Source organism: Kitasatospora sp. RG8 (genome assembly GCF_017813315.1).
GTDB lineage: Bacteria > Actinomycetota > Actinomycetes > Streptomycetales > Streptomycetaceae > Kitasatospora.
Genome location: NZ_JAGIYX010000035.1, coordinates 1 through 57,671, shown reverse-complemented (window position 1 = coordinate 57,671; position 57,671 = coordinate 1). Strand labels below are relative to the sequence as shown.

At 72.6% G+C, this 57,671-nt stretch carries 46 protein-coding genes, 2 tRNA genes and 1 pseudogene (1 of these 49 running past the window's edge); 39 read left to right on the top strand and 10 right to left on the bottom strand.

Features of this window, described 5'->3' with window-relative positions; all coding sequences use genetic code 11:
* Both acnA and J5Y04_RS35070 read left to right on the top strand, forming a co-directional pair.
* Positions 1-1,723, top strand: the 3' portion of a protein-coding gene (gene acnA / locus J5Y04_RS35075; protein WP_209416582.1) for an aconitate hydratase AcnA. 938 nt of this gene lie to the left of the window's left edge; 1,723 of the gene's 2,661 nt are visible here — the last part of the coding sequence; its start codon lies off the left edge, out of view; it ends in the stop codon at positions 1,721-1,723.
* A gap of 147 nt (positions 1,724-1,870) precedes the next feature.
* A complete protein-coding gene (locus J5Y04_RS35070; protein ID WP_209416581.1) occupies positions 1,871-3,175 on the top strand; it encodes a glycoside hydrolase family 18 protein in 1,305 nt (434 codons plus the stop codon).
* A gap of 85 nt (positions 3,176-3,260) precedes the next feature.
* Here J5Y04_RS35070 and pepN read toward each other — a convergent pair whose 3' ends face one another.
* Positions 3,261-5,834, bottom strand: a complete 2,574-nt coding sequence (pepN, locus tag J5Y04_RS35065) for an aminopeptidase N (protein ID WP_209416580.1) — start codon at positions 5,832-5,834, stop codon at positions 3,261-3,263.
* 269 nt (positions 5,835-6,103) lie between these two features.
* Here pepN and J5Y04_RS35060 point away from each other — a divergent pair, with 269 nt between their 5' ends.
* Complete coding sequence (locus J5Y04_RS35060) at positions 6,104-6,736, top strand: DsbA family protein (protein ID WP_209416579.1); 633 nt, start codon at positions 6,104-6,106, stop codon at positions 6,734-6,736.
* 68 nt (positions 6,737-6,804) lie between these two features.
* Here J5Y04_RS35060 and J5Y04_RS35055 read toward each other — a convergent pair whose 3' ends face one another.
* Positions 6,805-8,223 carry an amino acid permease gene (locus J5Y04_RS35055; protein WP_209416578.1) on the bottom strand — a complete coding sequence of 473 codons (1,419 nt, stop codon included), beginning with the start codon at positions 8,221-8,223 and terminating at the stop codon, positions 6,805-6,807.
* A gap of 270 nt (positions 8,224-8,493) precedes the next feature.
* Here J5Y04_RS35055 and J5Y04_RS35050 point away from each other — a divergent pair, with 270 nt between their 5' ends.
* The 4 genes from J5Y04_RS35050 to J5Y04_RS35035 all read left to right on the top strand — a co-directional run bounded on the left by J5Y04_RS35050 (position 8,494) and on the right by J5Y04_RS35035 (position 11,906).
* Positions 8,494-9,108 carry a biotin transporter BioY gene (locus tag J5Y04_RS35050; RefSeq protein ID WP_209416577.1) on the top strand — a complete coding sequence of 205 codons (615 nt, stop codon included), beginning with the start codon at positions 8,494-8,496 and terminating at the stop codon, positions 9,106-9,108.
* 54 nt (positions 9,109-9,162) lie between these two features.
* On the top strand, positions 9,163-9,651 hold the full coding sequence (locus J5Y04_RS35045; protein WP_148645153.1) for a ribose-5-phosphate isomerase: 489 nt from the start codon (positions 9,163-9,165) through the stop codon (positions 9,649-9,651).
* Positions 9,652-9,978: 327 nt separating this feature from the next.
* A complete protein-coding gene (locus J5Y04_RS35040; RefSeq protein WP_209416576.1) occupies positions 9,979-11,208 on the top strand; it encodes a PP2C family protein-serine/threonine phosphatase in 1,230 nt (409 codons plus the stop codon).
* A gap of 503 nt (positions 11,209-11,711) precedes the next feature.
* On the top strand, positions 11,712-11,906 hold the full coding sequence (locus tag J5Y04_RS35035; RefSeq protein ID WP_148645154.1) for a hypothetical protein: 195 nt from the start codon (positions 11,712-11,714) through the stop codon (positions 11,904-11,906).
* Between the two features lie 54 nt (positions 11,907-11,960).
* Here J5Y04_RS35035 and J5Y04_RS35030 read toward each other — a convergent pair whose 3' ends face one another.
* Complete coding sequence (locus J5Y04_RS35030; RefSeq protein ID WP_209416575.1) at positions 11,961-12,713, bottom strand: DUF6348 family protein; 753 nt, start codon at positions 12,711-12,713, stop codon at positions 11,961-11,963.
* 241 nt (positions 12,714-12,954) lie between these two features.
* Here J5Y04_RS35030 and J5Y04_RS35025 point away from each other — a divergent pair, with 241 nt between their 5' ends.
* Complete coding sequence (locus J5Y04_RS35025) at positions 12,955-13,494, top strand: hypothetical protein (protein ID WP_209416574.1); 540 nt, start codon at positions 12,955-12,957, stop codon at positions 13,492-13,494.
* A gap of 84 nt (positions 13,495-13,578) precedes the next feature.
* Here the strand turns inward: J5Y04_RS35025 and J5Y04_RS35020 are convergent.
* Positions 13,579-13,652 (bottom strand) — tRNA-Gly (locus tag J5Y04_RS35020).
* A gap of 145 nt (positions 13,653-13,797) precedes the next feature.
* Here J5Y04_RS35020 and J5Y04_RS35015 point away from each other — a divergent pair.
* The 6 genes from J5Y04_RS35015 (at position 13,798) to clpX (ending at position 20,292) form a co-directional block, all read left to right on the top strand.
* Positions 13,798-13,871 (top strand) — tRNA-Pro (locus J5Y04_RS35015).
* Positions 13,872-13,989: 118 nt separating this feature from the next.
* Complete coding sequence (locus tag J5Y04_RS35010; RefSeq protein WP_209416573.1) at positions 13,990-15,450, top strand: MDR family MFS transporter; 1,461 nt, start codon at positions 13,990-13,992, stop codon at positions 15,448-15,450.
* 254 nt (positions 15,451-15,704) lie between these two features.
* On the top strand, positions 15,705-17,102 hold the full coding sequence (tig, locus tag J5Y04_RS35005) for a trigger factor (protein ID WP_209416572.1): 1,398 nt from the start codon (positions 15,705-15,707) through the stop codon (positions 17,100-17,102).
* 311 nt (positions 17,103-17,413) lie between these two features.
* Entirely contained in the window at positions 17,414-18,031 is a 618-nt protein-coding gene (locus J5Y04_RS35000) for an ATP-dependent Clp protease proteolytic subunit (protein WP_305067940.1), read from the top strand.
* Positions 18,032-18,090: 59 nt separating this feature from the next.
* Positions 18,091-18,753, top strand: a complete 663-nt coding sequence (locus J5Y04_RS34995; RefSeq protein WP_209416571.1) for an ATP-dependent Clp protease proteolytic subunit — start codon at positions 18,091-18,093, stop codon at positions 18,751-18,753.
* Between the two features lie 249 nt (positions 18,754-19,002).
* Positions 19,003-20,292 (top strand): ATP-dependent Clp protease ATP-binding subunit ClpX, encoded by a 1,290-nt coding sequence (clpX, locus tag J5Y04_RS34990; protein ID WP_030309676.1) that lies wholly within the window; start codon positions 19,003-19,005, stop codon positions 20,290-20,292.
* An 85-nt stretch (positions 20,293-20,377) separates the two neighbouring features.
* Here clpX and J5Y04_RS34985 read toward each other — a convergent pair whose 3' ends face one another.
* Positions 20,378-21,175, bottom strand: coding sequence for a hypothetical protein (locus J5Y04_RS34985; RefSeq protein WP_209416570.1), 798 nt, complete (start codon positions 21,173-21,175; stop codon positions 20,378-20,380).
* A gap of 140 nt (positions 21,176-21,315) precedes the next feature.
* Positions 21,316-22,188 (bottom strand): hypothetical protein, encoded by an 873-nt coding sequence (locus tag J5Y04_RS34980; RefSeq protein WP_209416569.1) that lies wholly within the window; start codon positions 22,186-22,188, stop codon positions 21,316-21,318.
* A gap of 190 nt (positions 22,189-22,378) precedes the next feature.
* Between J5Y04_RS34980 and J5Y04_RS34975 the strand changes: the two genes are divergently transcribed.
* Positions 22,379-25,018 carry a valine--tRNA ligase gene (locus J5Y04_RS34975; protein ID WP_209416568.1) on the top strand — a complete coding sequence of 880 codons (2,640 nt, stop codon included), beginning with the start codon at positions 22,379-22,381 and terminating at the stop codon, positions 25,016-25,018.
* 266 nt (positions 25,019-25,284) lie between these two features.
* Positions 25,285-25,812 (top strand): hypothetical protein, encoded by a 528-nt coding sequence (locus tag J5Y04_RS34970; RefSeq protein ID WP_209416567.1) that lies wholly within the window; start codon positions 25,285-25,287, stop codon positions 25,810-25,812.
* Between the two features lie 356 nt (positions 25,813-26,168).
* Here the strand turns inward: J5Y04_RS34970 and wecB are convergent, their stop codons facing one another.
* Entirely contained in the window at positions 26,169-27,326 is a 1,158-nt protein-coding gene (gene wecB, locus J5Y04_RS34965; protein ID WP_209416566.1) for a non-hydrolyzing UDP-N-acetylglucosamine 2-epimerase, read from the bottom strand.
* A 21-nt stretch (positions 27,327-27,347) separates the two neighbouring features.
* Entirely contained in the window at positions 27,348-28,781 is a 1,434-nt protein-coding gene (locus J5Y04_RS34960; RefSeq protein WP_307853459.1) for a glycosyltransferase, read from the bottom strand.
* Positions 28,782-28,955: 174 nt separating this feature from the next.
* On the opposite strand from J5Y04_RS34960, the gene J5Y04_RS34955 reads away from it, so the two are divergent.
* The 8 genes from J5Y04_RS34955 (at position 28,956) to rodA (ending at position 37,863) form a co-directional block, all read left to right on the top strand.
* Positions 28,956-30,347, top strand: coding sequence for a folylpolyglutamate synthase/dihydrofolate synthase family protein (locus tag J5Y04_RS34955; protein WP_209416565.1), 1,392 nt, complete (start codon positions 28,956-28,958; stop codon positions 30,345-30,347).
* Between the two features lie 2 nt (positions 30,348-30,349).
* Entirely contained in the window at positions 30,350-30,688 is a 339-nt protein-coding gene (locus tag J5Y04_RS34950; RefSeq protein ID WP_209416564.1) for a DUF4233 domain-containing protein, read from the top strand.
* Positions 30,689-30,804: 116 nt separating this feature from the next.
* Complete coding sequence (gene ndk, locus J5Y04_RS34945) at positions 30,805-31,218, top strand: nucleoside-diphosphate kinase (protein WP_148645164.1); 414 nt, start codon at positions 30,805-30,807, stop codon at positions 31,216-31,218.
* Positions 31,219-31,543: 325 nt separating this feature from the next.
* Positions 31,544-32,569, top strand: coding sequence for a rod shape-determining protein (locus J5Y04_RS34940; RefSeq protein WP_148645918.1), 1,026 nt, complete (start codon positions 31,544-31,546; stop codon positions 32,567-32,569).
* Between the two features lie 96 nt (positions 32,570-32,665).
* The gene (mreC, locus tag J5Y04_RS34935) at positions 32,666-33,616 is read left to right on the top strand and encodes a rod shape-determining protein MreC (RefSeq protein WP_209416563.1); all 951 of its coding nucleotides are present in this window, start codon (positions 32,666-32,668) and stop codon (positions 33,614-33,616) included.
* Positions 33,617-33,619: 3 nt separating this feature from the next.
* Positions 33,620-34,261, top strand: coding sequence for a rod shape-determining protein MreD (gene mreD, locus J5Y04_RS34930; protein ID WP_209416562.1), 642 nt, complete (start codon positions 33,620-33,622; stop codon positions 34,259-34,261).
* Between the two features lie 144 nt (positions 34,262-34,405).
* Positions 34,406-36,667 (top strand): penicillin-binding protein 2, encoded by a 2,262-nt coding sequence (gene mrdA / locus J5Y04_RS34925; RefSeq protein ID WP_209416561.1) that lies wholly within the window; start codon positions 34,406-34,408, stop codon positions 36,665-36,667.
* Complete coding sequence (rodA, locus tag J5Y04_RS34920; RefSeq protein WP_209416560.1) at positions 36,664-37,863, top strand: rod shape-determining protein RodA; 1,200 nt, start codon at positions 36,664-36,666, stop codon at positions 37,861-37,863. The genes mrdA and rodA overlap by 4 nt, the downstream gene beginning before the upstream one ends.
* A gap of 153 nt (positions 37,864-38,016) precedes the next feature.
* On the opposite strand, the gene J5Y04_RS34915 is transcribed toward rodA, so the two are convergent.
* Positions 38,017-39,315: a M14 family zinc carboxypeptidase gene (locus J5Y04_RS34915; RefSeq protein ID WP_209416559.1), complete on the bottom strand. Its 1,299-nt coding sequence runs from the start codon at positions 39,313-39,315 to the stop codon at positions 38,017-38,019.
* 246 nt (positions 39,316-39,561) lie between these two features.
* On the opposite strand from J5Y04_RS34915, the gene J5Y04_RS34910 reads away from it, so the two are divergent.
* From J5Y04_RS34910 to J5Y04_RS34860, 11 genes are all read left to right on the top strand, one after another.
* Entirely contained in the window at positions 39,562-41,487 is a 1,926-nt protein-coding gene (locus J5Y04_RS34910) for a TIGR03960 family B12-binding radical SAM protein (protein ID WP_209416558.1), read from the top strand.
* A 221-nt stretch (positions 41,488-41,708) separates the two neighbouring features.
* The gene (locus J5Y04_RS34905; protein ID WP_209416557.1) at positions 41,709-42,509 is read left to right on the top strand and encodes a TIGR03936 family radical SAM-associated protein; all 801 of its coding nucleotides are present in this window, start codon (positions 41,709-41,711) and stop codon (positions 42,507-42,509) included.
* A gap of 396 nt (positions 42,510-42,905) precedes the next feature.
* The gene (locus tag J5Y04_RS34900) at positions 42,906-46,520 is read left to right on the top strand and encodes an Rne/Rng family ribonuclease (RefSeq protein WP_209416556.1); all 3,615 of its coding nucleotides are present in this window, start codon (positions 42,906-42,908) and stop codon (positions 46,518-46,520) included.
* 224 nt (positions 46,521-46,744) lie between these two features.
* Entirely contained in the window at positions 46,745-47,062 is a 318-nt protein-coding gene (rplU, locus tag J5Y04_RS34895; protein ID WP_045696828.1) for a 50S ribosomal protein L21, read from the top strand.
* Positions 47,063-47,074: 12 nt separating this feature from the next.
* Positions 47,075-47,332, top strand: coding sequence for a 50S ribosomal protein L27 (rpmA, locus tag J5Y04_RS34890; RefSeq protein ID WP_209416555.1), 258 nt, complete (start codon positions 47,075-47,077; stop codon positions 47,330-47,332).
* Positions 47,333-47,431: 99 nt separating this feature from the next.
* Positions 47,432-48,907 (top strand): GTPase ObgE, encoded by a 1,476-nt coding sequence (obgE, locus tag J5Y04_RS34885; RefSeq protein WP_209416554.1) that lies wholly within the window; start codon positions 47,432-47,434, stop codon positions 48,905-48,907.
* Between the two features lie 396 nt (positions 48,908-49,303).
* Positions 49,304-50,440, top strand: coding sequence for a glutamate 5-kinase (proB, locus tag J5Y04_RS34880; protein WP_174315741.1), 1,137 nt, complete (start codon positions 49,304-49,306; stop codon positions 50,438-50,440).
* Between the two features lie 132 nt (positions 50,441-50,572).
* Positions 50,573-51,100, top strand: coding sequence for a hypothetical protein (locus tag J5Y04_RS34875; protein ID WP_209416553.1), 528 nt, complete (start codon positions 50,573-50,575; stop codon positions 51,098-51,100).
* Between the two features lie 83 nt (positions 51,101-51,183).
* Positions 51,184-52,506 (top strand): glutamate-5-semialdehyde dehydrogenase, encoded by a 1,323-nt coding sequence (locus tag J5Y04_RS34870; RefSeq protein WP_209416552.1) that lies wholly within the window; start codon positions 51,184-51,186, stop codon positions 52,504-52,506.
* A gap of 89 nt (positions 52,507-52,595) precedes the next feature.
* On the top strand, positions 52,596-53,189 hold the full coding sequence (locus J5Y04_RS34865; RefSeq protein WP_209416551.1) for a hypothetical protein: 594 nt from the start codon (positions 52,596-52,598) through the stop codon (positions 53,187-53,189).
* Positions 53,190-53,293: 104 nt separating this feature from the next.
* A complete protein-coding gene (locus J5Y04_RS34860) occupies positions 53,294-54,355 on the top strand; it encodes a hypothetical protein (RefSeq protein WP_209416550.1) in 1,062 nt (353 codons plus the stop codon).
* Between the two features lie 71 nt (positions 54,356-54,426).
* Here the strand turns inward: J5Y04_RS34860 and J5Y04_RS34855 are convergent, their stop codons facing one another.
* The gene (locus tag J5Y04_RS34855) at positions 54,427-55,509 is read right to left on the bottom strand and encodes a M48 family metallopeptidase (protein WP_209416549.1); all 1,083 of its coding nucleotides are present in this window, start codon (positions 55,507-55,509) and stop codon (positions 54,427-54,429) included.
* A gap of 315 nt (positions 55,510-55,824) precedes the next feature.
* Here J5Y04_RS34855 and J5Y04_RS34850 point away from each other — a divergent pair, with 315 nt between their 5' ends.
* From J5Y04_RS34850 to J5Y04_RS34835, 4 genes and pseudogenes are all read left to right on the top strand, one after another.
* Positions 55,825-55,971 carry a hypothetical protein gene (locus J5Y04_RS34850; RefSeq protein WP_174315742.1) on the top strand — a complete coding sequence of 49 codons (147 nt, stop codon included), beginning with the start codon at positions 55,825-55,827 and terminating at the stop codon, positions 55,969-55,971.
* A 210-nt stretch (positions 55,972-56,181) separates the two neighbouring features.
* Positions 56,182-56,340 (top strand): hypothetical protein, encoded by a 159-nt coding sequence (locus J5Y04_RS34845; RefSeq protein ID WP_174315743.1) that lies wholly within the window; start codon positions 56,182-56,184, stop codon positions 56,338-56,340.
* A 154-nt stretch (positions 56,341-56,494) separates the two neighbouring features.
* Positions 56,495-57,127 (top strand): nicotinate-nucleotide adenylyltransferase, encoded by a 633-nt coding sequence (nadD, locus tag J5Y04_RS34840; RefSeq protein ID WP_148645180.1) that lies wholly within the window; start codon positions 56,495-56,497, stop codon positions 57,125-57,127.
* Between the two features lie 19 nt (positions 57,128-57,146).
* Positions 57,147-57,671 (top strand): annotated as a pseudogene (locus J5Y04_RS34835) (hypothetical protein); the annotation flags it as partial.

Below are 57,671 nucleotides of genomic sequence, written 5' to 3'. Positions count from 1 at the left end.
GACCATCAACTACCTGAAGCTCACCGGTCGTGACGAGCAGCAGCTCGCCCTGGTCGAGGCGTACGCCAAGGAGCAGGGCCTCTGGCACGACCCGTCGGTCGAGCCGGTCTACTCCGAGTACCTGGAGCTGGACGTCTCCACCGTCGTCCCGTCGATCTCCGGCCCGAAGCGCCCGCAGGACCGCGTGATCCTCGCCGAGGCCGCCGAGAAGTTCGCCGAGGCGCTGCCGACGTACTCCGCCGAGGCCTCGAAGCCGACCGCCGTCACCGCCCCCGACGGCTCGTCCTACGAGATCGACAACGGCGCGGTCGTGATCGCCTCGATCACCTCCTGCACCAACACCTCCAACCCCTCCGTCATGCTGGGCGCCGCCCTGCTGGCGAAGAAGGCCGTGGAGAAGGGCCTCACGGTCAAGCCGTGGGTCAAGACCACCCTGGCCCCCGGGTCCAAGGTCGTCATGGACTACTACGAGAAGGCCGGCCTCCTCCCGTACATGGAGAAGCTGGGCTTCAACCTGGTCGGCTACGGCTGCGTCACCTGCATCGGCAACTCGGGCCCGCTGCCCGAGGAGGTCTCGGCCGCCGTCAACGCGTCCGACCTCGCGGTCGTCTCGGTGCTCTCCGGCAACCGCAACTTCGAGGGCCGGATCAACCCCGACGTCAAGATGAACTACCTGGCCTCCCCGCCGCTGGTGGTCGCCTACGCCCTCGCCGGCAACATGAACGTCGACATCACCAAGGACGCCCTGGGCCAGGACGCCGAGGGCAACGACGTCTTCCTCGCCGACATCTGGCCGTCCGAGCAGGAGGTCGCCGACACCGTCGCCGGCTCCATCGACGAGGCCATGTTCGACAAGGGCTACCAGGACGTCTTCGCCGGTGACCACCGCTGGCAGTCGCTCCCGGTCCCGACCGGCAACACCTTCGAGTGGGACGCCGAGTCCACCTACGTCCGCAAGCCCCCGTACTTCGAGGGCATGGCCAAGACCCCGAGCCCGGTGACCGACATCACCGGCGCCCGCGTCCTGGCCAAGCTGGGCGACTCGGTCACCACCGACCACATCTCCCCGGCCGGCAACATCAAGCCCGGCACCCCGGCGGCGCAGTACCTGACCGCCAACGGCGTGGAGAAGCGCGACTTCAACTCGTACGGCTCGCGCCGTGGCAACCACGAGGTGATGATCCGCGGCACCTTCGCCAACATCCGCCTGCGCAACCAGATCGCGCCGGGCACCGAGGGCGGCTACACCCGCGACTTCACCCAGGCCGACGCGCCGGTGTCGTTCATCTACGACGCCTCGCAGAACTACCAGGCCGCCGGCATCCCGCTGGTCGTCCTGGCCGGCAAGGAGTACGGCTCCGGCTCGTCCCGCGACTGGGCCGCCAAGGGCACCGCGCTGCTGGGCGTCAAGGCCGTCATCGCCGAGTCCTACGAGCGCATCCACCGCTCGAACCTGATCGGCATGGGCGTCCTGCCGCTGCAGTTCCCGGAGGGCCAGAACGCCGAGTCCCTCGGCCTGACCGGCGAGGAGACCTTCTCCTTCACCGGTGTGACCGAGCTCAACGAGGGCCGCACCCCGGCGACCGTCAAGGTCAAGGCCGTCGGCGCGGACGGGGCCGTCACCGAGTTCGACGCGGTCGTGCGCATCGACACCCCCGGTGAGGCGGACTACTACCGCAACGGCGGCATCCTGCAGTACGTGCTGCGCAGCCTGATCGGCTGAACCAGGCAGTAGCGCCAAGAGGCCGGACCGCGTCCACGCGGTCCGGCCTCTTGTATGTCCGCACCGAATGGACTAAACCTCTGTTTCAGCTTGGTCCAGACCACTTGATGCTGACTCAGAGAAAGCCGCGGGTCTTCTCGTATGCGCATGCTCAGTCGTACCGCAGCCCTCCTCGCCGCCGTCACGGTGGCCACCGCCATCGCCGCCCCCACGGCGTCCGCCCACGACCGCGGCCACGGCCCGAAGCTGAAGGGGCAGCGGGTCGGCTACTTCACCCAGTGGGGCGCCGAGAGCTCCGCGAAGCGGGTGCAGGAGTCCGGCCAGGCCGGCAGGCTCACCGTGATCAACTACGCCTTCGGCAACGTCTCCGCCGACGGCACCTGCTTCGAGTCCAACGAGTCCGGCCAGGGCGACGCGCTGAGCGACTACCAGCGCCCGTACGGCGCCGAGCAGTCGGTGGACGGCGTGGCCGACACCGCCGGCCAGAGACTCAAGGGCAACTTCAACCAGCTGCGCAAGCTCAAGGCGAAGAACCCGCAGCTGAGGACGGTCATCTCGCTCGGCGGCTGGAGCTGGTCCAAGTACTTCTCGGACGCGGCCGCCACCGAGGAGTCCCGCAGGAAGTTCGTCTCCTCCTGCATCGACCTGTACATCAAGGGCGACCTGCCGCGGCTCGCCGGTTCCCCGGAGGGCGGCGCCGGCGCCGGCGCGGGCGTCTTCGACGGCATCGACATCGACTGGGAGTACCCCGGCGGCGGCGGTGACGCCGGCAACGTCGTGCGCCCCGAGGACGGCCGCAACTACACCCTGCTGATGCAGGAGTTCCGCCGGCAGCTGGACGGGCTGAGCGGCCGCAAGGGCCCGCACTACCTGCTGACCGCGGCCGTCGCGGCCAACGAGACCGTCGCCGACCGGCTGGAGCTGCCGCAGCTCGCCCGCTCGGTCGACTTCCTCAACCTGATGACCTACGACCTGCACGGCCCGTGGGAGGGCAAGGGCCCGACCAACCACCACGCCAACCTCTACTCCGACCCGGCCGACCCGGAGCCGCGCCGGCGCAGCGCGGACAAGGCCGTCGAGCACTACGTCGAGCGCGGCCTGCCATCCGAACAGCTCGTGCTCGGCGTGCCGTTCTACGCCCACGGCTGGACCGGCGTGCCGGCCGGCGACCGGGGCGGCCTGTACCAGCCGGCCACCGCCGCGACCGGCGACCTCAGCTACCGGGAGGTCGCCGCGCAGCCCGGCACGGTGTACACCGACCGCGACCACGGCGCGAGCTGGAAGTACGACGGCACCACGTTCTGGAGCTACGACACCCCCGAGGTGATCACCCAGAAGGCCCGCTACGCCCGGTGGAACGACCTGGGCGGCGTGATGGTCTGGGCGCTGGACGGCGACGACGCCAAGGGCACGATGGTCGCCGCCATCGACCGCGGCCTCCAGCGCGGCTGACCGCGGGAGGCACCGGCCGCAGAACGGCGCAGGGCCCGCCGCGAGCGATCGCGGCGGGCCCTGCGCGGTCCGGGCGGGGCGGGGCTCAGACCCCGTCGCAGGCCTGCGCCCGCAGGGCCCGGGCCAGGTCGTCCCGGCGCTCCAGCACCAGTCGGCGCAGCGCGGGCGCCGCGTCCGGGTGGCCGTCCAGCCAGGTGTCGGCCTCGGCCAGGGTGGCCTCGTTGACCTCGGCCTGCGGGAAGAAACCGCCGACGATCCGCATCGCGATCTCGATGGTCCGCTCGGACCAGACCCGCTCCAGCAGCTTGAAGTACGGCGCCGCGTACAGCGCGGTGAGGTCGCGGTGCGCGGGCAGCGCGAAGCCGGCGATGTTCGCCTCGACCAGTGCGTTGGGCAGCTCGTCCGAGTCGATCACGGCGGACCAGGCGGCGGCCTTGGCCTCCGGGGTCGGCCGGGCGGCCAGGCACTGGGTGTACTGGCGCCTGCCGCTGGCGGTGTTGTCGGCCTCCAGCTCCCCGGCGAGCTCCTCGTCGGAGGCCTGGCCGGCCGCGGCCAGCGCCAGCCAGAGCGACCAGCGCAGCTCCTGGTCGACGTCCAGGCCGTCGATCCGGGCGGTGCCGGCGAGCAGGCCGCGGACCAGGCCGAGGTGCTCGGAGCCGTTGGCGGTCTGTGCCAGGAAGCGCGCCCAGGCGAGCTGGTGGTCGCTGCCGGGCGCGGCGGCGCGCAGTTCGCGCAGCGCTCCGTCGGCCAGCTGCCGGCCGCCCTCGCCGCGCCGGGCCGGGGCGGCGAACAGGTCGACGGCGCCCTTGGCCTGGGCGTGCAGCGACTGCAGCACGCCGATGTTGGACTCCTGGCCGGCGAAGCGCAGCACCAGGGCGACGTAGTCGCGGGCCGGCATCAGGCCGTCCCGGGTGAGGTTCCAGACGGCGGACCAGGCGAGAGCCCGGGCCAGCTCGTCCTGGATGTCGCCGAGGCCGGTGCGCAGCGTCTCCAGCGACTCCGCGTCGAAGCGGATCTTGCAGTACGTCAGGTCGTCGTCGTTGAGGAGCACCAGGGCGGGCCGGGGGCGGCCGATGGCCGCGTGGACGACGGTGACGGCGCCGGTGACGTCCAGCTCGATGCGGTCGGTGCGCACCAGCGCGCCGTCGGCGTCGCGGTCGTAGAGGCCGACCGCGATCCGGTGCGGGCGCAGCACGTCGCCGTTGCCGGCGTCCTGGAGGACGGCGAGCTCGGTGATCCGGCCCTCGGCGTCGACGGTGACCTGCGGGGTGAGCGAGTTGACGCCGGCGGTCTGCAGCCAGGCGGCGGCCCAGGCGGTGAGGTCGCGGCCGCTGGTCTCCTCCAGGACGCCCAGGAGGTCCCCCAGCTCGGTGTTGCCGAAGGCGTGCCGCTTGAAGTAGCGGCGGGCGCCCTCGAAGAAGGCCTCCGAGCCGACGTACGCCACCAGCTGCTTGAGCACCGAGGCGCCCTTGGCGTAGGTGATGCCGTCGAAGTTGAGCTTGGCGTCCTCCAGGTCCCGGATGTCCGCGGTGATCGGGTGGGTGGTCGGGAACTGGTCCTGCCGGTAGGCCCAGGCCTTGCGCTGGTTGGCGAAGGTGACCCAGGCGGAGGTGTAGCGGGTGCGGGCGCCGATCAAGCCGTAGGAGCCCATGAAGTCGGCGAAGGACTCCTTCAGCCACAGGTCGTCCCACCAGCGCATGGTGACCAGGTCGCCGAACCACATGTGGGCCATCTCGTGCAGGATGACGTTGGCCCGGCCCTCGTAGGCGGCGTCGGTGACCTTCGAGCGGAAGACGAACTCCTCGCGGAAGGTCACGCAGCCCGGGTTCTCCATGGCGCCGATGTTGTACTCGGGGACGAACGCCTGGTCGTACTTGCCGAAGGGGTACGGGTAGTCGAACTGCTCGTGGAAGAAGTCGAGCCCGGCCTTGGTGACGCCGAGGATCTCGTCCGCGTCGAAGTAGGGGGCGAGCGACCTGCGGCACAGCGCGGCGAGCGGGATCTCCAGCACGGTGCCGTCGGCGAGGGTGCGGCTGTAGTGGTCGCGGACGACGTGGTACGGGCCGGCCACGACGGCGGTGAGGTAGGTGGAGATCGGCTGCGTCGGCGCGAACTCCCAGGTGCGCGCGCCGTCCTCGTCGGTGACCTCGGTGTGCACGGCGTTGGAGCGGACGTCCCAGGCGGCGGGCGCGGTGACGGTGAAGGAGAACGGCGCCTTCAGGTCGGGCTGCTCGAAGGTGGCGAACACCCGGCGGGCGTCGGCCGGCTCGTAGTGGGTGTAGAGGTAGGTCTCGCCGTCGACCGGGTCGGTGAAGCGGTGCAGGCCCTCGCCGGTGCGGCTGTACGCGCAGTCGGCGTCGACCACCAGGACGTTGTCCGCGGCGAGGCCGTCGACGTGGACGCGGGCGCCGTCGAAGGCGGTGGCCGGGTCGAGCGCGCGGCCGTTCAGGGTGACCGAGCGGACGGTGGGGGCCAGCAGGTCGAGGAAGGCCGTGGCGCCGGGCTCGGCGCAGCGGAAGGCGACGGTCGTGGTGGAGCGGAAGGTGGCGGCCGCCGGGTCGGGGGCCGAGGTCACGTCCAGCCGGACCCGGTAGCCGTCCACGGCCAGGATGCTGGCCCGCTGCTGGGCTTCGTCGCGGCTCAGGTTCTTGCCCGGCACGGCGGTACTCCTTTGTCCGGCACGCACGGTGGTGCGTCTTCGCTGCTGCGGTCGGGTGCTGCTCTGCGGTGCTGCACTGTGGTGCTGCGCTGTGGTGCTGCGGGGGCATCCTTTCACGCCCCCGGCGCCGGTACCATTGCACAACCTGCGCCGCGGGGCCGGAATCACCGGCGTCGGGCGGGTGTTGGCGTCGGGGAAGCAACGTACGGGGTCCGGTGCACCTCTTCCTCCCCGTCCCCGACCACCACCTCCGACGAAGGACCACCGCCGTGACGAATGCCGCTGACCGCAAGACCGCCGACTTCTGGTTCGACCCGGCCTGTCCCTGGGCCTGGATGACGTCCCGCTGGCTGATCGAGGTCCAGCAGCTGCGCCCGGTCGACGTGCGGTGGCACGTCATGAGCCTGTCGGTGCTGAACGAGCACCGGGACCTCCCGCAGGAGTACCGCACCCTGCTGGACAACGCCTGGGGCGCGGTCCGGGTCTGCATCGCCGCCGCGGAGAAGGAGGGCGACGAGGTGCTCGGCCGGCTCTACACCGAGCTGGGCACCCGCTTCCACAACCAGGGTCTGCCGCAGAACCGCGAGACGATCGAGGCGGCGCTGGTCGCGGCGGGCCTGCCGGCCGAGCTGGCCGACGCGGCCCGTACGGACGCGTACGACGAGGCCCTGCGCGCCTCGCACAAGGAGGGCATCACCCTGGTCGGCGAGGACGTCGGCACCCCGGTGATCGCGGTCGAGGGCGTGGACGGCGAGCGGGTCGCGTTCTTCGGCCCGGTGGTCACCCCGGCGCCGCGCGGCGAGGCCGCCGCCCGCCTCTGGGACGGCACCCTGCTGGTCGCCTCCACCCCGGGCTTCTACGAGATCAAGCGCACCCGCACCGCCGGCCCGTCCTTCGAGTGACGCCCGTGGCGGGCTGAGGAAGCACGAGGGGCCCGGTACCGATGCGGTACCGGGCCCCTGCGCGTGCGCTAGCCGTTGTGCGCGGCGTCCCGGCGCTGCTTGAGCAGGCCCGCGCCGATGAGCAGCGCGACCAGCACACCGGCCGCGTACAGCTGCTCGCGGTTGCCCTCGGTGGTGGTCATCAGCGCGAGGATGCCGACCACGGCGGCCATCGCGACCCAGGTCAGGTAGGGGTAGCCCCACATCCGGACGGTGAGCAGCTCCGGCGACTCGCGCTCCAGCCGGCGGCGCATCTTCAGCTGGACGACGCAGATGAAGAACCAGACCACCAGGATGGCGACGCCGGTGGTGTTCATCAGCCAGGTGAAGACGGTGTCCGGCCAGAACTTGGAGGCCAGCACCGCGCCGAAGCCGAACAGGCAGGAGGCGAGCACGGCCGCGCGGGGCACCCCGCCGCCGACCTTGGCCAGCGCCTTGGGGCCCTGGCCGCGGGAGACCAGGGAGTAGGCCATCCGGGAGGAGCCGTAGATGTTGGCGTTCATCGCGGAGAGCAGGGCGATCAGCACCACGGCCTCCATGATGGTGCCGGCGCCGGGCACGCCCAGGTGCTGGAGGACCGTCACGTACGGGCCGTTCGCGACGACCGACGGGTCCTTCCAGGAGACCAGGGTGACGACGAGGGCCATCGAGCCGATGTAGAAGATCGCGATCCGCCAGACCGCCGTGCGCACCGCGTTGGCGACGTTGCGCCGGGGGTCGTCGGACTCGGCGGCGGCGATGGTCACCGTCTCCAGGCCGCCGTAGGCGAAGACCGAGGCGAGCAGGCCGACGATCAGTCCGCTGACGCCGTTGGGCAGGAAGCCGCCCTGGCCGGTGAGGTTGGTGGTGCCGGGGGCGCCGGGGCCGAGCACCCCCGCGACGCCGAGCGCGCCGAGCACCAGGAAGGCGACGATCGCGGCGACCTTGATCGCGGCGAACCAGAACTCGAACTCGCCGAAGTTCTTCACGGCGGTCAGGTTGCTGGCGCAGAAGAAGACCATGAAGAGGCCGACCCAGACCCAGGAGGAGACGCCGGGGACCCACCCGTTGACGATCTTCCCGGCTGCGGTGGCCTCGGCGGCGACGCCGCAGCAGAGCATCACCCAGTACATCCAGCCGGCGGTGATCCCGGCCCAGGTGCCGAGCTCCTTCTCGGCGTGCACCGAGAACGAGCCGGAGGCCGGGCGGGCGGCCGACATCTCGCCGAGCATCCGCATGATCAGCATGACCAGCAGGCCGGAGAGGGTGAACGCCAGGATGATGGCGGGCCCGGCCGCCGCGATGCCCGCGCCGGAGCCGACGAAGAGGCCGGCGCCGATCACCCCGCCCAGGGCGATCATCGAGAGGTGGCGCTGCTTGAGACCGTGCGAGAGCTGGGGACCGCCGCCGGCCGGGGAACCGGCGGGGGAGGTCGTCCCGGGCGCCGGGGGCGCGGAGGTACGGGCCATGGGGTGGGGATCCAGACTGTTCGGATTGCGGTGCGAGTTGCCCAATATCCGGGGGCGCCGCTGTCCATGCCAAGAATGTCCGGTCCGGGCCCAGAATGCGGACCGGATCGTGACGGAGAATGGCCTGATCCATCACGTTCCGTCGTTCCCGGTGGGACGGAACCGACAAGGAGGGGCTTCCGGGCTTTGTCCGGTTCCCTGGCGGTGCCGGAGACGATCACCGCGTAGGTTCACAGGTGTTCACTCACCTGATCTTCAGAGGAAGCCCCGATGGCCACTGCCAGCACCCCGACCGCCACCGCCCCGATACTGAGCCGCGGCGTCCTCGCCGACCTGCTGCCCGCCGCGTCCACCCGGCTCGGTGCCCAGGCCCGCGACCTCGCCCTGGTGGCCGGCGGCGCCGCCCTCACCGGCCTCGCCGCGCAGCTGTCGGTGAACGTCCCGGGTTCGCCGGTCCCGGTCACCGGCCAGACCTTCGCCGCCCTGCTGGTCGGCACCGCGCTCGGCGCCCGCCGCGGCGTCGCCTCGCTCGGGCTCTACCTGCTGGCCGGCATGGCGGGCCTGCCCTGGTTCGCCGAGGGCACCTCCGGCTGGTCGATGCCCTCGCTCGGCTACGTGCTCGGCTTCGTCGTGGCCGCCGCCCTGACCGGCGCGCTGGCCCGCCGCGGCGCCGACCGCAGCCCGGTGAACACCGCCGTCACCATGGTCCTCGGCAGCCTCGCCATCTACGCCGTCGGCGTGCCCTACCTGGCCTTCTCGCTGGACGTCCCGCTCGCCCGCGCCGCCGAGCTGGGCCTCTACCCGTACCTGGTCGGCGACGCCCTGAAGGCGGCCCTGGCGGCCGGCGCCCTGCCGCTCGCCTGGCGGCTCCTCGGGCGCCGCTGAATCCGCCGCCGCCCCCTGCGCAGCCCGGGTACACGCGCATGCCACACTCGTGACATGCGCGTCTACCTGGGCTCCGACCATGCCGGATACGAACTGAAGAACCACCTCGTGGAGTGGCTGAAGGGGGCCGGCCACGAGCCGGTCGACTGCGGCCCGCACATCTACGACGCCCTCGACGACTACCCGCCGTTCTGCCTGCGGGCCGCCGAGCGCACCGCCGCCGACCCGCAGGCGCTGGGCATCGTGATCGGTGGCTCGGGCAACGGCGAGGCGATCGCCGCCAACAAGGTCAAGGGCGTGCGCGCCGCGCTGGCCTGGAGCGAGCAGACCGCCTCGCTCGGCCGCGAGCACAACAACGCCAACGTGATCTCCATCGGCGGCCGGATGCACTCCGAGGAGGAGGCCGTCAAGTTCGTCGAGGTCTTCCTCAACACCCCGTACAGCGGCGACGAGCGGCACACCCGCCGGATCGACATGCTGAGCGAGTACGAGACCACCGGCGAGCTCCCGCCGATCCCGGCCCACCACCCGCAGCAGGGCTGAGCCACCCCCGTCCGACCCTCCCGCCGGCCGGCCGCGTTCCCGCAGCGCGGCCGGCCGACGCATTCGTGCGGCGGGTCCGCGCGGGCGTACGCCCCTGTGTGATCGGCCACAGCGCCCGTCCCGCCCGACCGGCGCACGAACTGCCTTGTGCGCGGGGCGCATGCGCCGTCCGCGTGGTTCGTACGCCCAACCGGCGCACGCTTCCTGACGCAGCGGCCGCTGCCCGCGGCAATCGGCCGAAACCCGCTGACGCGCCCGCGCCACGGCGGCACCGCCCGTGTCCGGGCCGTCGACGCCGGGCCGCAACCGTGGATATGGTCGGTCCCCATGGCTGGCAGAGCGCAGGGCACACCGCCCCGGACGACTGCGACGAGGCCCGGCGCCGAGGCGGCGTCCGACCCCGTGACGGCCCGGTTGCGCAAGAGGCTCCGCCGGGTCCGCCGAAGGCTGCGCACGGCCGGGGTCGACTACTTCCGCGGCGGCGCCGCCGACTGGCCCGTGTTCTGCGCACTCGCCCTGCTCGTCCCGCTGCTGATCCTGCTCAACATCTGGATCCCCGCCTGGGCGCCGCCCACCTCCCTGGTCCTGCCGATCCTGGCCGCCGCACTGCTGCTGCGCCCGGGCAGCCTGGTGATGCTGTACGCGCTGGCCGCGCTCGGCCTCTCCGCCGAGTCCGTCATCCACACCGGCCAGCGGGTCGCCAGCGCCGACCCGGACGCCTACACCTACGGCGTCACCCCCGGCGCCGCCCTGGTGGTCGGCGCGGCCGGGGTCGGCGGCCTGCTGCTGGCCCAGTTCCGCAGCCGGGTCGGCGTCCCGTGGTGGGGCGGCTCCACCATGCTGTTCGACCTGCGCGAGCGCCTGCGGGTGCAGAGCCGCGTCCCCCGCCTCCCGGACGGCTGGCACGCGGACATGGCGCTGCGCCCGGCCGGCGGGCAGTCCTTCTCCGGCGACTTCGTGGTCGCCGCCCGGACCGGCCCCGGCCAGCGGGTGCTGGAGGTGGTCCTCGCGGACGTCTCCGGCAAGGGCATGGACGCCGGTTCCCGGGCCCTGCTGCTCTCCGGTGCCTTCGGCGGCCTGCTCGGCTCCCTGCCCGCGCACGACTTCCTGCCCGCCGCCAACGGCTACCTGCTCCGGCAGTCCTGGGAGGAGGGCTTCGCGACCGCTGTCCACCTGGTCCTCGACCTCGACACCGGCGAGTACGAGCTGCTCTCGGCCGGCCACCTGCCCGGCATGCAGCGCCTCGCCGGCGCCGGGCGCTGGGAGATGAAGGAGGCCTCGGAGGGCGCGGCGCTCGGCATCTACGACGGTGCCAAGTTCGAGGGCGTGCGCGGCCGGCTGAACCGCGGCGACGTCCTGCTGCTCTGCACCGACGGCATGGTCGAGGCACCCGGCCGGGACCTCTCCGAGGGCATGGACCGGCTGATGGGCGAGGCCGACCGGCTGGTCCCCGGCTCGGGCCCCGGCGCCGGCATCGGCGCGGCCGGCCGGCTGATCGAGACGGTCGCCCGGGACATCAACGACGACCGCGCGGTGCTGCTGCTCTGGCGCGACTGAGGCGCCGGCCCGGCCGTCCCGGCCCGGGGCGCGGACGCGCACATGCCGTGAGCAGGTGCTGTCAAGCCCGGGAGCTGATCTTCGGCCAATTCCGACCCGCCGTCACCTGAGCGGACCTGCGGCTTCCGGTCCCGCCCGCCGGGCGCTTCGCCGCCGCTCAGCGAGGCCCCGCAGACGATTCGTCAGAACGTCTCGGCTATCGTCTCGGTCGGCGGAAACTCGTCTCGCATCGCAGGATATCGGCGTCCGGCTGACGGCCAGACCTTTACGCAACCGGCACGGTCGACCACACTGAGTCCGGGCGGGACTGGTCAGGATTCGGGGGATGGGGGCGTCACGTGCGGCACGACGGGCACCGTGCGGCCGCGGTGGGCTCTCCCTCCGGCCGGGACAGGCCGGACGAACTGCAGTTCCGCCTCGGGACCGTCGGACAGACCGGGGTCCGGCTTCGCAGGGGATGCCACCCGCTGGCACCCCGCTATGAAACGAGGAAGTGAGTCCGGGTGGCACTCTCCGTCTCCGCGCTGGTCCTGTTCGGCGTCATCTGCTTCATCTTCATCCGCAACAAGCAGCTGAAGACCGGGCACTTCATCCTGGCCGCGCTGTTCGGCTTCATGCTCAACCAGAGCACGGCGGCCGGGCCGATCCAGGACTTCCTGAACCAGATCGCCAAGAGCATCTCCAGCATCGCCAGCTGACCCCGGGGCCTCGTCCGAGGCCCGTCCGGGTTCAGCGGGGGGCGGCCGTCCGGGTCACCGGCCGGCCCGTCTGGCCTGCCTCCAGCGTCCGAACAGCCCCCGGGCACGTGCCGCCGCCACGGCCGGGGCCCGGAGTGCCGCGGGCTCTGCCGCGCCGGCCTGCGCGGCCGGCCGCGCAGGCGCCTCCCGGGCCGTCAGCAGGACGAACAGCCGTGCCCAGCAGAGGCGTTCGCCGCGCGGCCAGTCCAGTGCGCGCAGCGCCGCCGAGGCGGCCTCCGACACCTCGCCGTTGACCCGGACCTCGGCGACGTCGTCCCCCGCCTTGCCGCCGAGGAAGAGCTTCACCCCGTTCGGCCCGTGCCCGGCCAGCTCCGGCAGCAGTGCGGGCGCCAGCGCGGGCAGCACCCGGTTCTCCGCCAGCCAGCCCGCCAGCCGTTCGTTGCCGAACCCGAACACCGCCGCCGGCCCCTGGACCGCGTGCCAGCCCGGAAGCTCCGGGTGGTCGGCGTGGTCGCCGTGCTCGCCCCGGCCCTGCTCCTGCTCGACCAGCGCCGACGCGGTGGTGGTCGCCCACATCCGCACCGCGTTGGCGAGCTTCTCCTCCTCGGTCTTGCCGAGGCCGGCCGCGCAGTCCCAGACCACCGGCGCGTCCGCGCGGCCGAGTTGGAGCACGTAGCCCAGGTCGACGTGGCCCGTGCCGTCCTGGCCGGGGTGCTCGCGCACGGCCACCGCGGTCGTCCCCGGGCCGCGCACCACCTCGCCGTCGGCCGTGAACTCCTGCCCGAAGCGCGCCATCTCCTGGATCACACAGCGTTGTATGACGGCCAGTCGGTCCTGGGGACGCACGGGTACTCCTCCACCTGGGGCTCGCGGCCGCCTCGGCGCGCAGCGTTCTCGAAACTGCGCTCGAACGCCGCCGAGGCTATCGGCCCGGAGCCCCACCGGGAAACCGCCCCGGTGCCCGCCCCCGGGCTCCTCCGGTCGCGAGAATGTCCTGAATGCCCCACTTTGGGTAGCGGCAACCGTAGGCCACCGCCTGGAGAACCGCATGCCCCGCACCGACCTGACGCCCCCTGGGCCGCTGCTCCTCACCCCGGACGGCTCCGGCCTGGTCGCCGAGGTCGAGGCGTACCTCGCCTCGCTGCCCGCCCCGGCGCGCACGCCGGTCCCGTACGTCCCGCGGACCGGCTCCACCGTGCAGCCCTGGCACGCCGGCCACCCGCTGCCCCGGGCGACCCTGCTGGACCGGGCGCTGCGCCGCCCGGCCCGCCCGGTGCCGGTCACCGCCGCGGACCACCTGCGGCTCGCCTCCCGCTACATCGGGGCGTTCGGCTGGGTGCAGGGCGCGATGTGGGACCGGGCCGGCCGGGTCTGCCTGCTCGGCGCCCAGGCCGCCGTCCTCGCCCACGGCTACGGCACCCCGCAGACCGTCCGCACCGCGCGGGTCCAGGTGATGGAGGTGCTGCACGCCACCGGCCGCCCGGCCTGCTCCCCGGACGAGTACAACGACCGCCCGACCACCCGTCAGGCCGACGTCCACCAGCTGCTCGACCGGGCCGCCGCCCGGGCCGCCCGGCTCGGCCTCTGACCGCCTGACGGGTCGTCGGGCGGCGCCCGCCGGGAACGCGAACGGCCCCGGGGAGACGATGGCGTCTCTCCGGGGCCGGACTGTTGGAGCGGGCGACGAGAATCGAACTCGCGTGACTAGTTTGGAAGACTAGGGCTCTACCATTGAGCTACGCCCGCGCGATCCCCCGGCCGTCACCGGACGGAAGGTCGGGAACAGCGTACCTGGTCCGGTCGGCTGCGCGCACACCACATTCGTTGTGAGGGCCTCGGAATATGTCGGCGAACCGGCAGGGCCCGGCGTGTACGCTTCCTCTCGGCACCACGGGGTGTGGCGCAGTTTGGTAGCGCGTCCGCTTTGGGAGCGGAAGGCCGTCGGTTCGAATCCGGTCACCCCGACAGTGCGGCAGGGTCTCGTCCTCGGCGGGGCCCTGTTGGCGTCTGCGGCTCCGTTGGCGTCCGCGGCTCCGGTCCGGCATGGTGGGTGGTTGATTTTTCACCCAAAGCTGGAGCCCCGATGAGGATGAACCCCAAGATCGCGGTCGGAGTCGTCTTCGTCGCCTCGCTGTTCATGTCGATCATGGACACCACGATCGTCAACGTGGCGCTGCCCGCGATCGGCCGACAGTTCGGCACCGACCCGGCCGGGGTCGGCGTGATCAACGTCGGCTACCTGGTCAGCCTGGCCGTCTTCGTCCCGCTCTCGGGCTGGCTGGGGGACCGCTTCGGCACCCGCCGGGTCTTCCTCGCCTCGCTGAGCCTCTTCACCGTCGCCTCGCTGCTCTGCGGCGCGGCCGGCTCGATGACCTCGCTCACCCTCTACCGGATCCTCCAGGGGGCGGCCGGCGGCCTGCTCACTCCGGTCGGGATGACCATGCTCTTCCGCGCCTTCCCGCAGGAGGAGCGGATGCGGGCCACCCGCGTCCTGATGCTGCCCACCGCCGTCGCCCCCGCGGCCGGGCCGGTGCTCGGCGGCTGGCTGGTGGACGGCTGGTCCTGGCACTGGGTCTTCATCGTCAACGTACCGGTCGGCATCGCCGCCCTGGTCTTCGGCCTGCTCTTCCTGCCCGACTACCGCGCCGAGCGGGCCGGCCGGTTCGACGCCGCCGGGTTCCTGCTCTCCGCGGCCGGCTTCGGCGCCGCGATGTACGCGCTCTCCGAGGGCGCGTCCGAGGGCTGGGGGAGCGCCCGGATCCTGGCCTCGGCGCTCGTCGGCCTTCTCGCGCTGGCTGCCCTGGTCGTGGTCGAGCTGCGCCGCCCCGAGCCGATGCTGGACCTGCGGCTCTTCCGGGACCGCATCTTCCGCACCACCAACCTGCTCTCGCTCTTCTCCGGCGCCGCCTTCCTCGGCATGCTCTACCTCTTCCCGCTGCTGATGCAGGACGCCCTCGGCATGGACGCCCTGCACAGCGGCCTGATGGTGTTCCCCGAGGCGCTCGGCGTGATGCTCGCCTCCCAGGTGGCGGGCCGGATCTACCCGCGCATCGGCCCGCGCCGGATCCTGGCCGCCGGCGCCACCGTGGTGGCCGGCTGCCTCGCCCTGATGACCACCATCGGGCCGGACAGCAACCTCTGGGCGGTGCGCGCCCTGATGTTCGTCACCGGCTACGCGATGTCGCACGTCTTCATGCCCTCGCAGACCGCGGCCTTCGCCACCATCACCCCGCGCGCCACCGGCGCCGCCTCCACCCTCTACAACGCGCAGCGCCAGCTCGGCTCCGCGCTCGGCGTCGCGGTGCTCGGCACCGTCCTGACCGCCGTCGGCCCCCTCACCACGGACGCTTCGGGTACGCCCGTGGCGAACCTCACCGCCTACCGCGCGGCCTTCCTCACCGCGGCCGGCCTGGCCCTGGTGGCGGCCGCGATCGCCTTGCTGGTACGGGATTCCGACGCCGCCGCCACCATGCGCCCGGTACCGGCCGGGGGTACCGGGGAGACGGCGGGAGAGGCCGCTCGGGAACCCGTCGGCACAGGCTGAGCGGCCCCGGACGGCGGCGTCCTGGCGTCCGCCTTTCGTGGTACCGGTAGGATGGGGCGCTGGCGGTAGTCCCTGTGGCGTCCACCCAGGTCAACCGCACGAGGGCGAGGAGTCACGCTCACCGTCCACCCCCCACGGGAGATGCAGCTCCAACCGCCCATCGCCCGTCTCGCCCGACCCGCCCGTACCGGCCCCGGCCGGCGGCCCGGGGAGGGCGGAGGCAACCTGACCGCAAGCCCATAGGAGACCAAACCGTGAAGAGCGCCGTCGAGACTCTGAACCCGACCCGGGTTCGACTCACCGTCGAGGTGCCCTTCGAGGAGCTCAAGCCCAGCCTCGACGCGGCGTACAAGAAGATCAACCAGCAGGTCTCGGTCCCGGGCTTCCGCAAGGGCAAGATCCCGAACCGGGTCATCGACCAGCGTTTCGGTCGTGGCGCCGTGCTGGAGGAGGCCGTCAACGACGCCCTCCCGCGCTTCTACACGCAGGCAGTCGACGAGGGCAAGATCGAGGTTCTCGGACAGCCCGACATCACCAACATCGAGGGTGTCGAGAAGATCGCCGATGGCGGCGACCTGAAGTTCACCGCCGAGGTGGACATCCGCCCGGAGATCACCCTCCCGGACTTCTCGACCATCGAGGTCACCGTCGACCCGATCGTGGTCACCGACGAGGACGTCGACAAGTCCCTGGAGCAGCTGCGCGAGCGCTTCTCCTCGGTCAAGGACGTCGAGCGCGCCGCGGCCGCCGGCGACATCGTCGTCGTCGACCTGGAGGCCAAGGTCGACGGTGAGGTGCCGGAGGACGGCACCGCCGCCGGCGTCAGCTACGAGATCGGCTCCGGCCGTCTGATCGACGGCATCGACGACGCCGTCGTCGGCCTGGAGGCCGGTGGCACCGCCACCTTCTCCACCGAGCTCAAGGGCGGCACCCAGGCGGGCAAGACCTCCGAGGTCACCGTCACCGTCACCGCCGTCCAGGAGAAGGAGCTGCCCGAGCTGGACGACGAGTTCGCCCAGCTGGCCAGCGAGTTCGACACCCTGGAGGAGCTGCGCGGCGACTCCCGCAAGCGCCTGGAGCGCATGAAGGAGTACGACCAGGCCACCCAGGCCCAGGAGAAGGTGCTCGACGCGCTGCTGGCGCTGGTCGAGATCGAGTTCCCGGAGAAGCTCCTCAAGGACGAGATCGAGACCCGCAAGCACAACCTGGAGCACCACCAGCTGGAGCCGATGGGCCTCAACCTCGCGACCTACCTGGAGACCCAGGGCAAGACCGAGGAGGAGTTCCTGGCGGAGACCGAGGAGCAGGCGAAGAAGGGCATCAAGACCCAGTTCGTCCTGGACCAGATCGTCGCCGACGAGGAGCTGGGTGTTAACCAGGAGGAGCTCACCGAGCACCTCATCCGCCGTGCCGCCGGTTCGGGCCTGACCCCGGACCAGTTCGCGCAGCAGGTCGTCCAGGGTGGCCAGGTGCCGCTGCTGGTCGGCGAGGTCGCCCGCGGCAAGGCGCTGGCCACCGTGGTCGAGGCCGCCAAGGTCGTCGACACCGAGGGCAACGAGATCAACTTCGACGACGACGAGACCGACGAGTCGGGCGAGACCGTCGCCGCCGAGGCCCCGGCCGCCGAGGCCGAGGAGAAGACCGAGGCCTGACCGCCCCGGTAGCCCCGAAGCAGCAGCGGGCCCGGACGCCGTACACGGTGTCCGGGCCCGCCGCGTTCCCCGGCCGGCCGGCGCCGTTCCCCGCGCCGTTCCCCGCGCGCGCCCGCGGCGCGCGCCGTGAACCCTGCGCTCACAGCGAACAGTTCTGCGTGAGGGATTCTGCGGCCCGGCCTGCGCGTTAGGGTCCTTGGACAGCAACAATCACGACGTGATACCCGAAAGCTGTGCGACAGCGTGACGGCCGTGGAGCGACCGTCCAAATCGACTGAGCAGGTGGCTAAGTGACGTTCCCGCAGATGCAGATGCCTGGCCCGATGGCGCCGCACGCCGCCTCTGGTGACGTGCTCGGCGGCCTGGGCGACCAGGTCTACAACCGGCTGCTCAACGAGCGGATCATCTTCCTCGGCCAGCAGGTCGACGACGACATCGCCAACAAGATCACCGCCCAGCTGCTGCTGCTGGCCGCGGACCCGGACAAGGACATCTTCCTCTACATCAACTCCCCGGGCGGCTCGATCTCGGCCGGCATGGCGATCTACGACACCATGCAGTACATCAAGAACGACGTCGTCACCATCGCGATGGGCATGGCCGCCTCGATGGGCCAGTTCCTGCTGACCGCCGGCGCCAAGGGCAAGCGCTTCTCGCTGCCGAACGCCAACATCCTGATGCACCAGCCGTCCGCCGGTCTCGGCGGCTCGGCCACCGACATCCGCATCCAGGCCGAGCAGCTGCTCCGCACCAAGAAGCGGATGTCCGAGCTGATCGCCTTCCACAGCGGGCAGTCCTTCGAGCAGATCACCGCGGACTCCGACCGCGACCGCTGGTTCACGCCGGAGGAGGCCCTGGAGTACGGCCTGATCGACGCGATCATGCACAGCGCCGCGGACGTCCCGGGCGGCGGCGGCACGGGCGCCTGAGCCTCGGCCCCGGCTCCCACGAGACCACAGCCCCAACGCTCCGGAGGACCAGAAACCCCATGAACATCCCCAGCCTGTCCAGCGCCAAGGCACGCGTCGAGGACATGCGCGCCGAGGGCCGCTACATCGTCCCGCGCTTCGTCGAGCGCACCTCGCAGGGCATCCGCGAGTACGACCCGTACGCCAAGCTGTTCGAGGAGCGCATCATCTTCCTCGGCTCGCAGGTCGACGACGTCTCCGCGAACGACATCATGGCCCAGCTGCTCTGCCTGGAGTCCATGGACCCGGACCGCGAGATCCAGATGTACATCAACTCGCCCGGCGGCTCGTTCACGGCCCTGACGGCCATCTACGACACCATGCAGTACGTGAAGCCGGACATCACCACCGTCTGCATGGGCCAGGCGGCCTCCGCGGCGGCCGTGCTGCTCGCCGCCGGCACCCCCGGCAAGCGCATGGCGCTGCCGAACGCCCGTATCCTGATCCACCAGCCGTACACCGAGACCGGCCGCGGTCAGGTGTCCGACCTGGAGATCCAGGCCAAGGAGATCTTCCGGATGCGCGAGCAGCTGGAGGAGATGCTCTCCAAGCACTCGAACAAGTCCGTCGAGCAGGTCCGCGACGACATCGAGCGCGACAAGATCCTGACGGCCGACGAGGCCGTCGAGTACGGTCTCGTCGACCTGGTCATCTCCACCCGCAAGGCCTCGCTGACCTCCTGAGGGTCGGCACCGGCCGGGGCGGGGCGCGCACACCGTTGCGCGCCCCGCCCCGGCACATCGGCGGCACCGGAGACGGCATCTGTTCGGTATCAATTCGCCCAGGGCGTAGGGCAGACCCGGCGAAGAGGACGGAATCAGGGGCCCGGCAGAGTACCGTCGGATAGCGAGACCGATCGCCGTCGGCGTTGACGGTCCACAGCACCAGGCCCCGGAACCCCCGCGGGGCCCCTGGCGAAGGGGAAGCACCTCGTGGCACGCATCGGAGACGGTGGCGACCTGCTCAAGTGCTCGTTCTGCGGCAAGTCGCAGAAGCAGGTGAAGAAGCTGATCGCCGGCCCAGGCGTGTACATCTGCGACGAGTGCATCGACCTGTGCAACGAGATCATCGAGGAGGAGCTCGCCGAGACCTCCGAGGTGCGCTTCGAGGAGCTCCCGAAGCCGCGCGAGATCTACGAGTTCCTGGACCAGTACGTGGTCGGCCAGGACCTCGCCAAGAAGGCGCTGTCGGTGGCGGTCTACAACCACTACAAGCGCGTGCAGGCCGGCGAGGCGGGCCGCAGCGGCGGCAACGGCCGTGAGGACGCCATCGAGCTGGCGAAGTCCAACATCCTGCTGCTCGGGCCGACCGGCTCCGGCAAGACGCTGCTGGCGCAGACGCTGGCCCGGATGCTGAACGTGCCGTTCGCGATCGCCGACGCCACCGCGCTCACCGAGGCCGGGTACGTCGGCGAGGACGTCGAGAACATCCTGCTCAAGCTGATCCAGGCGGCCGACTACGACGTCAAGAAGGCCGAGACCGGGATCATCTACATCGACGAGATCGACAAGGTCGCCCGCAAGAGCGAGAACCCGTCGATCACCCGCGACGTCTCCGGCGAGGGCGTGCAGCAGGCGCTGCTGAAGATCCTGGAGGGCACCACCGCGTCGGTGCCGCCGCAGGGGGGCCGCAAGCACCCGCACCAGGAGTTCATCCAGATCGACACCACCAACGTGCTGTTCATCGTGGGCGGCGCGTTCGCGGGCCTGGAGCGGATCATCGAGGGCCGCGCGGGTGCCAAGGGCATCGGCTTCGGCGCCAACATCCGCTCCAAGCGGGAGCTGGACGCCAGCGACCACTTCCGTCAGGTGATGCCGGAGGACCTGGTCAAGTTCGGCATGATCCCGGAGTTCATCGGCCGTCTCCCGGTGATCACCAGCGTGCACAACCTGGACCGCGAGGCCCTGCTGCAGATCCTCACCGAGCCGAAGAACGCGCTGGTCAAGCAGTACCGCAAGCTCTTCGAACTGGACGGCGTGGAGCTGGAGTTCTCCCGGGACGCGCTGGAGGCCATCGCCGACCAGGCGATCCTGCGCGGCACCGGCGCGCGCGGTCTGCGGGCCATCATGGAGGAGGTGCTGATGTCCGTGATGTACGAGGTCCCCTCGCGTCAGGACGTCGCCCGCGTGGTGGTCACCGGGGACGTCGTCTCCAAGCACGCCATCCCGACGCTCGTCCCGCGCGACATGATCAAGCGGGAGCGGCGCGAGAAGAGCGCCTGACCCCCGCGGCGCCCCGACTGACAGGGCCCCCGGAGACCGTCTCGGTCTCCGGGGGCCCTTCGTCTTCCGTCCGCGGCGGCGGACCCTACTTCGGCACCTCGCTGACGGCGCGCAGGTCGCGGGCGTCGGCGGCGAGCTTGTCCAGGTCGGGCTGCTTGCCGTCCGCGGGGGCCTGCATCAGCAGGATCAGGCTGCTGTTGTCGGCCCAGGCGCAGATGCCCAGGTCGGTGCCGTCCTGGGTGGCCTTGGCGCACTCCATCGTGCCGCCCTTGGGGCCGGCGTCGACAGCGTGCCGGTTGCTGACGGTCGGGCCGCCCTCCGAGAAGCCCTTGAACATGGCGTCCAGCTCCTGCTTGGGCAGCAGCACCTTGCCGTAGCCGCCGACCACGATGAGCTGCGGGTCCTGCGACGGGTCCAGGTAGACGGCGCTCACCCCGGTCGGGTTCCAGGCGCCGTCGCCCTTGCCGAACTCGGAGGTGATCTCCTCCTCCATCTTGCGGGCGATCTCGTTGTCGTCGTCCTTGGAGAGGTCCTTGAACTTCGCCGGCAGGACGATCTTCTGGGTGCCAGCGTTGGACGTGACGTCGAGGACGAAGTACGCGACCGCGCCGCCGATCAGCGCCAGCACCCCGACGAAGACGCCGAGCAGGGTCCAGAGCATCTTGCGGGACTTGCGCGGCGGCGCCGGCGCGTACGCGCCGTAGCCGGGGTAGCCGGCCTGGCCGCCGGGCGGCGGGGCCTGCGGCGGCACCGCGGCGTACGGCTGGCCCGCGGGCGGCGGGGGCGTCGCCCCGTAGCCCGGCTGCTGGGGCGGCACGGGCGCGGCGCCGTACGGCTGGCCGGCCGGCGGCGGCGGGGTGCCGTAGGGGTTCTGCTCGGTCACGGTGGCCCTTTCTGGGACGGACGGGACGGACGGGACGACAGGACGGACAGGAACAGGGCGGGGCAGGACGGGACGGCTGCGCGGGCCTCGTGCGGTGGAGGCCGCGTACGGGCCGCGTGCGCGCCGGGCCGCCTTCCGGGTTACTTGGCGACGACCATCGCGGAACGGATCGCCCGGGTCTTCTCGGCGGCCTGGGCCGGGGTGAGTGGCGTCGCGGCGTTGCCGCCGAGGCTCGACTTGAAGAACGACACGCGGGCCGTGGTCGACTTGTCCGCCCAGACGCACACGGTGGACTGCGACTTGCCGCCGAGCACGCCGAAGACGCCGCAGGAGAGCTTCGCCGAGGAGTTCTTGCTGTCCTGGGCCGGGAAGTCCGCCAGCGGGGTGGTCCAGGAGCCGCCCTCGCTGGGCTTCTTGGAGTCCTCGATGATCTTGTCGGGGTCGCTGAGGTTGCCGTAGACGCCGATCACGCTGATCGTGTCCAGCGGGTCGGAGCCCTTGGCGTAGCTGGCGACCAGCACGTTCAGGTCCGTGCCGAGCTTGGACGTCTCGGCCTTGGCCGGGTCGGCGGCCTGCTCCTTGGCGGACTTCTGGGTGTAGCCGTCGGGCAGCGACTGCGCGGCGGTGATCTTGTACTTGCCGCCGGAGTCCCCGCCGAGCAGCTTGTAGAGGCCGAAGCCCCCGCCGCCCAGCACCAGGGCGCCGATGACGAGGCCGATCACCAGACCGCCCTTGCCCTTCTTCGGCGGCGGCGCCACCGGGTAGCCCGGCTGGCCGTACGGGGCCTGCTGTGGCGGGACCCCGTAGGGCGCCTGCGGGGCGCCGTACTGCGGCTGCGGCGCCCCGTACTGCGGAGCCGGCGCGCCCTGCTGCGGCTGGCCGTACTGCGGCTGCGGCGCGCCGTAGGGCGGCTGTGCCCCGTACGGCTGCTGCGGCGGCGCCCCGTACGGCGGCTGTGCCCCGTAGGGCTGTTGCGGCTGACCCTGCGGATACTGCTGACCCTGGCCGTACATCTGCCTCTGTGCTCCCCCGCCGCACCTGCGGCCTGTCGCGATCTGGAGTCGTCCGTGTCCGTACGAAGGACCGGACGAGTGTGCGGGCACGGTACCGCACCGGGCCGACGGCCGTCCGGGCCGGGCGCGCCGGGCCCGCGGACCGAAAGCGGTTCGTAACCCTGGTCCCCGGTTACGTAAACTGTGCGTCGTGACCGACACCCAGAACCAGCGCCCCGTGAGCAACCACGCCGGGGACGACGCAGCCACCCTCCCGACGACCTACGCCCCGGCGGAGGTAGAGGGCGAGCTGTACGAGCGCTGGGTAGAGCGCGGTTACTTCACGGCCGACGCCAAGAGCGAGAAGCCCCCGTACACCATCGTCATCCCGCCGCCGAACGTCACCGGTGCGCTGCACCTGGGCCACGCCTTCCAGCACACGCTGATGGACGCGCTGACCCGCCGCAAGCGCATGCAGGGCTACGAGACGCTCTGGCTGCCGGGCATGGACCACGCCGGCATCGCCACCCAGAACAAGGTCGAGCAGCAGCTCGCCGAGTCCGGCCTCTCCCGCCACGACCTGGGCCGCGAGGCCTTCGTCGAGAAGGTCTGGGAGTGGAAGGAGAACTACGGCGGCAGGATCCTCGGCCAGATGCGCCGCCTCGGCGACGGCGTGGACTGGTCGCGCGAGCGCTTCACGATGGACGAGGGCCTCTCGCACGCCGTCCAGACCATCTTCAAGCGCCTCTTCGACGACGGCCTGATCTACCGCGCCGAGCGCATCATCAACTGGTGCCCGCGCTGCCTCACCGCGCTCTCCGACATCGAGGTCGAGCACGAGGAGGTCCCGGGCGAGCTGGTCTCGATCCGCTACGGGGAGGGTGACGACTCGATCGTCGTCGCCACCACCCGCGCCGAGACGATGCTGGGCGACACGGCCGTCGCCGTCCACCCGGAGGACGAGCGCTACAAGCACCTGGTCGGCCGGACCATCAAGCTGCCGCTGACGGACCGGGAGATCCCGGTCGTCGCCGACGAGCACGTCGACCCGGAGTTCGGCACCGGCGCCGTCAAGGTGACCCCGGCGCACGACCCGAACGACTTCGCCATCGGCCAGCGCCACAACCTGCCGAACCTGAGCGTCATGGACGAGCACGGCGCGATCACCGTGCACGGCCCGTTCCTCGGCCTGGACCGGCTGGAGGCCCGTTCGGCCGTGGTCGGCGCGCTGCGCGAGCAGGGCCGGATCGTCGCCGAGAAGCGCCCGTACATGCACGCCGTCGGCCACTGCTCGCGCTGCCACACGGTGGTCGAGCCGCGGCTGTCGCTGCAGTGGTGGGTCAAGGTCGCCCCGCTGGCCCAGGCCGCCGGCGACGCCGTCCGCGACGGCAAGGTCGAGATCCACCCGAAGGAGCTGGAGCGCCGCTACTTCGACTGGGTCGACAACATGTACGACTGGTGCATCTCGCGCCAGCTCTGGTGGGGCCACCGGATCCCGGTCTGGTACGGCCCGGACGGCGAGGTCGTCTGCGTCGGCCCCGACGAGCAGCCGCCGGCCGGCGAGGGCTGGCACCAGGACCCGGACGTCCTGGACACCTGGTTCTCCTCCGGTCTCTGGCCCTTCTCCACCCTCGGCTGGCCGGAGAAGACCCCGGACCTGGAGAAGTTCTACGCGACCGACGTCCTGGTCACCGGCCACGACATCATCTTCTTCTGGGTCGCCCGGATGATGATGTTCGGCCTGTACGCGATGGACGGCCAGGCGCCGTTCAAGACCGTGGCCCTGACCGGCCTGGTCCGCGACGAGTTCGGCAAGAAGATGTCGAAGTCCTCCGGCACCGCCGTGGACCCGCTGGACTGGATGGACGCCTACGGCGCCGACGCCGTCCGCTTCACCCTGGCCCGTGGCGCCAACCCCGGCGCCGACGTGCCGATCGGCGAGGACTGGGTCAAGGGCTCGCGCAACTTCTGCAACAAGATCTGGAACGCGACCCGCTTCGCGCTGATGAACGGCGCCACCGTCGAGGGCCCGCTGCCCGCGCCGGAGGAGCTGACCGCGGTCGACCGCTGGATCCTGTCGCGGCTGAACGCCACCGTCGCCGAGGTGGACGCGCTGTACGACGACTACGAGTTCGCCAAGGTCTCGGACGCGCTGTACCACTTCGCCTGGGACGAGGTGTTCGACTGGTACGTCGAGCTCTCCAAGACCACCCTGGCCAAGGGCGGCGCGCAGGCGGACGCCTCCCGCCGGGTCCTGGGCGAGGTCCTGGACGTCACGCTGCGGCTGCTCCACCCGGTCGTCCCGTTCGTCACGGACACGCTGTGGACCACGCTGACCGGCGCCGAGTCCCTGGTGGTCACCGCGTGGCCCCAGGACAGCGGCTTCCGGGACACCGCGGCCGAGGCCGAGATCGCCACGCTCCAGCAGGTGGTCACCGAGGTCCGCCGGTTCCGCTCGGACCAGGGTCTCCAGCCCGCGCAGAAGGTCCCGGCCCGGCTCGGCCTGGACGGCACCGTGCTGGCCGTCCACGAGGACGCCATCCGGTCGCTGCTGCGCCTGACCCTGCCCGAGGACGGCTTCACGGCCACCGCCTCGCTCCCGGTCGCCGGCGCCACGGTGGCGCTGGACCTCTCCGGCACCATCGACGTCGCGGCGGAGCGCAAGCGCCTGGCCAAGGACCTCGCGGCCGCCGAGAAGGAGAAGGCCCAGACCACCGCCAAGCTCGGCAACGAGGCGTTCCTCGCCAAGGCGCCGGACGACGTGGTCGCCAAGATCCGCACCCGCCAGGAGGCCGCCGAGGCCGACATCGCCCGGATCACCGCCCAGCTCGCGGCGCTGCCGCAGGCCTGATCCGCACCGGCTCCAGGAGGGGCCGCATCCCGCCGACGCGGGGTGCGGCCCCTCCGGCTTTTCCGGACCGCCCGTCCTTTCCTGCTCCTAATAGCTCAATGGCGTTGCTCCCTTCCGGCGAATATTCATCCTGGACCGGGTGAGGTCTTATTCCGCCCGAATTCATTCCGGTCTTGCCCGCGCGGGTTCGCGGAAGTTAGCAGGTCGGATGTGTACGGTGTGCAGGAGTTCCGCTGAGCCGATGGCACCGAACGGGAGGGCATGGCGTGGTGGCGACCAAGGAGTTGGCCGACGAACTGCCTGCTGAGGCGGTCGACGAGGCCAAGGCCCGGGCGGCGACGCTGCTTCTCGCGTTCCGGCACGGAAACCAGCTGGCGTTCGACGAGGCGCTGGACCGGATCCTCGACGAGCACGCGCACCGCGAGGTCGCCACCCTGCTCACCTGGATCGCCGCCGAGGCGGTCCGCAAGGCGTACGCCCCCGAGGTCGGCGACCGGGTGCTGCGCGCCATGGCCCGCCGCGCCCCGGCCGACACGGGAGCGGTGGACGTGGACGAGGAGACCGCGGACGCGGCCCGGCTGATCGAGGCCGTCGCCGGCGGCCGCGTCGGCGAGGTCCGCGGGCTGGTGGCGGCCACCGCCGACACCACCTTCCTGCTCGGCGGCCTGCTCCAGGGCGTCGCCATGATGCTGCCGTTCCTGCCGGACGGCGAGCTGGCCGAGATCACCGACGAGCTGCGCCGCCGGCACTGCGGTCCGTGCCCCGAGATCCCCGAGGCCCGGGCCGGGGTCTGACGCCCCGTCCCCGGGCCCCGGGAGGGCCGGTCTACGGCATCGCGTGCAGGTGCGCGCCGACGGTGGCCGCGATCCCGCCGCCCGCCTCGGCGTCGTGGTTGGCCGACCAGCCGCTCAGGCCCAGGGCGATCGCGGTGGCCCCGGCGAGCAGGCCGTGGAGGCCGCGCGGGTGCGCGGGTCGGGCAGGTGGCCTGACTCCATCTCCTGTGGGGGAGGCCGGGCGGCTCGCGTGGGGGGAGCCGCCCGGGTGTCGATGGTGTGTGTGCGGGAGCTACCGACAACTCAAGTCCCTGCCGGGGAAGGAGACTTGCCTCACAAGGTGGAGTAGACCAATCCGGCTGTCAAGAGGACGGGCCTCAGGCGGCCACCGGCACCGGCCGTTCGGACAGGCGCGCGGTCAGGGCGGCGATCCGCGCGGAGGCCAGCCCGTCGCCGTACGGGCTCGGGGTGGCGGCGAGCCGGGCGAGCCGCTCGGGGGAGTCGGCCAGCCAGTCGGCGGCCAGGTCGCCCAGCCCGGGCCCGGGCGGGACGAGCGCGGCGAAGCCCGCCTCCACCGCCTCCGGGCGCTCGGTGGAGCGGCGGACGACGAGCAGGGGGCGGCCGAGCACGGTGCACTCCTCCTGGACGCCGCCGGAGTCGGAGACCAGCAGCGCGGCGTGCCGGGCCAGGCCGAGGAACTCCGCGTAGCCGACCGGTCCGGTGACGGCGATCCGCGCGAGCAGGCCGTCGAGGGCGAACCGCTCGACGGCGGCCCGGGTGCGCGGGTGCATCGGGAACAGCACCGGCGTCCCAGTGCGGGCGATCCGGTCCAGCTCGGTGAGGACGGCGCGCAGCGCCCCGGCGGTGTCGGTGTTCTCCGGCCGGTGCACGGTGGCCAGCACGTAGCCGTCCGGCGCGACCCCGTGGGCCGCGAGCAGCGCGGCCCGGGCGTCCGCGTCGGGCAGTTGGCGGCGGACCACCTCGACCACGGTGTTCCCGGTGAGGGCGATCCGCTCCTCGTCCAGCGACTCGGCGCGCAGGTTGGCGGCGTTCCCGGTGGTGGCGGCGCAGAGCAGGTCGGCGACGTGGTCGACCATCACCCGGTTGTGCTCCTCGGGCATCGCCCGGTCGAAGCTGCGCAGCCCGGCCTCGACGTGCACCAGCGGGATCCCGCGGGCGTTGGCGGCGAGCGCGCCGGCGAGGGTGGCGTTGGTGTCGCCCTGGACGACGACGGCGGCGGGGCGGTCCTCGGCGAAGGCCGCGTCGAGCTGGCCGAGCGACAGGGCGATCTGGCCGGCCCGGGGGCGGCCGCCGACACCAGTCAGCAGCTGCGGGCGGGGCAGGCCGAGGTCGCGCAGGAACCGGCCGGACATCGTCTCGTCCCAGTGCTGGCCGGTGTGGACGAGCCGGGCGGCGTCGCCGAGTTCGTGGATCAGCGGGGCGAGCTTGACCAGCTCGGGCCGGGTGCCGAGGACGACGGCGACGCTGGCGGGGGCGAGGGTGCGGGCGGGCGGCGGGGGAGGGCACGTGGTCACGGGGGTACTCCGGGGAGGGGCTCAGGCTTCGAGTGCGGTGGGGGCGCCGGCGGCGACGGTCTCGGCGTTGCGCCGGGTCTTGGCCCAGCCGTTGCGGCCGAGGAGCAGCCGGGCGGCGGCCCGGGCGGCGACCACGAACAGGTGGTAGGCGTAGAGCCAGAGCAGGACACCCCAGAGCAGGCCGGTCAGCCGGCTCCGGCCGGGGTGGACCAGCCGGCGGTAGGCGGATCCCCAGAACACCATCGGCAGTGTCGCGATCACGAAGGCGGCGGCCATGAACGGCCCGAACCGGAGCTGGAAGTCGGCCGTCTCCGCGGGGAAGAGCACCAGTCCGGCCGCCGTGATCCCGGCCGAGACGGGGGTGAGCACCACCAGCAGCACGCAGACCACGGGCTGCAGGAAGGTGTAGAGCACCTCGGCCTTGCCGGCCGGGCGGTAGTGCGGCGAGCGCAGCACCCGCCCGGTGTAGCGCAGGCACTGCATGTTGCCCTGGGCCCACCGGGTGCGCTGGGTGAGGAAGCGCCGGAGCGAGACCAGCCCCTCCTGGGACACCCGCGCCTCGGTGATGTGCGTCAACCGCCAGCCGGCGAGCCGCAGTTCGAGCCCGGACTCGTAGTCCTCCAGCAGCGCCCGCTCCGGCCAGGGGCGGCCTGCGCGGCCCTCCTCGGCGGTGAGCGAGTCCAGTGCGGAGAGCCGGACGAACTGGCCGTTGCCGCCGAGGCCGACGGAGCCGGTGCGCCGGCGCAGCAGCTGCATGCCGGCGTTGTTGGCCTGGAACTCGACGTCCTGCATCCGCACCAGGGCGCGGGCCCGCGCGTTGGCGAACCGGCCCCGCCCGGGCAGCGGCCGCTCGTCGTCGGCGTTGCGCATCCGGACGCCGATCTGCACGGCGCCGGTGTCCGGGCGGCCGAGCGCCTTCCCGTTGCAGACGTGGGCGAGGGTGCCCGGGTCGAGCCGGCCGTCGGCGTCGACGACGCCGATCACCACGCGGGAGCGGTCGGTGCCCTCGGGCAGCCGTGCGGAGATCTCGCGGTAGGCGGCGTTGAGGGCGGCGCCCTTGCCGATCCGGGCGTGCGGGCGGCGGCGCTGGACGAGGTGGAGCCGGTCGTCCCGTTCGGCGGCGGCCAGCACCAGGGCGCGGGTGGCGTCCTCGCTGTCGTCGTCGATCACCCACAGGTGCGCCCCGGGGGCGGAGCGCCGCAGCCCGTCCAGGGTCTGGACGACCACGGCCTCCTCGTCGCGGCAGGGGACGACCAGGTGCCACTGGAAGGCGGCCGGGTCGCCGGGTTCGGCGGGGCGGTCGTGCCGGAAGGCGTGCCGGGAGCCGGCCCAGTACACGAGGAAGCGCCCGAAGACGAGGGCCATGTAGCCGACGAGTGCCAGCGAGACCAGTCCGGCTAAGCGGACGATGCCGTCCTGCCGGAACACGATCCAGTCGTGCAGGGTGTCGAGCATGGCGCGGTTCTCCTCGTGATCAAAGGCTGGCGACTCCTGGCGATTGCGAATCGATGCTTCATTGCGGCTCAAACTCGCTGAATCAATAGTAAAGGGGGCAAACTGGGAAGTCAGGGCAAAGTGGCCGTTCTCACCCCGTGAGGACGGCCTGCCAGCGCTCCGTAGACTGTGGTCGTGAGCGACAAGGCCGACCCGAACCCGTACACCCTCCGCCCCGCCGACGCCGGCCCCGGCGACGCCCTGCGCGACGTCGAGACCGAGCTCTCCAAGCGCTGGCCGGAGAACAAGCTGGAGCCCTCGCTCGACCGGATCGAGGCGCTGATGGACATCCTGGGCCAGCCCCAGCGGTCCTTCCCCTCCATCCACATCACCGGCACCAACGGCAAGACCTCCACGGCCCGGATGATCGAGCAGCTGCTCAACACCTTCGAGCTGCGCACCGGCCGCTACACCAGCCCGCACGTGGAGTCCGTCACCGAGCGGATCAGCCTCGACGGCGCCCCGATCACCCCCGAACGGTTCGTCGAGGTCTACCGCGACATCGAGCCGTACGTGCAGATGACCGACGCGCAGCAGCCCGTCCCGATGTCCTTCTTCGAGGTGCTGACCGGCATGGCGTACGCCGCCTTCGCCGACGCCCCGGTGGACGTCGGCGTGATCGAGGTGGGCATGGGCGGCTCCTGGGACGCCACCAACGTGATCGACGCCGCCGTCGCGGTGATCACCCCGATCGGCCTGGACCACACCGACAAGCTGGGCGGGACCACCGGCGAGATCGCGGTCGAGAAGTCCGGGATCATCAAGACCGGCGCCGTCGCCGTCGTCGCCCAGCAGCAGCTGGACGCCGCGCAGTCCATCCTGCGCCGCGCCGTCGAGGTGGACGCCACCGTGGCCCGCGAGGGCATGGAGTTCGGCGTGATCCGCCGTGAGGTCGCCATCGGCGGCCAGCTGGTGACGCTGCGCGGGCTCGGCGGCGAGGAGTACGAGGACGTCTTCATCCCGCTGCACGGCGCCCACCAGGCGCAGAACGCCGCGCTGGCGCTGGCCGCCGTCGAGGCCTTCTTCGGCGTCGGCGGTGCGCGCGGCGGCCAACTCGACGTCGACAAGGTCCGCCAGGCCTTCTCCGGCGTCGCCTCGCCGGGCCGGCTGGAGGTAGTCCGCCGCAGCCCGACGATCCTCCTCGACGCCGCCCACAACCCGAACGGCGCCCAGGCCACCGTCGCCGCGATCGGCGAGGCCTTCGGCTTCACCCGGCTGGTCGGCGTGATCGGCACCAGCGGCGACAAGGACGTGGCCGGCCTGCTGGAGGCCTTCGAGCCGATCCTGGCCGAGGTCGTGATCACCCAGAACTCCACCCACCGCGCGATGGACGTGGACGCCCTGGCCGCCCTGGCCGTCGAGATCTTCGGCGAGGACCGCGTCCAGGTCGAGCCCCGGCTCGACGACGCCATCGCCGCCGCCGTCACCCTCGCCGAGGAGGAGGGCGACCTCGGCGGCGCCGGGGTGCTGGTCACCGGTTCGGTCATCACGGTGGGCGAGGCCCGCCTGCTCCTCGGGAGGAAGTGACGATGAGGACGCTCTGCTCCTCGACGCTGATCGGCGAGGCCTTGCTGGCGATGTTCGCCGGGCTGGTGGCGATGCAGCTCTCCGACATCCCGACGGCCACCGTCTGGACCGTCACGGGCGTCGTCATGGCCCTGTGCATCGCACTCTGCGGCATGATCAACCGGCCGGGCGCGGTCGCACTCGGCTGGGCACTGCAGATCAGCCTGATCGCCAGCGGCTTCATCCTGCCGACCATGTTCGCCCTCGGAGTGGTCTTCGCCGGCCTGTGGTGGTGCTCGGTGCACTACGGCCGCAGGATCGACGAGTTCAAGGCCGCCCGCGCCGCCGCCCAGGTGGCCTAGACCAGCCCCCGGGCGGGCGGCCGGAGCCGCCGCTCACGCAAGGTAACCTCTGCGGTAGTCGCACTCCGCGCCACGAACCGAGTGCAAGCCGAACCGATTTTCCCAGGAGACGCACCGTGTCCCAGCGCACTCTCGTCCTGCTCAAGCCCGACGCCGTTCGCCGCGGCCTGGCCGGCGAGATCATCAGCCGCATCGAGCGCAAGGCCGGCTGGCGCCTCGCCGCCGTCGAGCTGCGCACCTTCGACCGGGCGACGCTGGAGCAGCACTACGCGGAGCACGTCGGCCGCCCGTTCTACGAGCCGCTGCTGGAGTTCATGACCTCCGGCCCGTCCATCGCGCTGATCGTCGAGGGCGAGGAGGTCGTGCCCGGCATCCGCATGCTGGCCGGGGCGACCAACCCGCTGGAGGCCGGCGCCGGCACCATCCGCGGCGACTACGCGACGATCACCCGCGAGAACCTGATCCACGCCTCCGACTCCCCGGAGTCCGCCGAGCGCGAGATCAAGATCTTCTTCCCGGCACACGCCTGAGAACACCACGGGCGAAACGCCCGAGGGACCTTCGGGTGCCCCGGCCGGGACCATTGGCCCGGCCGGGGCATTCTTATCGTGAAATAGGGAACTGGGGCCGCCGACACGGCGTCCCAATGCTCGGAGAAGCGATCACGCTCCGGACAATGGACGGTATGCCCCACGCCGACATCCGTACTGGCCGACGTGACTACGATGGACGCGACTCAAGGGCCCGGTACGGCTGGTCAGCTGATTTCCGCCCAAGCCGTGGGCGCATGCTTCTCGTCCACCCCCGCTAATGACTCCGAGCCCGGGAAGGCACCTACACCCCATGGCAACCAACCTGTCGTTCATCGGCCGCGACCTGGCGATCGACCTCGGAACCGCCAACACGCTGGTGTACGTCAGGGGCAAGGGGATCGTCCTCAACGAGCCGTCCGTCGTCGCGGTCAACACCAACACCGGCGGAATCCTGGCAGTCGGCTCCGAGGCCAAGAAGATGATCGGCCGCACCCCGGGCAACATCGTCGCCATCCGCCCGCTCAAGGACGGCGTGATCGCCGACTTCGAGATCACCGAGCGGATGCTCCGCTACTTCATCCTCAAGATCCACCGCCGCCGCTACCTGGCCCGCCCCCGGGTCGTGGTCTGCGTGCCCTCCGGCATCACCGGGGTCGAGCGCCGCGCCGTCATCGAGGCCTCCTCGCAGGCCGGCGCCCGCCAGGTGCACATCATCGAGGAGCCGATGGCCGCCGCGATCGGTGCCGGCCTGCCCGTCCACGAGGCCACCGGCAACATGGTCGTCGACATCGGCGGCGGCACCACCGAGGTCGCCGTCATCTCGCTCGGCGGCATCGTCACCGCCCAGTCCATCCGGGTCGCCGGCGACGAACTGGACAACGCCATCGTCCAGCACATCAAGAAGGAGTACTCGCTGCTCCTGGGCGAGCGCAGCGCCGAGCAGATCAAGATGAGCATCGGCTCCGCCTTCGGGCTGGAGGGCGAGAAGGACGAGCACGCCGAGATCCGCGGCCGCGACCTGGTCAGCGGCCTGCCCAAGACCGTCGTCATCTCCGCCGCCGAGGTCCGCGAGGCCATCGACGAGCCCGTCAACTCCATCATCGACGCCGTCAAGACCACCCTCGACCAGTGCCCGCCCGAGCTGGCCGGCGACGTCATGGACCGCGGCATCGTCCTCACCGGCGGCGGCGCCCTGCTGCGCGGCCTGGACGAGCGGCTGCGCCGCGAGACCGGCATGCCGATCCACATCGCCGAGAACCCGCTCGACTCGGTCGCCCTCGGCTCCGGCAAGTGCGTCGAGGAGTTCGAGGCGCTCCAGCAGGTACTCGACGCCCAGCCGCGCCGTTAGCACAACCGACGAAACCCGTAACTCAACTGAACGGCCCACCACCCGGGCCCCACGGCCCGGGTGGGCGGCCAGGTACGAAGGGGCAGTACCAGCACCGTGAGGGACACACGAGAGAGCCGGCTGCTGCTCATCCTGCTGGTGGCCGTCGCCTTCGCGCTGATCACCGTGGACATCAAGGGCGGTGAGAGCTCCCCGCTCGGCGGCGCCCGCCGCGCCGCGGCCGGCGTCCTCGGCCCGGTCGAGCGCGGCGCCGCCACCGCGGTCGACCCGGTCGCCGACACCGTCCGCGCCTTCCGCGACGCCGCCACCCACAGCGGCCGCACCGACCAGCTCGCCCGCGAGAACACCGAGCTGCGCCAGAAACTGGCCTCCTCCGACGCGGCCGGCGCCCGCACCAAGCAGCTCGACGACCTGCTGCGCACCGCCGGCGCCGGCGGATACACCGTCAAGGCCGCACAGGTCATCGCGATCGGCCCGGCCCAGGGCTTCTCCTGGACCATCACCGTCGACGCCGGCAGCGACGACGGCCTGACCCGGGACATGACCGTGATCAACGGTCAGGGCCTGGTCGGCCGGATCACCACCGTCGCCCCGACCACCTCCACCGTGCTGCTCGCCTCCGACCCCGGCTTCAGCGCCGGCGCACGGCTGGAGGGCAGCGGCGAGATCGGCTTCGCCTCCGGCGGCGGCACCAGCGCCATGAAGGTCTCCCTGCTCAACGGCAAGGCCCAGGTGAAGGAGGGCGACCGGATGGTCACCTTCGGATCGCAGAGCGGCCGCCCGTTCGTGCCCGGCGTCCCGGTCGGCAAGGTCGTCCAGGTCGAGGCCAACCCCGGCCAGCTCACCAAGACCGTCCTGGTCGAGCCCTTCGTCCAGTTCACCCGGCTCGACCTGGTCGGCGTGGTGGTGGTACCGCCGCGCACCGACCCGCGCGACGCCGTCCTGCCGCCCGCGCCCGCCCCGCAGGGCCAGGCACCCGCGGCGCCCGCCGCCCCCGCGGCACCGGCCGTCGCCGCACCGCCCGCCAAGCCCTCCGGGGGGAACTGAGCCATGCGCCTCGCCCGCATCCCCGTCTCCGCCGTCCTCGTCCTGCTCGGCCTGATCCTCCAGGTCAGCGTCTTCGGCCGGCTCCAGCTCCCGGGCGCCACCCCGGACATACTGCTGCTCGTCGTGGTCGGCCTGGCCATGGTCTACGGCCCCACCGGCGGCTGCCTGGTCGGCTTCGCGGCCGGCCTGCTCGCCGACCTCGCACCGCCCTCCGACCACGCCATCGGCCGCTACGCCCTGGTGCTCTGTCTGATGGGCTACGCCGCCGGGCTGCTGCGCCCCGACCACGGGCGCCAGCGCTCGGTCTCCAGCGCGCTGCTGGTGGTGGCCGCCGCGGCGGTCGCCTCGACGCTGCTGTACGCGATGGTCGGCGCCCTGGTCGGCGACACCGCCGCCCGCCACGTCGGCCTCGGCAGCCTGGTGGTCACCGCCCTGCTGTACGACCTGCTGCTGGCGCCGTTCGTGGTGCCCGTGGTGATGCTGGTCGGGCGCCGCTTCGGGAAGGACCCGGTGGCCGCCGCCGCCGGGGACGACGAGGGCGGACCGGGCCTGGGCACGCTGGCCCGTTACCGCACCACCCGTGAGGCGTCGTCCGGGCCGGGCTACCGCAAGAAGCGCTCGCTCGGCTTCGCCAAGCGCCCGTGACACCGCGCGTGACACCGTGCCCGTGACACCCGGCGCCCGCAAGGCCCTTCGCGCTCGCAAGGTCCTTCGCGCCCGCAACGCCCTCCGCGTCCGCAACACCCCGACCCCCTTGTCCGGACCCCCGCACTCTGGAGCGCACGAGACGTGAGCAACATCCCCGAGACCGGCCGTACCCGGCGGGTGACGATCCGTCTGGTGGTGCTGCAGATCCTGGTGCTGTCGCTGCTCGCCACCCTCGGCGGACGGCTCTGGTACCTGCAGATCCGCAACGCCAGCGTCTACACCGCCAAGGCGACCGGCAACCACATCCGCGAGGTGGTCGAGCCCGCGGTGCGCGGCGAGATCCTCGACGCCTCCGGCCGCATCCTGGCAGGCAACGAGACCCGGCTGGTGGTCTCCGTCAGCCGCACCTCGCTGCTCCAGCAGAAGGACGGCGGCAAGGCGGTGCTGACCCGGCTCGCCGAGGTGCTCGGCATGCCGGCCAAGGACGTCCAGGAGAAGGTCCGGCTCTGCGACGCCAAGACGCAGCAGCCCTGCTGGAACGGGTCGCCCTACCAGCCGATCCCGGTCACCAAGGAGGCGACCACCCAGCAGGCGCTGCAGATAATGGAGCGTCGCGAGGACTTCCCCGGGGTGACCGCGCAGCCCACCGCCGTGCGCCACTACACCGGCGTCGAGGGCGCCAACATGGCCCAGGTGCTCGGCTACCTCTCGCCGGTCACCGACGAGGAGGTCTCCAAGACGGCCGACAAGAGCGGCCTCGACCGCTACCTGCCGGCCGACCAGATCGGCCGGGCCGGCCTGGAGTCGGTGTACGACCGCGACCTGCGCGGCACCGCCGGGATCACCAAGCTGGAGGTCGACAACCTCGGCCGGGTGATCGGCACCGCCGGCACGGTCGAGCCGCAGACCGGCAACAACCTGGTGACCAGCATCGACGCCCGGGTGCAGAAGGTCGTCGAGGACAACCTCATGCAGGCGATGAACGACGCCCGCAAGACCTTCGACAAGGTGACCAACCGCAACTACGAGGCCGACTCCGGCGCCGCCGTCGTGATGGACGTGCACACCGGGCGGATCGTCGCGATGGCCAGCGCCCCGACCTACGACCCCAACCTGTGGCAGGGCGGCATCTCGGGCAAGGACTACCAGGCACTGACCAGCAAGGAGTCCAACTTCCCGCTGCTGAACCGGGCCATACAGGGTCAGTCCGCCCCCGGCTCGACCTTCAAGGTCATCTCCACCACCGCCGCCGTGCAGGCCGGTTACTCGCTGGACGGGCGGTACGACTGCCCGAAGAGCCTGACCATCGGCGGCCGCGAGTTCAAGAACTTCGAGAGCGAGAACTTCGGCCCCATCTCCCTGGAGAAGGCGCTGGAGGTCTCCTGCGACACCGTCTTCTACGGCCTGGCGTACGACCAGTGGATGAAGGACGGCGGCATCAAGCCGAAGAAGGAACCGGCGGACTGGTTCTACAAGACCGCCCACCAGTTCGGCCTCGGCGCCAAGACCGGCATCGACCTTCCCAGCGAGGTCACCGGCCGGGTGCCGGACCGTCAGTGGAAGCAGTCCTTCTACGACAACAACAAGGACGCCTGGTGCAAGCAGGCGGAGAAGGGCGGCAACACCTTCTCCGACCAGATCGCCCGGGAGAACTGCGTCGACGGCTACCAGATGCGAGCCGGTGACTCGGTCAACTTCGCGATCGGCCAGGGCGACACGCTCGTCACCCCGATCCAGATGGCCCGGATCTACTCGGCGCTCGCCAACGGCGGCACCTTCTACCGCCCGACCGTCGCCAAGGCGGTGATAAGCCCGGGCGGGGATCTCGTCCGCGAGATCGCCCCGCACGAGGACTCCAAGTTCCCCGGCGACCAGAAGCTGCTGAGCTACATCGACCAGGCCACCGCCGGCGTCATCACCAGCGGCACCGCCGCCTGGAAGTTCACCGGCGCCGGCTGGCCGCAGGGCAAGATCGAGCTGCACGCCAAGACCGGCACCGCCGAGGTCGAGGGCAAGCAGACCACCTCGTGGCTGACCACCTACAGCGGCGACTACGCGGTCGTGATGACGATAAGCCAGGGTGGCACCGGCTCCGGCGGTTCCGGTGACGCGATCCGCCGGATCTACCAGGCGCTGTACGGCGTGGACGACAAGGGCAACGTCGACGGCGGCAAGGCGCTGCTGCCCAAGCCGCAGGCCGAGCTGCCGAAGTTCAACCCGGACGGCACCGCGATCATCAAGCCAGCCGCGTACTCCCCGGCCGCCCAGGGCGACCCGGGCGTGACCGGCAGCGCTCCGCGGGTCTTCCTCGACCCGGCGCAGCCCTCCGGCCCGGCGACCCCGCTCAGCGCGGTGGACGCCGCCCTCGAACCGGCCCGGAGCACGGGAAGGAGCCGCGCATGAGTTCCTACGGGTCGTACCGGCAGCTGCGGCTGGCCCCGCAGCGCAGCGGGGTGTCGAAGGCCCTCGCCAAGGACTCCCCGCTCTGGCGGATCGACTGGATACTGCTGCTGTCCGCACTGGTGCTCTCCCTGGGCAGCTCGCTGCTGGTCTGGTCGGCCACCCGCGGGCGGGACTCGCTGACCCACGGCGATCCGCAGTACTTCCTCTTCCGGCACCTCACCAACGTGGTGATCGGGATGGTGCTGTGCGCGGTGGTGATAGGGATAGGGAGCCGCCGGTTCCGCACCGTGGTGCCGTTCCTGTACACCGGCGTGATCCTGCTGCTGGCGGCCACGCTGAGCCCGCTCGGCTCGACCATCAACGGCCAGCACTCCTGGATCCAGCTCGGCGGCGGCTTCTCCGTCCAGCCGGCCGAGTTCGCCAAGCTGGCGATCGTGCTGGCGATGGCCGTGGTGCTGTCGGACCAGGTGGACGCGGGGGAGCGGGAGTTCCCCTCGAACCGGGCGGTGTTCCGCGGGCTGGTCTGGGCCACGGTGCCGATGGCCGTCGTGATGCTGATGCCGGACGCCGGGTCGGTGATGGTGATGGCCGTCATCGTGCTGGGCATCCTGCTGGCCTCCGGCGCGGCCAACCGCTGGGTCTTCGGGCTGATCCTGGCCGGGGTCGGCGGCTGCGTGGCGATCTGGAAGCTCGGGGTGCTGAGCAAGTACCAGATCGACCGCTTCGCCGCCTTCGCCAACCCGGCGCTGGACCCGTCGGGCGTGGGCTACAACACCGCCCAGGCCCGGATCGCGATCGGCTCGGGCGGGCTCACCGGCAAGGGGCTCTTCCACGGGACGCAGACCACCGGGCAGTTCGTGCCGGAGCAGCAGACCGACTTCGTCTTCACGGTCGCCGGCGAGGAGCTCGGCTTCCTCGGGGCGATGGCGATCATCGTGCTGCTCGGCGTGGTGCTCTGGCGGGGCTGCCGGATCGCCCGGCAGGCCACCGACCTCTACGGGACGATCGTGGCGGCCGGGGTGGTCGCCTGGTTCGCCTTCCAGGGCTTCGAGAACATCGGGATGTGCCTGGGCATCATGCCGGTGGCCGGCATCCCGCTGCCGTTCGTCTCGTACGGCGGGTCGTCGATGTTCGCGACCTGGGTCGCGATCGGGCTGTTGCAGGCGGTGCAGAGCCAACGGCCGATAGCGGCCTGAGCACGGTGACCGGGGCCGGTCCGGGGGCACTCCCCGGGCCGGCCCCGTCGTCTGCCGCCCCGGCGGCTCCGGCGGCTCCTGGCGGCTCCGTGCGCGGTCCGGGGCCCGCGGTCCGGGGCGCGACCACGACCCGGGACCGCGGCGTGGCGGGGGTCAGCCGGACAGCACGCAGTCGGCGGCGGTCAGGACCGCCCGGGCCTGGTGCGCCACCTGGGTCTCCACCGGCACCCAGCGGGCGCCGAGCCGGTCCAGCCCCACCAGCCCCGCCGCCACGACGGCCCGGGCCTGCGCCCGGGCCGCCTCCACCGCCGGGCCGCCCGTGTCGGCGAGCAGCCGCAACAGCATCGAGGCGATCCGCAGCGGAAGCCGCTCCGCGACGATCCGGGCCGTGGTCACCCGGGAGACCGAGAGCGGGGCGGCGCACCACCCGGTCCGCAGCTCGTCCACCAGCAGCGGGCAGACCCTCAGGTTGAACTCGGTGGCGCGCAGCAACGGCCCGTACGCCGTGCCGGCATGCGCGGGAACCAGCGGCAACAGCCCGCCCAGCACCTCCACCCGGGCACCCAGGGTGGCGGCGGCGGCCCGGACGGCGGCGCCGGCCTGCGGGTGCTGCCCGCCGTCGCGGACCTCCTCGACGGCCCACATCGGCACCTCCAGCACGGCCGTCACCCCGCCGTACCGGGCCGCGTGCGACCAGGTGGAGTGCTCGGGCCGGTCCGGCAGGACCAGCGAGCCGGCACCCGGCGTCGGCATCACGTACGCACCTGGGGCCGGACGGTCCCAGCCCACCGCGTCGTAGGAGTCGACGTCCAGCGGGATGCCGCCGCACGCCACCGACCGGGCGAAACGCTCCGGCAGGCCCGCGACGGGCCGGGTCAGCTGGACGAACGCGCCGCCGAAGTCCACCCCGTGCAGCGAACACTGGAGCACCGGCCGCAGCTCGTCGATCAGCCCGGTCAGCGCCAGGCTCTCCGGCAGCGGCGGGCGGCCGCCGTCCGGCGGCGGCAGCAGCTCGGGCTGCTCGTCGAAGGACGGCCGGAAGAAGTGCTCGTAGTGCCGCGCGGCGGTCAGCGGGCCGCCCAGCCAGCCCTCGTTCAGCGCGGCGCCGTCCGGGTCCAGGCAGAGCAGCACGTGCCAGGCCACCCCCGGCCGCGGCGGCAGCTCCAGCACTCGCTCGGCCAGGCGCAGCGCGGACGCCACCCCCACCGGCTCGTTGGGGTGCGGCCCGCCGACCACCAGGACGGCACGCTCGCCCTCGTCGACCGAGAGCACGACCAGCGGACGGCCGGCCCGGGAGCGCCCCACCTCGCGCAGCCGGCAGCGCTCCGGGCGCAGCCGGGCCAGCCGCCGCGCGGCCGCGACCGCACGGGCCACCGTCGGGTAGCCCGTCGCTTCCCGGCGCGGCACTGCGGTCAGAGGCGGCCGGGGACCGCCGGCGGTGCCGTCGTACATGTCAACTTCCTTGTCCCGGTGGCGAGCTGGGGATTCAGGCAGGGCTCTGACAGTACGGCACGGTCCGTCCGGGGCTGTCAACGGTCGGTGAACAGGCCCGCGCCCCCGCGGGCGGGGCCCGAGGCCCGGCCGGGCGGCCCGCGGATTCGGCTACCCTTGAGGGTCACCCCTCCCAGACGCCGCCCGCCGCCCCGACCGGGACTCGATGCGCGCGGCACCGCTCAAACTCGTAAGGGTTCCTAGTACATGACTGTCGAATCGGTCTTCCCACGCCTGGAGGCCCTCCTCCCGCACGTCCAGAAGCCGATCCAGTACGTCGGCGGCGAGCTGAACTCGACCGTCAAGGACTGGGACGCCTGCGACGTCCGCTGGGCGCTGATGTACCCCGACGCCTACGAGGTCGGCCTTCCCAACCAGGGCGTCATGATCCTCTACGAGGTGCTCAACGAGCGCGAGGGCGTGCTGGCCGAGCGGACCTACAGCGTCTGGCCGGACCTCGAGGCGCTGATGCGCGAGCACGACGTCCCGCAGTTCACCGTGGACGCCCACCGTCCGGTGAAGGCCTTCGACGTGTTCGGGCTCTCCTTCTCCACCGAGCTCGGCTACACCAACATGCTGACCGCGCTCGACCTCGCGGGCATCCCGCTGGAGGCGCAGGACCGCACCGACGAGGACCCGATCGTCCTGGCCGGCGGCCATGCGGCGTTCAACCCCGAGCCGATCGCGGACTTCATCGACTGCGCGGTCGTCGGCGACGGCGAGCAGGCCGTGCTGGACATCACCGAGCTGATCCGCGGCTGGAAGGCCGAGGGCCGCCCGGGCGGACGCGACGAGCTGCTGCTGCGCCTGGCCCGCACCGGCGGGGTGTACGTGCCCAAGTTCTACGACGTGGAGTACCTGGCCGACGGCCGGATCGGCCGCGTCGTGCCGAACGCGCCCGGGGTGCCGTGGCGGGTCTCCAAGCACACCGTCATGGACCTCGACGAGTGGCCCTACCCGAAGCAGCCGCTGGTCCCGCTCGCCGAGACCGTGCACGAGCGGATGTCCGTCGAGATCTTCCGCGGCTGCACCCGCGGCTGCCGCTTCTGCCAGGCCGGCATGATCACGCGCCCCGTGCGGGAGCGAAGCATCACCGGCATCGGCGAGATGGTGGAGCGCGGGCTCAAGGCGACCGGTTTCGAGGAGGTCGGCCTGCTGTCGCTGTCCAGCGCCGACCACACCGAGATCGGTGACATCGCCAAGGGCCTGGCGGACCGCTACAGCGAGGACAAGATCGGCCTGTCGCTGCCGTCCACCCGTGTCGATGCCTTCAACATCGACCTCGCCAACGAGCTGAGCCGCAACGGCCGCCGCTCGGGCCTCACCTTCGCCCCCGAGGGCGGCAGCGAGCGCATGCGCAAGGTGATCAACAAGATGGTGTCGGAGGAGGACCTCATCCGCACCGTCGCCACCGCGTACGGCAACGGCTGGCGCCAGGTGAAGCTGTACTTCATGTGCGGCCTGCCCACCGAGACCGACGAGGACGTGCTCCAGATCGGCGAGATGGCGAAGAACGTCATCCAGAAGGGCCGCGAGGTCACCGGCCAGAACGACATCCGCTGCACCGTCTCCATCGGCGGGTTCGTGCCCAAGCCGCACACGCCGTTCCAGTGGGCCCCACAGCTCTCCGCCGAGGACACCGACGCCCGCCTGGCCAAGCTGCGCGACTCCATCCGCGGCGACCGCAAGTACGGCAAGAACATCGGCTACCGCTACCACGACGGCAAGCCCGGCATCGTCGAGGGCCTGCTCTCCCGCGGCGACCGCCGGATCGGCGCCGTCATCCGCGCCGTCTACGAGGACGGCGGCCGCTTCGACGGCTGGCGCGAGCACTTCTCCTACGACCGCTGGATGGCCTCGGCCGAGAAGGGCCTGGCCGGCACCGGCGTCGACGTCGACTGGTACACCACCCGCGAGCGGACCTACGAGGAGGTGCTGCCCTGGGACCACCTGGACAGCGGCCTCGACAAGGACTGGCTCTGGGAGGACTGGCAGGACGCCCTCGAAGAGGTCGAGGTCGACGACTGCCGCTGGACCCCGTGCTTCGACTGCGGGGTGTGTCCTCAGCTCGGACTCGACATCCAGGTGGGCCCGACCGGCAAGAAGCTGCTGCCGCTGACGGTCGTCAAGTAGTTCCCGCGCCCCCTGCGACCCCCGTCCGGATCCCTCCGGGCGGGGGTCGTCGTGTCCGGGCTGACCAGGGGCGGAGCGAGCGGTCCGGCCGGGCGCGTACCCTTTGAGGTGACAGAGTCCGGCCAGCGGTGCACAGACGCCGCGCCGGACGGGGACAACTGACTAAGGACTGAGCGACCCTGGCACGCCGTACGCCCGACGGTCCGCCGCCCGCGCCGACGGTGCAGCGGATCCGTCTCCGCTACACCAAGCGCGGCCGGCTCCGCTTCACCAGCCACCGCGACTTCCAGCGCGCCTTCGAGCGCGCCCTGCGCCGGTCGGCCGTGCCGATGGCCTATTCGGCCGGCTTCACCCCGCACCCGAAGGTGTCGTACGCCAACGCCGCTCCGACCGGGGTGGCGAGCGAGGCGGAATACCTGGAGATCGGGCTCGCCGCGGTCCGCGACCCGGAGGAGCTGCGTGCGCAGCTCGACGAGTCGCTGCCCGGCGGCCTGGACGTCATCGACGCCGTCGAGGTCCGGACGCCGAACTTCGTGGAGCGCCTGGAGGCCTCCGAGTGGCAGGTCCGCCTGGACGGTGTCACCCGGGAGGAGGCGGCCCGCGCGGCCGGGCTCTTCCTGGCCGAGGAGCGGGTCGAGGTCGAACGCCTCACCAAGAACGGCGTGCGGGTCTTCGACGCGCGCGGTGCGGTGGCGGCGCTGGAAATCCTCCCGCCGCAGGTCGACGGCGGTGCGGACGCGGAGGGCGATGGGGCCCGCGATGTTCGGACCGGCCGTCCCTGTGCGATACTGCGCCTGGTAGTACGACACGCCACACCCGCCGTACGACCCGACGACGTATTGTCCGGTCTCCGTGCGACGGCCGACCTGGCGCCGCCGGTCCCCGCAGAGGTGACCAGGCTGGCGCAGGGGCCGCTCGACGAGGAGACCGGCACGGTGACCGACCCGCTGGCGCTCGACCGCGCCGCGGCCCCGGCCGGCCCAGTGGCGGCCGGCGAGCCGCGCGCAACCGCGTCCGCCTAGCGGGCGGAGGCCGGGGCCAGTACCCACTGGGCCCGCTGGTCCTCCAGGCCCCCGCGGCTCCCCAGGGGAGCGAGCGTCGTCGAAGCACAGGCCGGCCTCTTGTGGCCCGCCGACCCCGATGGTCGGCGGGCCCGAGGACCCCGTCCGGGAGCCACCCGGGGTTGGGGGACGGCGCAGCTTGGGAAAACCTCAGAAGACTGGTCAGACCAGAAGACTTTCGACACCCCGCCGAGGGCGGGGCGCCGAGCGAGACTACGAGCCCCTGTGCGGCCTCGCGTCCGCACGGCGGCACCGGGAAAGGGTCCGGCCCGAGCATCCGTAGGGATGCCGGCCGGCCATCGGTGCCCTGCCGTGCCCGGATGCGGAGCCCGGGGGCCTGACGGGAGATCCACCCGCATGCTCGATAACACCGATCCGCAGCAGTCTGCGGCAACGGAACAGAACGAGTCCGCCGTCGCCGGTGGCGAGGGCGCGTCCGCCGCGCCGCCGCGCCGTCGTCGCCGGGCGGTGTCCCGCCCGGCGGGCACCCCGCAGGGAGCGGCCGCCGAGGCCGCCGAGACGGTGATCCCGGCCGAGACGCCCGCCGCGGCGCCCGCCGCCGAGGCCGCGCCTGCCGCCGCCGAGGCCGAGCCGGTCGCGGAGAAGCCGGTCCGGGCCCGCCGGACCCGCAAGCGTGCCGAGGCCCCCGCCGGGGCGCCGGAGGCCACTCCGATCGTCGTCACCGCGCCGGAGGCCGCCGAGGCCGCTTCCGCGCAGGAGCCCGCCGCCGAGGCCGAGCCGGTCGCGGAGAAGCCCGCCCGGGCCCGCCGGACCCGCAAGCGTGCCGAGGCGCCGGTCAGCGCGCCCGCCGCCGTCGAGGAGCCGGCCGCCCCGGCCGCGCCCGTCGAGGCGCCCGCCGCCGTCGAGGCTCCCGCCGCCCCGGCCGCGCCCGCCGAGGAGGCCCCGGCCGCGCCGGCCCGTCGTGCCCGCCGCCGCCGCGTGGTCGAGGCCGCGCCGGTGGTCGTCGAGGAGGCCCCGGCCGAGGAGCCGGTCGCCGAGGAGGCGCCCGCCGAGGAGGAGGCCGAGGTCGTCGCGCCCGAGCCGGCCGCCGCGCCGGAGCCCGCCCCGGCCCCCGTGGCCGCCGAGGCCGAGCCGCCGCAGCGGGTGCGCCGCCGCGCGGTCCGCCCGTCCACCGCGATCTTCCAGGCTCCGGTCTTCCAGGAGCCGGCCCCCTACGTCGCCCCGGCCGCGCAGCCCGCCGCCGCGCAGCCTGCCGCCGCCGCTCCGGCCCCGGCTCCGGCCGAGACCCCGGCCGCGGCCCCGGCCGTGCAGGCCACCGAGGACGAGGACGAGTTCGAGTACAGCGGCGTCGGCCGTCGTCGTCGCACCCGCACCCAGGTGCGGGTGCAGACCCCGTCCCGCCGCAAGGCCGCCGCCCAGGCCGCGCCGGCCGCCCCGGCAGTCCAGGCCGCGCCGGCCGCGCCGGTCGTCGAGGAGCCGGTCCCGGCGCCCGCCGTGGAGGCTCCGGCCGCCGTCGAGGCGCCCGCCGCCACCGGCCCGGAGGCCGAGGACGAGTGGGAGGACGGCCGTCCGTCCCGCCGTCGCCGTCGGGGCGGCCGCCGCCGCCGTCGTGGCGAGGCCGAGGAGTTCGAGGCCGAGACGGCCGAGGCCGAGCAGCCCGTCGAGGAGCCGGTCGTCGTCGAGGACGAGGAGGGCGAGGAGGAGGACGACCTGTCCGCCGGCCTGGCCTCGTCCCGCCGCCGTCGTCGCCGTCGCCGCCGCAGCGGTGAGGCCGGCGCCACCGAGGCCGCCGAGACCACCGAGGACGGCGTCCGCACGGTCGTGAAGGTGCGCGAGCCGCGCCGCCGCTCGACCGAGCCGTCGTTCGACCCGGACGAGGTGCAGTCCATCAAGGGCTCCACCCGCCTGGAGGCGAAGAAGCAGCGCCGTCGCGAGGGCCGCGAGCTGGGCCGCCGCCGGGTGCCGATCATCACCGAGGCCGAGTTCCTGGCCCGCCGCGAGTCGGTCGAGCGCGTCATGGTGGTGCGCCAGAACGGCCAGCGCACCCAGATCGGCGTCCTCGAGGACGGCGTGCTGGTCGAGCACTACGTCAACAAGGAGCAGGCCACCTCGTACGTCGGCAACGTCTACCTGGGCAAGGTCCAGAACGTGCTGCCGTCGATGGAGGCCGCCTTCGTCGACATCGGCAAGGGCCGCAACGCGGTGCTGTACGCCGGCGAGGTCAACTTCGGCTCGCTGGGCGGCCACGGCGGCCCGCGCCGGATCGAGTCGGTGCTGAAGTCCGGCCAGTCCGTGCTGGTGCAGGTCTCCAAGGACCCGATCGGCCACAAGGGCGCCCGCCTGACCAGCCAGATCTCGCTGCCCGGCCGCTACCTGGTGTACGTGCCCGAGGGCTCGATGACCGGCATCTCCCGCAAGCTGCCGGAGAACGAGCGGGCCCGCCTGAAGCAGATCCTCAAGAAGATCGTCCCGGACGACGCGGGCGTCATCGTCCGCACCGCCGCCGAGGGCGCCTCCGAGGAGGAGCTGACCCGCGACGTCCAGCGCCTCCAGCAGCAGTGGGAGGACATCCAGAAGAAGGCCGCGACCGGCAACGCCCCCGCGCTGCTGTACGGCGAGCCGGACATGACCGTCCGGGTCGTCCGCGACATCTTCAACGAGGACTTCACCAAGGTCATCGTCTCCGGGACCGAGGCGTGGAGCACCATCCACGACTACGTCTCCAATGTGGCCCCGGACCTCACCGAGCGGCTCCAGCGGTGGACCTCCGAGGTGGACGTCTTCGCCACCTACCGGATCGACGAGCAGCTGATGAAGGCGCTGGACCGCAAGGTCTGGCTGCCCAGCGGCGGTTCGCTGGTGATCGACCGCACCGAGGCGATGGTCGTCATCGACGTCAACACCGGCAAGTTCGTCGGCCAGGGCGGGAACCTCGAGGAGACCGTCACCCGGAACAACATCGAGGCGGCCGAGGAGATCGTGCGCCAGCTGCGGCTGCGCGACCTCGGCGGCATCATCGTGATCGACTTCATCGACATGGTGCTGGAGTCCAACCGCGACCTGGTGCTGCGCCGCCTGCTGGAGTGCCTGGGCCGGGACCGGACCAAGCACCAGGTGGCCGAGGTCACCTCGCTGGGCCTGGTGCAGATGACCCGCAAGCGGGTCGGCCAGGGCCTGCTGGAGTCCTTCTCCGAGCCCTGCGTGCACTGCAACGGCCGCGGCGTGATCGTCCACATGGAGCAGCCGAGCACCCACGTGCACGCTCCGGCGGCTCCGGCCGGCGAGGCGGGCGCGGGCGGCGGCAAGCGCCGGCGCCGGGGCAAGGGCGGGGCGTCCCAGGAGGAGCTCCAGGCCGCCGCCGAGGCGGGCGTGGAGGGCGTGGAGGCCGTCGAGGCGGCCACCGAGGCGCCCGAGCGCGAGGAGATCCGCGAGGAGATCGAGGGCCAGCTGGCGATCGAGGTGCCGGCGGCCGAGGCCCCGTCCGAGGTCGTCGCCGAGCCGGTGGCCGAGGCGCAGGCCCAGCCGAGCCTGGTCGAGATCCCGGCCGCCACCGCGGCGCCCGCCGGCCGCACCCGCCGTCGTGCGGTGCGCAAGGCGACGGCTCCGGCCGGTGCGCCGGCCGATGCCGAGATCGTGGTGCTCCAGGCGCGGGCCGACGCGGCGCTGGAGGCGGCCTTCACGGCCGCCGAGGCGCCGGCCGAGGCCCCTGCGGCTCCGGTCGAGGCTCCGGCCGAGACGCCCGCCGCGGCCGAGCCGGTCGCCGAGGCTCCGGCCGAGGCCGCCGCCGAGGTCGCCGAGGCCCCCGCGGAGGCTCCGGCCGAGGAGTCCGCCGAGGAGGCGCCGGCGCCGAAGAAGCGGGCCGCGCGCAAGACCGCCGCGAAGAAGACGGCCGCCAAGAAGACCACGGCGGCCGCCGCGAAGAAGACCACCGCCCGCAAGACCGCCACCAAGCGGACCAGCGCGGCGGCCAAGAAGGCCGCGGCCGCCGAGGGTGATTCGGCAGCCGAGTAGTGCCCGCGGTCCGGGGGCGGGTCACCGCCCGCCCCCGGGTCCGTACGGTCCGGTTTGCCCCTGCGGCGGCCGGTCCGTATTCTTGACCCTCGGCGTGTCTACGCCTTGCTCCCGAGCACATCACCTTCCGGGCCCTCGTCAGAGGTGTCGGGGAGAGGCCCCTGTGTCCGTACCCAGGTGGCTGGCATCAGGAGCTCCGACCGAGTTAGGAAATGGGGTACCGCATGTACGCGATCGTTCGCGCAGGCGGCCGCCAGCACAAGGTCGCCGTCGGCGACGTGCTGGAGATTGACCGTATCGAGGCCAAGCCGGGTGACTCGGTGGAGCTCTCCACCATCCTGGTCGTCGACGGTGACGCCGTCACCTCCGACCCGTGGGTGCTGGCCGGCGTGAAGGCTCACGCCGAGGTGGTCGACCAGACCAAGGGCGACAAGATCGTCATCCTGCGCTACAAGAACAAGACCGGCTACCGTCGTCGCCAGGGTCACCGCCAGCAGCACACCGCTGTGCGGATCACGAGCATCGACTCCGTCAGCAAGTAAGGGGATAGCGAGATGGCACACAAGAAGGGCGCAAGCTCTACCCGTAACGGCCGTGACTCGAACGCCCAGCGCCTCGGCGTCAAGCGCTTCGGCGGCCAGGTTGTCTCCGCCGGCGAGATCCTCGTCCGCCAGCGCGGCACCCACTTCCACCCGGGTGCGGGCGTCGGTCGCGGTGGCGACGACACCCTGTTCGCGCTGACCGCCGGTGCCGTGCAGTTCGGCACCCGCCGCGGCCGCAAGGTCGTCAACATCGTGGCCACCGAGGCCTGAGTCCGACAAGACTCACAATGAAGGGTGGGCCGGAATGATCCGGTCCACCCTTCATGCTTTACAGCAGGTCAACACTTTCTTCGCACTGGAGGCACACCCATGACCACCTTCGTGGACCGCGTCGAGCTGTACGTCGCCGCGGGTAACGGGGGCCACGGCTGCGCCTCCGTGCACCGGGAGAAGTTCAAGCCGCTCGGGGGGCCGGACGGCGGCAACGGCGGGGAGGGAGGCAGCGTCATCCTGACCGTGGACGCCCAGGTCACGACGCTGCTGGAGTACCACCACTCGCCCAAGCGCAAGGCGACCAACGGCAAGCCCGGTGCGGGCGGCAACCGCACCGGCGCGGACGGCCAGGACCTCGTGCTGCCGGTGCCGGACGGCACCGTGGTGATGGACAGGCAGGGCAACGTGCTCGCCGACCTGGTCGGCCACGGCACCAGCTTCGTCGCCGCGGCCGGCGGCCGCGGCGGCCTGGGCAACGCGGCGCTGGCGTCGGCCCGTCGCAAGGCGCCCGGCTTCGCGCTGCTGGGCGAGCCCGGCGAGGCCCGCGACATCGTGATGGAGCTCAAGTCCGTCGCCGACGTGGCCCTGGTGGGCTACCCGAGCGCCGGCAAGTCCTCGCTGATCTCGGTGCTCTCCGCCGCCAAGCCGAAGATCGCGGACTACCCCTTCACCACCCTGATCCCGAACCTGGGCGTGGTCACCGCCGGCGACACCGTCTACACCGTCGCCGACGTCCCCGGCCTGATCCCGGGCGCCAGCCAGGGCCGCGGCCTCGGCCTGGAGTTCCTGCGGCACGTCGAGCGCTGCTCGGTGCTGGTCCACGTGCTGGACTGCGCCACCCTGGAGCCCGGCCGCGACCCGCTGACCGACCTGGAGACCATCGAGGCCGAGCTGTCCGAGTACGGCGGCCTGGACGACCGTCCGCGCCTGGTCGCGCTCAACAAGGTCGACGTGCCGGACGGCCAGGACATCGCCGACCTCACCCGCGCCTCGCTGGAGGAGCGCGGCTACCGCGTCTTCGAGGTCTCCGCCGCCTCCCGCAAGGGCCTGCGCGAGCTGAGCTTCGCGATGGCGCAGATCGTCGGCGAGGCGCGGGCCGCCAAGCCGGTCGAGGAGTCGACCCGGATCGTGCTGCGGCCCAAGGCCGTGGACGACGAGGGCTTCACCATCACCGAGGAGGACGGCGCCTACCGCATCCGCGGTACCAAGCCGGAGCGCTGGGTCCGCCAGACCGACTTCTCCAACGACGAGGCCGTCGGCTACCTCGCCGACCGGCTGGCCCGCCTCGGCGTCGAGGAGAAGCTCTGGAAGGTCGGCGCCCAGGAGGGTGACACCGTCATCATCGGCCCGGACGAGAACGCCGTCGTCTTCGACTGGGAGCCGACCATGGCCGCCGGCGCCGAGATGCTCGGCCGCCGCGGTGAGGACCACCGCTTCGAGAACCCGCGCCCGGCGGTCGACCGCCGCCGCGAGAAGCAGAAGGGCCGGGACGCGGCCGAGTCCGAGTTCCTCGCCTTCGAGGCGCTCTCCAGCGGCCGCCAGGCGGCCATCGAGGGCGACGACGAGGACTGACGAGCCTGAACCGCAGCGCTGAACCGCGGCGCTGAACCGCAGTGCGGCCCCGCCACCGTCCCGGGTGGCGGGGCCGCGTTGTTTCCCCCGACCGCTGGGACGTCACTGCGCCGAGGGGGAGCGGGCCCGGTCCCGTCCGTGCGCCGCCGCCCGGCCCGTACGGGGCCGCAGGCACGGGTGCGCCCGGCGGGAGGCCGCCCCGCCCCGGGCTGACGCCCGGTCAGGGGCCGTTCCGCGCGGCCCGGTTGCCCGACGCCCCGTGGCGAGGCCGCGGCCGGGCCGGGTCCAGCCGGTGAAATGGCCTGCGGGCGGACTGCGCAGATCGCGTAGATTGCGGAGGACGGCAGGGCCCGGGTCCGCCGTTGTCCGCAACACACCGGAAGGGCGTACAGCGAGATGAGCGAGGACTCACTGCGGGAGGAGGTGCTGACCGCCCGGCGGATCGTCGTCAAGGTCGGCTCCTCCTCACTCACCACGGCGGCCGGCGGCCTGGACGCCGACCGGGTCGACGCCCTGGTCGACGCGCTCGCCAAGATCCGCAGCCGCCCGGACTCCCCGGAGGTGGTCCTGGTCTCCTCCGGCGCCATTGCGGCCGGCCTCGCCCCGCTCGGCCTCGACCGGCGGCCCAAGGACCTCGCCCGCCAGCAGGCCGCCGCCAGCGTCGGCCAGGGCCTGCTGGTCGCCCGCTACACCGCCTCCTTCGCCCGGTACGGCATCCGGGTCGGCCAGGTGCTGTTGACCGCCGAGGACGCCAGCCGCCGCGCCCACTACCGCAACGCCTACCGGACGCTCGACCAGCTGCTCGCGATGGGCGCCATGCCGATCGTCAACGAGAACGACACCGTCGCCACCGCCGAAATCAAGTTCGGGGACAACGACCGGCTGGCCGCACTGGTCGCCCACCTCGTCCGGGCCGACCTCCTGGTGCTGCTCTCCGACGTGGACGGCCTCTACGACGGCGACCCGAGCCGCCCCGGCACCAGCCGGATCGCCGAGGTGGCCGGCCCGCACGACCTCGACGGCATCGAGATCGGCAGCGCGGGCAAGGCCGGCGTCGGCACCGGCGGCATGGTCACCAAGGTCGAGGCGGCCCGGATCGCCACCGGCGCCGGCATCCCCGTGGTGCTCACCGCCGCCAGCCAGGCCGCCGACGCGCTGGCCGGCCGGCCCACCGGCACCCTCTTCCTGCGCACCGGCAGCCGCTCCTCCGACCGGCTGCTCTGGCTGGCCCACGCCAGCAGCCCGCGGGGCTCCCTGCACCTGGACGACGGGGCGGTGGAGGCGGTCGTCTCCGGGGGCGCCTCACTGCTGCCCGCCGGGGTCACCAAGGTCGACGGCGAGTTCGCCGCGGGCGATCCGGTCGACCTTCTTGCGGAAAACGGCCACATCGTGGCGCGCGGACTGGTCAACTTTGATGCGAGGGAGTTGCCCCGCCTGCTCGGCCGGTCCACCCGCGACCTGGCCCAGGAGTTCGGCGCCGCGTACGAGCGGGAGGTCGTCCACCGCGACGACCTGGTCGTCCTGCGCGGCTGACCCTGCCGCGGGCGGCACGGGCGGCACCGCACGAGGTGAACGCCCGGCCGCGGGCGAGGAGGGCTCAGCCGTACACGCCGGGCCGGGGCCGGCGGGCACGACGACACGACATCGCCGAACAGGAGGCCGCCGGTGGAACGCAGGCGCGAGGCAGCGCTGACCGGAGGAACGGCGGGCCGGCGGCTGACCAGCATCGACGGCGGACGCGGGAGCGAGGGCCCCGCCGGACCCGCCGGTGAGCCGCCCCAGGGGCCCGGCCCGGTGCGCGGCGTCCGGCCGGACCAACGGGGCGCGGGCGACCCGCCCGCCGTGCCCGAGCAGGCCCGGCTCTGGCACGTGGTGCTGAGCGTCTCCGGGCAGGTCACCCCGCTGTCCGAACTGCGGGCCGGGCTGGAGCGGCTGGCACACGACCACTCGTTCTTCCTGACCGCCCGCTACGCCGCCGACCACGCGGAGATCCGTTACTGGGAGCAGGCCCGGGACCTCCACGACGCGGCGGCGATCGCGCTGCGGCTGTGGGGCGAGCACAAGGCGACGGCGAAGCTGCCGCCGTGGGAGATCGTCGGCCTGGAGGTGGTCGACCGGGCGACCTACCACAAGCGGGTCGCCGAGGGCTTCGGCGACCCGCCCCCGCAGCTGGGCGGCGTCCACCCGTACTGAGCCCCCGCCACCGGGCCCGGCCCGGCGTCTCACCGGGCGAAATACCCGGCGGGCGGCGGTCGTGCAGTCGCTACCCTTGGCGCATGACCAGCGACCTCGCCACCGCCGACAGCCCCGTCCTCGCCGTAGCGCGCCGAGCCAGGGAGGCCGCCGCCGCGCTCGCCCCGCTGCCGCGCCGGGCGAAGGACGCCGCGCTGCTGGCGGTCGCGGACGCCCTGGTGGCCCGCAGCGACGAGATCACCGCGGCCAACGCCGAGGACGTCGCGCGGGCCCGCGCGGCCGGCACCGCCGAGTCGGTGATCGACCGGCTGACCCTCACCGACGAGCGGATCGCCGCGATCGCCTCCGACGTCCGCGACGTGGCCGGCCTGCCCGACCCGGTCGGCGAGGTGGTCCGCGGCTACACCCTGCCCAACGGCCTGGACGTCAGGCAGGTCCGGGTGCCGCTCGGCGTCGTCGGCATCATCTACGAGGCCCGGCCCAACGTCACCGTGGACGCCGCCGCGCTCTGCCTGAAGTCCGGCAACGCGGTGCTGCTGCGCGGCTCGGCCTCCGCGTACCGCTCCAACACCGCGCTGATCGCGGTGCTGCGCGACGCCGTGGCCTCGGCCGGCCTGCCCGCCGACGCCGTCCAGCTCGTCCCGGGCGAGAGCCGGGACTCTGTCCAGGAGCTGATGCGCGCCCGCGGCCTGGTGGACGTGCTGATCCCGCGCGGCGGCGCCTCGCTGATCCGGACCGTGGTCGAGGGCTCGACCGTCCCCGTGATCGAGACCGGCACCGGCAACTGCCACGTCTACGTGGACGCGCAGGCCGACCCGGCGATGGCCGTCGGCATCCTGCTGAACTCCAAGGCCCAGCGGGTCAGCGTCTGCAACTCCGCCGAGACCCTGCTCGTCCACCAGGACATCGCGGACACCTTCCTGCCGCTCGCGCTGGCCGCCCTGGCCGGCGCCGGGGTCACGGTGCACGGCGACGACGCGGTGCTCAAGGCCGCCGAGGGCTCGCCCGCCACCGTCGTGCCGGCCACCGAGGAGGACTGGGAGACCGAGTACCTCTCCTACGACCTGGCGGCCGCCGTGGTGCCCTCGCTGGACGCCGCCGTCGCGCACATCCGCCGCTGGTCCTCCGGCCACACCGAGGCCATCGTCACCACCTCGCAGGCCGCCGCCCGCCGCTTCACCCAGCTGGTCGACGCCACCACGGTCGCCGTCAACGCCTCGACCCGGTTCACCGACGGCGGTGAGTTCGGATTCGGCGCCGAGATCGGCATCTCGACCCAGAAGCTGCACGCCCGCGGCCCGATGGGCCTGCCCGAGCTGACCAGCACCAAGTACATCGTCACTGGTGACGGGCACGTCCGGGGCGAGGCGACGCAGACCGTGGGCGGCGCGGCCGACGCCGGCTGAGCCCGGCCGCACGGCGGTCCGTCACACGTGTGACGGACCAACTGCGAGGAGCCACAGACAAAACGCCCGCCCGGTAATACGCTGAATCCGTGGCTGAGGATGTGGGGGGCTTGCCGTACCCCGACGGCGCCGACCACGGTGGTGCGGACGACGAGTTCGCCACCGTGGTCTTCGATGAGGCCTTCGTCCGCTCCGCCGCCGTGCACGAGCCGACGGCCAAGGAGCGGCAGCTCGCCGCCGCCGAGGCCCGGTTCGAGCCGGACGCGGCGGTGTCGGGCTGGGGCTATGACGTCCCGGTCGGTGACGGGCTCCCGCTGGAGCTGCGCCCGTACCCGAGCGGGCTCGACGACGACCGCCTCTACCCCGACCCGTGGTCGGGCCCCGGCCGGGCGGCCGGGCGCCGGACCCGCCGGTGGGGCCGGGCCGGCGGCTACGATCCGGTGCGGGCGTCCAGCGGGCGCTACGTCGCCCAGCAGCGCTGGCACCGGCCGGTGGCCTGGGTGCTCGCCGTGATCATGGGCGTGAGCCTGGTCGCGGTGGCGGTCGCGGCGGTCTACCAGGGCGTGGGCGGGGCCGGCAGTGGCACGCCCCGGCGGCCCGAGTCCGGCAGCAGCAGCGTCGGGGCCGACCCGGCCTCCTCGCCGGCCGAGCCGTCGCTCGTGGTCACCGCACCGGCGGGCTGATCCGCTGAGGGTGGTGCGCCCCCGGGCGGGCGGTCACGCGGCGTCCCCGGGAATGTGCGCGGGCGCCCTCGTGGCGGGGCGCCGGTGCGTCTTACCCTGGTGTCATGGGTGACCCGCGAGAGCCTCCGGAGGGTGCGCCCGACGGTGGTTCCGGAAACGAGGACGAGTACCGGTCCGTCGTGTTCGACGAATCGTTCGTCCGGGCTGCCCGCATCCAGGAGCTGTCCGCCCGGGAGCGGCTGGCGGGCTCGTTCGGCCGGGCGACCCGGACGCGCGTGCGGCTCGGACCGCTGGGCACCGTGCCGCGGCAGGCGCTCGCACTGCTGCTGCTGATCCTGCTGGCCTTCGCGGCCGCCGTGTACTTCGGCATCAGCGCTCCGAACCGGCAGACCGCGCGTCCCGAGGGCAGCCAACTGACCGTCAGCCTGGTGGCGTTGAGCCCGGCTTCGGCGGTCCGGCCGGTCGCCGACCCGGCCAGTCCGTTCGCCGCGCTGCCGGCCGGCTACGGCGACGGCGCCATCGGTCTCGGCACGCCCGCGGGGGCGGCCACCGAGCACTTCAGCAGGGTCGAGGTGACCAAGGCGCTCGACACCGTGCAGCGCTACCTGGTCGCCTCCTCGCTCGCGCCGGCGGCCCTGGTCCAGGGGGCCACCGCCGACGTGCGGGCCTTCGTCACGCCAGGCGAGCAGGCCCAGTTCGACACGAGCGTGTCCCAGCCCGTCGACGACCGCCACCACGCGCTGACCGGCTGGGTGGTCCGCTTCGACCCGACGCAGGTCGCGTTGGCGGCCGACAGCGTGAAGGTGGCGGGCGCGATGCGGATCGACGAGGCGGACAGCAGCACGCTGCAGATCACCACCGACCACACCTTCGTCTACGCGCTGAAGCCGGCCGGGGCGCCGAGCGGCGCGCCGGTGACGCTGGAGACCGTGCGGCGGCAGCTGACCTTCCAGTTCGACCGGATCGACCTGGCCTCCGCCCAGCTGCGGCTGGTGGACTCGGTGCTCCAGGCCGGGCCGGTGCCGTGCAGCGGCTCGCTGGCGGCCTTCGTCCAGCCGGTGCTGGCCGGGCCGGACGGCACCGCGGCGCCCGCGCCGACGGCGGTCGACCCGGGCAACCACGCCCGCCCGGCCTGGCAGGTCTGCGCGGTGCTGGCGGGCGGCTGAGCGGCCCGCCACCGGGAGCGGACGCGCCGACGGCCCCCGGCGCGGGCCGGGGGCCGTCGGGCGGGGCGGCGTCAGTCCTGGTCGCGGGAGCCGTGGCCGTCCTGCCCGTCGCGGGGCGTGGAGCCGTTGCTACGCGCGGCACCGGCGAAGGTGTCGCGGAGCTTGCCGCCGACCGTGGCCGCGCCGCCGGCGACGTCGCGGATCAGGCCCATCAGCGGGTCCTTGCTCTCCTTCACCGAGCTGCTGTAGTGGTCGGCGGCGGCCTTCCACTGCTCGCCGACCGAGGCGTCGGGGTCGTCGGTGCGGCGCGGGTAGGCGCCGGCCAGGATCGAGCGGTACTCGTCGCTCTCTGCCCACTTCTTCAGCCGGGCGACCCGGACCACCGCGAACGGGTGGCTCTGCGGCAGCACCTGGAGCAGCTTGAGCACACCGTCGCGCAGGTCGCCGGCCTTCTCGTACTCCTCGGCCTGCTCCAGGAAGGCGTCGACGTTCATCTCGGCCAGGTTGTGGCCGCCAGCCAGCTTCATCAGGGCCCGCATGGACGCCTGGAGGTCCTGCCCGGCGAGCAGGCCGGCCCGGTCGCTGGAGAGCTCGGCCTTGCGGAACCACTCCTTGAGCGCGGTGACGATCGCCATGATCGCCAGGTTGCCGAGCGGCACCCAGGCGATCCGGGCGGCGATGTTGGTGAGGATCAGCAGCATCGTCCGGTAGACGGCGTGGCCGGACATCGCGTGGCCGACCTCGTGGCCGATGACGGAGCGCAGCTCCTCCTCGTCGAGCAGTTCGACCAGGCCGCTGGTGACCACGATGATCGGGGTGTCGATGCCGATGCAGTACGCGTTGACCGTCGGGTCCTGGCTGACGTAGAGGTCCGGGACCTTCTCCAGGTCCAGCACGTACGCGGCGTCGCGCACCATGTCGTACAGCTCGGGGAACTGACGCTCGGAGGTCTTCACGGCGGTGGCCAGGAACATCAGCCGGATCGAGCGCTCGGAGACCAGGCCGGCGAGCTTCTTCAGCACGTCGTCGAAGCCGGTCAGCTTCCGCAGCGCGACCAGGGCGGAACGGTCCGCCGGGTGCTCCCAGGCCCGGGTGGAGATCTCCGGGAAGCGCTGGCGGCGCCGGCTGGGCGCCTTCTCGGTGGTGTCGGTCATGGGTGTGAGTACCTCCTGGTCGACGGCGGCCCCGGCCGCTGGCCGGCCCCCGCTGGTCTTCGCCTGCAACGACTGTCTGTGCAACGTCCGTGGTTGCGTACTCGTCCCCGCGGCCGCCCCGTCGGCCCGGCGCCCGTTCGGGGCGGGCCCCGGGCCGCACCCCGGGCCCGCCCCGGGAACGCGGTGCGGTGCGCGGCGCGGACGGGGCCGGAGGGGGCGGTGGGCGGCGCGGATGTGAGACCGGTTTACCCTGAATGACCTGGAGAGCCGAGACCACACCTGGCCGCGGTACCGAGCAGTCCGAGGAGCCCGCAGATGTCCACCGACGCCCTTGTCAGCCTGGCCGGCCCGATCTCCACGGAGAACGGCCCCGGGCTCTTCTTGCGGATCATCGTGGTGGCCTCGTTCGTCGGCGTCGGCCTGCTGGCCTGGATCCTGCTGCGGGCCGGCCGCAACAACTGAGCCCCCTCGGGCAGTCCACCGGGCACCTCCTTCCGGCCCTCCGGGCACCGGGCGGCCGGGCCCCGCAGCCCCGGGGCCCGGCTCACACCGGATCAGACGCGGTGGGCCGCCGAGCGGTTGCCTTGTAGGCCCCCGTACGATGACGGGTGGGCCCTCACCGGCCCGTACCACCCCCTGGTCCGTCATCCGAGCCGAGAAGGTCCGCCGACCATGAGCACTGCCGCCGCACTTCCCGTCCTGAACCTGCTCGCCTCCGAGGGCGAGGGGGGCAACCACGAAAGCCTGAACCCGTACCTGACGGGTGGCGCCGCGCTGTTCATCCTCCTGGTGATGCTCTACGTGACCACCCGCTTCAACCGGGACCGCTGAGCCGCGTTCCGGGACGGCCGAGCGCCGTTCCGGGCCGCCCGGGGGAGCGTCCGGCAGGTGCGCCGGCCGCTCCCTCACGCATCTCCCGGCCTCTCCCGGGGGCCGCACCCGGGCGTTCCCGCACCGTAACGGGCGTCGCGTAAGGTATCGCGGCATGGGAGAGCAGGCCGGGAATCCCGGCGGACCGGCACCGGTGAAGAGGCGCCTCGGCGTGATGGGCGGCACCTTCGACCCGATCCACCACGGGCACCTGGTCGCCGCCAGTGAGGTGGCGAGCGCGTTCCACCTGGACGAGGTGGTCTTCGTCCCCACCGGGCAGCCGTGGCAGAAGACCGACCGGCACGTCACGCCGGCCGAGGACCGCTACCTGATGACGGTCATCGCGACCGCGGAGAACCCGCAGTTCTCGGTCAGCCGGATCGACATCGACCGCGAGGGCCCGACGTACACCGTCGACACCCTGCGCGACCTGCGTGCGATGCACCCGGACGCCGACCTCTTCTTCATCACCGGCGCCGACGCGCTCGCCCAGATCCTCTCCTGGCGGGACTCCGAGGAGCTTTTCTCGCTCGCCCACTTCATCGGCTGCACCCGGCCGGGGCACACTCTTTCGGACGCCGGGCTTCCGGTGGGCGGGGTCTCCCTGGTGGAGGTCCCGGCGCTGGCCATCTCCTCCACGGACTGCCGCAACCGGGTCGCCAAGGGCGAGCCGGTCTGGTACCTCGTCCCGGACGGCGTGGTCCGCTACATCGACAAGCGGGCGCTCTACGCGCCGCACCGGACCTGATCCCCGGAGGGGCCGACCGATGAGCGATCGCAGGGGACCGCAGGACGACTGGTCCACCGGGCAGTACCCGCAGCAGCGGCAGCAGCAGTACGACCAGTACGGGCAGCCGGTGCAGGGCGGCGGGTACGAGCAGCCCTACGAGCAGTACGACCAGTACGGGCAGCCGGTGCAGCAGCCGTACGGGCAGGACGGCTACGCCGGCTACCCGGGCCAGCAGGGCCAGGACCAGTACCAGCAGGCCTACCAGCCGTACGAGCAGCCCCGGCAGGGCGGCGGGTACGAGCAGCCGTACGAGCAGCCCTACGAGCAGTACGACCAGTACGGGCAGCCGGTGCAGCAGCCGTACGGGCAGGACGGCTACGCCGGCTACCCGGGCCAGCAGGGTCAGCAGGGCCAGGACCAGTACCAGCAGGCCTACCAGCCGTACGAGCAGCCCCAGCAGTACACGGCGGCGCCGGTGGTCACCGGGCCGGACGCCGTGCTCGCCGCGCCCGCCGCGGCGGCCCCCGCTGCCGCCCCGGCGCCGCCGCGCCCGCGCACGCCC

Coding starts and splice junctions, on each gene's coding strand:
- J5Y04_RS35070 (WP_209416581.1), top strand. CDS start 1,871: ATGCTCAGTCGTACCGCAGCCCTCCTCGCCGCCGTCACGGTGGCCACC.
- J5Y04_RS35055 (WP_209416578.1), bottom strand. CDS start 8,223: ATGGCCCGTACCTCCGCGCCCCCGGCGCCCGGGACGACCTCCCCCGCC.
- J5Y04_RS35050 (WP_209416577.1), top strand. CDS start 8,494: ATGGCCACTGCCAGCACCCCGACCGCCACCGCCCCGATACTGAGCCGC.
- J5Y04_RS35045 (WP_148645153.1), top strand. CDS start 9,163: ATGCGCGTCTACCTGGGCTCCGACCATGCCGGATACGAACTGAAGAAC.
- J5Y04_RS35040 (WP_209416576.1), top strand. CDS start 9,979: ATGGCTGGCAGAGCGCAGGGCACACCGCCCCGGACGACTGCGACGAGG.
- J5Y04_RS35025 (WP_209416574.1), top strand. CDS start 12,955: ATGCCCCGCACCGACCTGACGCCCCCTGGGCCGCTGCTCCTCACCCCG.
- J5Y04_RS35010 (WP_209416573.1), top strand. CDS start 13,990: ATGAGGATGAACCCCAAGATCGCGGTCGGAGTCGTCTTCGTCGCCTCG.
- J5Y04_RS35000 (WP_305067940.1), top strand. CDS start 17,414: ATGCCTGGCCCGATGGCGCCGCACGCCGCCTCTGGTGACGTGCTCGGC.
- J5Y04_RS34995 (WP_209416571.1), top strand. CDS start 18,091: ATGAACATCCCCAGCCTGTCCAGCGCCAAGGCACGCGTCGAGGACATG.
- J5Y04_RS34980 (WP_209416569.1), bottom strand. CDS start 22,188: ATGTACGGCCAGGGTCAGCAGTATCCGCAGGGTCAGCCGCAACAGCCC.
- J5Y04_RS34960 (WP_307853459.1), bottom strand. CDS start 28,781: ATGCTCGACACCCTGCACGACTGGATCGTGTTCCGGCAGGACGGCATC.
- J5Y04_RS34950 (WP_209416564.1), top strand. CDS start 30,350: ATGAGGACGCTCTGCTCCTCGACGCTGATCGGCGAGGCCTTGCTGGCG.
- mreD (WP_209416562.1), top strand. CDS start 33,620: ATGCGCCTCGCCCGCATCCCCGTCTCCGCCGTCCTCGTCCTGCTCGGC.
- rodA (WP_209416560.1), top strand. CDS start 36,664: ATGAGTTCCTACGGGTCGTACCGGCAGCTGCGGCTGGCCCCGCAGCGC.
- J5Y04_RS34915 (WP_209416559.1), bottom strand. CDS start 39,315: ATGTACGACGGCACCGCCGGCGGTCCCCGGCCGCCTCTGACCGCAGTG.
- J5Y04_RS34910 (WP_209416558.1), top strand. CDS start 39,562: ATGACTGTCGAATCGGTCTTCCCACGCCTGGAGGCCCTCCTCCCGCAC.
- J5Y04_RS34900 (WP_209416556.1), top strand. CDS start 42,906: ATGCTCGATAACACCGATCCGCAGCAGTCTGCGGCAACGGAACAGAAC.
- rplU (WP_045696828.1), top strand. CDS start 46,745: ATGTACGCGATCGTTCGCGCAGGCGGCCGCCAGCACAAGGTCGCCGTC.
- rpmA (WP_209416555.1), top strand. CDS start 47,075: ATGGCACACAAGAAGGGCGCAAGCTCTACCCGTAACGGCCGTGACTCG.
- obgE (WP_209416554.1), top strand. CDS start 47,432: ATGACCACCTTCGTGGACCGCGTCGAGCTGTACGTCGCCGCGGGTAAC.
- proB (WP_174315741.1), top strand. CDS start 49,304: ATGAGCGAGGACTCACTGCGGGAGGAGGTGCTGACCGCCCGGCGGATC.
- J5Y04_RS34870 (WP_209416552.1), top strand. CDS start 51,184: ATGACCAGCGACCTCGCCACCGCCGACAGCCCCGTCCTCGCCGTAGCG.
- J5Y04_RS34860 (WP_209416550.1), top strand. CDS start 53,294: ATGGGTGACCCGCGAGAGCCTCCGGAGGGTGCGCCCGACGGTGGTTCC.
- J5Y04_RS34855 (WP_209416549.1), bottom strand. CDS start 55,509: ATGACCGACACCACCGAGAAGGCGCCCAGCCGGCGCCGCCAGCGCTTC.
- J5Y04_RS34850 (WP_174315742.1), top strand. CDS start 55,825: ATGTCCACCGACGCCCTTGTCAGCCTGGCCGGCCCGATCTCCACGGAG.
- J5Y04_RS34845 (WP_174315743.1), top strand. CDS start 56,182: ATGAGCACTGCCGCCGCACTTCCCGTCCTGAACCTGCTCGCCTCCGAG.
- nadD (WP_148645180.1), top strand. CDS start 56,495: ATGGGAGAGCAGGCCGGGAATCCCGGCGGACCGGCACCGGTGAAGAGG.